Below are 45790 nucleotides of genomic sequence, written 5' to 3' on the forward strand. Positions count from 1 at the left end.
TACTCCGGTCGCTCGCCGCAATCTCGTTCCATACACCTTATTGTAAGTGCGGCACGTCGCCCCCATCCCCCAGCCACCCCGGTCTTGACTCTCCCCGGCGATTCCCGATAATCGGGAACCCGGCGCCGATTTGAGTCAGATTGCGGGCGCCAGGGGGAAAATCCCCTAAACAAATACGGCTAAAGCGAAGGATCGGAATCTCACTGAAACCCGCTTGGCGCCCCCTCAAACCACGCGGGTTTTTTTTCATTCCCGCTCAGCGCAACGACAACCTGCAGAATTAGGACTATCCACCCATGAGCGAATCCCGTCTTTTCACTTCGGAGTCGGTCTCCGAGGGCCACCCCGACAAGGTCGCCGACCAGATCTCCGACGCCATTCTCGACGCCCTGCTGACCGAAGACGCGCGCGCGCGCGTGGCCTGCGAAACGCTGGTCAAGACCGGCATGGTGATCGTCGCCGGCGAGATCACCACCTCCGCCTGGGTCGATATGGAGGAGATCATCCGCGGCACGGTGAAGAAGATCGGCTACAACAGCTCCGACATGGGCTTCGACTGGGAGTCCTGCGCGGTGCTCAACGCCATCGGCAAGCAGTCCGGTGACATCGCCATGGGCGTCGATGAGAGCGAGGATCACGAGCAGGGCGCCGGCGACCAGGGAATGATGTTCGGCTACGCCAGCAACGAGACCGACGTGCTGATGCCGGCACCGATCACCTACGCCCACCGTCTGGTGAAGCGCCAGGCCGAGGTGCGCAAGAACGGCGTGCTGCCGTGGCTGCGCCCGGATGCCAAGAGTCAGGTCACCTTCCACTACGAAGACGGCAAGCCGGTGGGTATCGATGCGGTGGTGCTCTCCACCCAGCATGCCCCCGAGATCGCCCAGAAGGACCTCGCCGAGGCGGTGATGGACGAGATCATCAAGCCGGTGCTGCCCGCCGAGTGGATCAGCGCGGAGACCAAGTTCTTCATCAACCCCACCGGCCGCTTCGTCATCGGCGGCCCGGTGGGCGACTGCGGCCTCACCGGGCGCAAGATCATCGTCGACACCTACGGCGGCATGGCCCGCCACGGCGGCGGCGCCTTCTCCGGCAAGGATCCGACCAAGGTGGACCGCTCCGCCGCCTACGCCTGCCGCTACATCGCCAAGAACATCGTCGCCGCGGGGTTGGCCGAGCGCTGCGAGATCCAGGTCTCCTACGCCATCGGCGTGGCCGAGCCCACCTCGGTGATGGTCGAGACCTTCGGCACCGGCAAGCTCGACGAAGCCGCCCTGACCCAGCTGGTGCGCGAGCACTTCGACCTGCGCCCGCGCGGCATCGTCACCATGCTCGACCTGCTCAAGCCGCGCTACGCCGACTCGGCCTCCTACGGCCACTTCGGCCGCGAGGAGGAGCACTTCACCTGGGAGCGCACCGACAAGGCCGACATCCTGCGCGATGCCGCGGGGGCCTGAATCTGACGTCCTGAAAATCAACGCGGAGAACGCAGAGACGCAAAGAACGCGGAGAAGAGGGATTCATTTCAATCTCTTCTTTGCGCTCTCTGCGTCTTTGCGTCCTCTGCGTTTTTCATCCCAACCCTCATCGAGGAGCGCTGCAACGGGTTTCCGCCAGGCTCGAAGAGGGTCCTTCTTTTTCCAACGGCGCTCATTCGACCAATAAGGAAGAACCGTCATGAACGCCGAGTTCACCGACTACAAAGTCGCCGACATCTCCCTGGCCGAGTGGGGCCGCAAAGAGATCGCCATTGCCGAGACCGAGATGCCGGGCCTGATGGCCCTGCGCGAGGAGTACGGCGCCAGCCAGCCGCTCAAGGGCGCCCGCATCATGGGCTCCCTGCACATGACCATCCAGACCGCGGTGCTGATCGAGACCCTGGTCGCCCTCGGTGCCGAGGTGCGCTGGGTGTCGTGCAACATCTTCTCCACCCAGGACCACGCCGCCGCCGCCATCGCCGCCAGCGGCGTGCCGGTCTACGCCTGGAAGGGCGAGACCATCGAGGAGTACTGGTGGTGCACCGAGCAGGCCTTCAAATGGCCTGGCGGTCAAACCGCCAACATGATCCTGGATGATGGCGGCGACGCCACCCTGCTGCTGCACAAGGGCGTCGAGTTCGAGAAGGCAGGCAGTGTCCCCGAGCCCAAGGAGGGCGACAACGAGGAGTACGTGGCGATCCTCGGCGTGCTCAAGCGCAACCTGGAGAGCAATCCCGGCATGTGGACGGAGATCGCCGGCAACGTCCGCGGCGTCACCGAGGAGACCACCACCGGCGTCCACCGCCTCTACCACATGGCCAAGGCCGGCGAGCTGCTGTTCCCCGCGATGAACGTCAACGACTCGGTCACCAAGTCCAAGTTCGACAACCTCTACGGCTGCCGCGAGTCGCTGCTCGACGGCATCAAGCGCGCCACCGACGTGATGGTCGCCGGCAAGATCGCCGTGGTGCTCGGCTACGGCGACGTCGGCAAGGGCTGCGCCCAGGCCTTCCGCGGCATGGGCGCGACCACCCTGGTCACCGAGATCGACCCGATCTGCGCCCTGCAGGCGGCGATGGAGGGCTACCGCGTGGTGACCATGGAGGAGGCGTGCGAGATCGGCGAGATCTTCGTCACCACCACCGGCAACGTCAACGTCATCGACCACGACCACATGGTGAAGATGAAGAACGAGGCGATCGTCTGCAACATCGGCCACTTCGACTCCGAGATCAACATCTCCTCCCTGCGCAAATACGAGTGGGAGAACATCAAGCCCCAGGTGGACCACGTGATCTTCCCCGACGGCAAGAAGATCACCATCCTCGCCGAGGGCCGACTGGTGAATCTGGGCTGCGCCACCGGCCACCCCAGCTTCGTGATGTCCGCCTCCTTCACCAACCAGGTGCTGGCGCAGATCGAGTTCTTCACCAAGGGCGAGGACTACGAGAACAAGGTCTACGTGTTGCCCAAGGTGCTCGACGAGAAGGTCGCCCGCCTCCACCTGAAGAAGATCGGCGCGCATCTCACCACCCTCACCCAGACCCAGGCCGACTACATCGACGTCCCCGTCGAGGGCCCCTACAAGCCCGACCACTACCGCTACTAATTCACTACGTAGCGCTCTGGAAGGGAACGCGGAGGACGCAGAGACGCAGAGAACGCAGAGAAGAAATCAGTTGATTGCCTGGAAGCCGAGGGGGGGCGACTCGCTCGCCCCCCCCCGAATTCCATTAATCAATTTTCTTCCTTTGCGTTCTCTGCGCCTCTGCGTTCTCTGCGTTTCATCTCCCACACCCAATCAGGGCTGAAAAGATGGAATCGCAACGTAGGCATCCCAAACAGTTCAGTATCGAGTTCTTCCCGCCGAAGGGCGAGGAGGGGCTGGCGCGGCTGCGCACCGCGCGCGAGGAGCTGGCCAAGCTCAGCCCCAAGTACGTCTCGGTCACCTTCGGTGCCGGCGGCTCCACCCAGGAGGGGACCCTGGAGACGGTGCGCGAGACCCTCGCCGCCGGCCTCGACACCGCCCCGCACCTCTCCTGCATCGGCGGCAGCCGCGAAAGCATCCGCGCCATCCTCGACCAATACGTCGATATGGGGGTGAAACGGATCGTCGCCCTGCGTGGCGACATGCCCTCGGGGATGCGCGAGGGGGGCGACTTTCTCTACGCCAACGAGCTGGTGGAATTCATTCGCGCGGAGACCGGCGACCACTTCCACATCGAGGTGGCCGCCTACCCGGAGTTCCACCCGCAGGCCGCGTCGGCGAGCGCCGATCTGGACAATTTCGCCCGCAAGGTGAAGGCCGGAGCAAACGCCGCGATCACCCAATATTTCTACAATCTCGACGCCTACCTGCGCTTCGTCGAGGAGTGTGAACGGCGCGGTGTCGAGATCCCGATCGTCCCGGGCATCATGCCGATCACCAACATCAAGCAGCTGGCCCGTTTCTCTGCCATGTGCGGTGCCGAGATCCCCCGCTGGCTGCGTCTGCGCCTGGAAGCCTACGGCGACGACCTGGAGTCGCTGCGCGCCTTCGGCCTGGAAGTGACTGTCGAGCTGTGTCGCCGACTGCTCGACGCAGGGGCCCCGGGCCTCCACTTCTACTCGATGAATCAGGCAGGGACCACCTCACGGATCTGGCGCGATCTCGATCTTTCCGCGGCTTAGTAATCGTCACGAATCCCAATAAGCATTTGTAAGAAATTCGCTCAACTTCCTGACCATACGCAAGGAAAAACCGGGTAAACAGCCCGTATTTTCACTGAGCACAGACGATAATTTCGTCATACTTTACACAAGCGACTACACTATCTACCCATTGAAACTGTGGCGGTCACATATTGACCACCCTTGCTGAAACAAAGAGCCTTGTCGCCACAGGGGGAATTGCAGGATATGAAAGAAAATACAACTGTCTTTGTAGTGGATGACGACGAGATCGTCTGCGAATCCCTCAAGTGGCTGATCAGCTCCATCGATATCCCGGTGGAGACCTACACCTCACCCACCGAGTTCCTCAGCACCTTCGACGGCAGCCGCTCGGGCTGCCTGGTGCTCGACGTGCGGATGCCGGAGATGAGCGGGCTGGAGCTGATGAAGAAGCTCAACGAGCGGGACGTTTACCTGCCGACGATCATGATGACCGCCCACGGCGACGTGCCGATGGCGGTGCGCGCGATGAAGAGCGGGGCGCTGGACTTCGTACAGAAGCCGTTCAACGAGCAGGAACTGCTGGAGAGCGTGCAGAAGGCGTTGTCGGTGGATGAGCGGACCCGCCGCGCCCGCACCCTCGCGGTGGACGTCAAGGAGCGGCTCAACACCCTCTCGCCGCGCGAACGCGAAGTGCTCGCCCTGGTGGTGGAGGGGATCTCCAACAAGGAGATCGCCAAGCGGCTCGACATCAGCTACCGCACCGTCGAGGTCCATCGCGCCAAGGTGATGGACAAGATGGGCGTCGACTCGCTGCCCGAGCTGGTGCGCTCGGTGATCGCCCTGGAGCAGCTGGAACTGGCCGCCGGCCTGCCCGCCGCCGCCGGCTGAATTCGGGAATCTTCACCACGAAGTCTTTGTATGCTCACTGGGCGGATGCCCCGCCACTCTCCCTCCCGAGAAATTACGCCCACCTTCGATTCGACGCTGTTATTTAACACGAAGAGCACGAAGGAAGAGGCACGAAGAACACGAAGAGAAGAAGAGGGCTCATAGGGAGCCCCGCGGGCGCCGTCCACGCATCCGAACGGAGGCAGTTTCGCTCGGCACGGCGCCCGCGGGGCGCCCTATAGCAAGAGCTTCGAGCCGGAACGAAACACATCCCCCTCTTTCACCCCACCCCTCGACAACGCCCAACGCCCACGTCTGCACCGCACAGCAAAGGAAACAGTTACTCACCCCCTTCGTGTCCTTCGTGCCTCTTCCTTCGTGCCCTTCGTGCCCTTCGTGTTAAATCAAACCCTTTCCCGAGGACAGCGATGCAACCGGGCAACCCCAACGCACTCGACAACCGAAGCCCAATCCCAATCTTCTCTTCGTGGCAAAAATCCACTTCACCCGAAATGGATACGGGCCTCCAGGTTGGCCGGGGAGTCGGCGTTCTTGATCGCCTCGTCCATGGTGATGCGCCCCGCCTTGTAGAGGTCGTAGAGGGCGGTGTCGAAGGTCTGCATGCCGCCGTCGCTCGACTCGGCCATCGCCTCCTTCACGTCATCCACCTTGCCCTCCATGATCAGGTCCGCGATGTGCGGGGTGTTGACCAGGATCTCGATCGCCGCGCAGCGCTTGCCCTCGACGGTGCGGATCAGCCGTTGGGAGATGATCGCCCGCATGTTCAGCGAGAGGTCCATGAAGAGCTGCTTGTGCAGATCGGCCGGGAACATGTTGATGATCCGGTCGAGCGCCTGGGAGGCGTTGTTGGCGTGCAGGGTGGAGATCGCCAAGTGGCCGGTACCGGAGAGCTCGATCGCCGCCTCCATGGTCTCCCGCTCGCGGATCTCGCCGATCAGGATCACGTCGGGGGCCTGGCGCAGAGAGCTTTTCAGGGCGGCGTGGTAGCTCTTCGAGTCAACGCCCACCTCGCGCTGATTGATCAGCGACTTCTGATGGGGATGGACGAACTCCACCGGGTCCTCGATGGTGAGGATGTGACCGGTGGAGTTCTTGTTGCGGTGGTCGAGCATGGCGGCCAGGGTGGTCGACTTGCCCGAGCCGGTACCGCCCACCATCAGGATGATGCCGCGCTTGTGCATGATCAGCTCGGGCAGGATCTCCGGCAGTTTGAGGTCCGCCGTGGTGGGGATGTCGTTCTTGATGTAGCGCAACACCATGCCGGCGGTGCCGCGCTGGTGAAAGGCGTTGACGCGAAACCGCCCCTTGCCGTGGGCGATGGCGAAGTCCACCTCCCACTCCTCCTCGAACTTGCGGATCTGCTCGTCGTTCATCACCGAGATCACCGCCGCCTTGGCGATGTCGGGGGTGAGCACGGTATTTCCCACCGACTTGATGATGCCGTCGATCTTGATCTTCACGTGGGCGCCGACCGTAAAAAACAGGTCGGAGGCGTCGTGTTTGATCATCATGTCGAGGTAAGGCTTTACGTCCATCGAGTCACTCCGCTGGAGTAGTGTTGAGTGCTTGGTGTTCGGTGTTTAGTGAAGAGGCGACGGCAGCATGATTGCACAGCGCGGACTCACTAAACACTAAGCACTCATCGTTAAACATTATTGATTTTTCGCGCCCCACCACACCCGACGCCGGCAGGGCCGTTCGCGCGAAAAATCAATCTTCGTCCTTGACGATCTCCAGCCCCTCCAGCTCGGACATGTGATCCTTGCCCTTCGCCTCGGAACCCTCCAGCTTGATCTTCAGGCGCAGCTCGTTCATCGAGTCGGCGTTGCGCATGGCGTCCTCGTAGGTGATCAGTCCCGCCTCGTAGAGGTCGAACAGCGCCATGTCGAAGGTCTGCATGCCCAGCTCGGCCGACTTCTGCATGATCCCCTTGATGCCGTGGACGTCGCCCTTGAAGATCAGGTCCTGGATCAGCGGCGAGTTGATCAGGATCTCGATGGCGGCGACCCGGCCGCCGCCCACCCTGGGCAGCAGTCGCTGGGAGACCACCGCTTGGAGGTTGAGCGAGAGGTCCATCAGCAGTTGCGCCCGGCGCTCCTCGGGAAAGAGGTTGATGATGCGATCGAGGGCTTGGTTGGCGCTGTTGGCGTGCAGGGTGGACAACGCCAGGTGGCCGGTCTCGGCAAAGTTGATGGCGTGCTCCATCGTCTCGCGCTGACGGATCTCGCCGATCAGGATCACATCGGGGGCCTGGCGCAGGGTGTTGATCAGGGCGTTGTCCCAGGAATCGGTGTCGACGCCCACCTCGCGCTGGGTGATCAGGCAGTTGACGTGGGGGTGGACGTACTCCACCGGGTCCTCGATGGTGATGATGTGGCCGTGGGTCTCCTTGTTGCGCACGCCGAGCATCGCCGCCAGGGTGGTCGATTTACCGGAACCGGTACCGCCGACCACCAGGACCAGGCCGCGCTTCTTCAGCACCAGCTCCTTCAACACCTTGGGCAGCCCCATCTTGTCGAAGTCGGGGATCTCGGTGGTGATGGTACGCAGCACCATGCCGGCGCTGGCGCGCTGGATGAAGGCGTTGACGCGGAAGCGGCCGATGCCCTTCGGGGCGATGGCGAAGTTGCACTCCTTGGTGGCGTCGAACTCCTTGATCTGCTTGTCGTTCATGATCGAGCGCACCAGCATGTTGGTCTGCTGACCGGAGAGCACCTGATCGTTGAGCGGGGTCATCTTGCCGTGGGCCTTCACGGCGGCGGGAAAGCCGGCAGTGATGAAGAGGTCCGAGGCCTCCTTGGTGAGCATCATGCGCAGGCAGTCGAGCATGAACTTGGTGGCTTGCGTGCGATCCACGGCTGGATCCTCCGGGGTTCTTGATGTTGGGGGTGCCGGTTTTTGGGGTGGTGGTTGCGATGGGCACCGAGCCATCCTGTGGGATCGGATCAGTGTTGAATGTTTAGTGTTGAGTGAATGAGGGCTTCGCCCGCCAGCTCTGAATTTTCGCGCGAAGCGCGCTCTTTCACTAAATACCAAGCACTGGACATTCAACACTGAGGGCGGCGCGCACCGTCGCCGGCTACATGAAGTTGTCCTTGTTCGCCGCCTTCAACGCCGCCGCCTCGCGCGACACCACCCCCTTGGCCACCAGCTCCTTGAGGTTCTGGTCGAGGGTCTGCATGCCGTACTGCTGGCCGGTCTGGATCGCCGAGTACATCTGGGCGATCTTGTTCTCGCGGATCAGGTTGCGGATCGCGGGGGTGCCGATCATGATCTCGTGGGCCGCCACCCGGCCACCGCCCTTCTTCTTCAGCAGGGTCTGCGAGATCACCGCGCGCAGCGACTCGGAAAGCATGGCGCGGACCATGTCCTTCTCGGCGGCGGGGAAGACGTCGACGATACGGTCGACGGTCTTCGCCGCCGAGGAGGTGTGCAGGGTGCCGAACACCAGGTGGCCGGTCTCCGCCGCGGAGAGCGCCAGACGAATGGTCTCCAGGTCACGCATCTCGCCCACCAGGATCACGTCGGGGTCCTCGCGCAGGGCCGAGCGCAGCGCCTCGTTGAAGCCGAGGGTGTCGCGATGCACCTCGCGCTGGTTGACCAGACACTTCTTCGACTCGTGGACGAATTCGATGGGGTCCTCGATGGTGAGGATGTGGCCGTACTCGGTGTTGTTCTTGTAGTCGACCATCGCCGCCAGGGTGGTCGACTTGCCGGAGCCGGTGGGGCCGGTCACCAGCACCACCCCGCGGGGGGTATCGGCGATGGTCTTGAAGCTGGCCGGGGCGTTGAGCTGTTCGAGCGAGAGGATCTTCGAGGGGATGGTACGAAACACCGCGCCGGCGCCGCGGTTGTGGTTGAAGGCGTTGACGCGGAAGCGCGCCAGGTCGGGCACCTCGAAGGAGAAGTCGGTCTCCAGGAACTCCTCGTAGTCCTTCTGCTGCTTGTCGTTCATGATGTCGTAGACCATGTCATGAACTTCGGTATGATCCATCGCCGGCAGGTTGACCCGGCGCACGTCGCCGTCGACGCGGATCATCGGCGGCAGCCCGGCGGAGAGGTGCAGGTCGGAGGCACCGTTCTTGACACTGAAGGCGAGCAGCTGCGCGATATCCATCTTGTTCCCCTGGGCAATTCTGATTATGTTGGCCGGGCCAATCGACCACGTAACTTATCGCCTATACCGATGACAGGCAAGACGCAGACCGAACCCAACGAAATCGCCGCCCACATCGCCGCCGTCGAGGCCCGGATCCGCGCCGCCGAGGCGCGTTTCGGACGCCCCGCCGGGAGCGTGAAGCTGCTGGCGGTGAGCAAGACCAAGCCGATCGAGGCGGTGGAGGCAGCCTACCGCGCAGGTTTGCGCGCCTTCGGCGAGAACTACCTGCAGGACGCCCTGGTCAAGATCGAGACATTGAAGACGCTGGAGGACCTGGAGTGGCACTTCATCGGCCCCCTTCAATCCAACAAGACCCGCCCGGTGGCCGAACACTTCCACTGGTTGCACACCGTCGACCGGCTTAAGATCGCCCAACGCCTCTCCGACCAGCGGCCGGCGGGAATGTCGCCGCTCAACCTCTGCCTCCAGGTCAACGTCAGCGCCGAAGCGAGCAAGTCCGGCTGCAGCCTGGAAGAGCTGCCCGCCCTGGCGGAAGCGGTGGCCGCACTACCCAACCTGCGGTTGCGCGGCCTGATGTGCATCCCTGCCCGCAGCACGGGACTCGAAGCGCAACGCGCGCCCTTCCGCGCCCTGTGCGAGGCGATGGAGCGACTCAATCACCGGGGGCTCTCCCTCGACACCCTCTCCATGGGGATGTCCGACGACCTGGAGGCGGCGATCGCCGAGGGCGCCACCCTGGTACGCGTCGGCACCGCGCTGTTCGGCGCGCGGGACTACGGGCTGAAGACATAACATCCAACGCAAAGGCCAAAGGTCGCGAAGAACGCAAAGATTTTTTGCCCTTTGCAACCTTTGCGTCTTCGCGCCCTTGCGTTGAAGACTCTTCCTACTCCCCGCCGGCACGAGCCAGCGTCCATACCTCGACCCTTTCCGCGCCCGCCCCTTTCAGCAGGCGGGCCAGCTCGGCGGCGGTGTGACCGGTGGTGAGGACGTCGTCGACCAGCGCCACGTGGGCGGCTGGCAGCGGACCGCGCAGGGCGAAGGCGCCGCGAACGTTGGCACGGCGCGCCTTGGCCGGGAGCTGGGACTGTACCGCGGTGTTGCGGATGCGCGCGCAGAGCGCGAAATCCACAGGGATCGCCAGCGCCTCGGCCAGCGGCCGGGCCAACTCCAGGGACTGGTTGAATCCCCGTCGGCGCAGACGGGCGGGGTGCAGCGGCACCGGCAGGATCAACTCCGGTCGCGCCGTCTCTCGGGCCACCGCCCCATCGATCAACAGGTGGGCGAGGAGCCGACCGTCGACGAGACCGCCGTTGAACTTGAAACGCTGGACCAGCCGATCGACCGGCGAGGCATAGCGCAACGGGGCGAAGGCACCGTCCCACGGCGGCGGTCGGCGCAGACAGGGGCCGCAGAGGCCGTCATTCTCTGGCGGCAGGGGCGCCGCACAGCGCGGGCAGGGATCGGCAGCTCTTCGAGGCAACCCTCGCAAAGCGGGGTGCCGGCTGCCGCCGCCACAGGCGCCCGGCAGAGCAGGCAGTGAACCCCGAGCAGGCGGTCGAGCCAAGCGCCGAAGGTCACATCACCGGCACCGGGGTCACCTCGGTCATCCCCATCGCCTCCTGGATCACCCGCAGGGCGGTCTTGGCGAAGTCCTCCACCGAACCGCACGCCTCGGCCAGGGGAAGCACCTGATCGACGCCCTCGGCGATGACCCGGAAGCGGGTATCGCCGCCGGCGGTGCGCTCGCAGGTGACGTAGACGTGGGGATCGCTCGCCCCCTCGGGGACCAGGGCGAGGATGTGCAGATAGGTGATCGGGTCGGGACTCTCCACCTCGCCCAGCACGACCACGCCGTAGGGGCCGAGCTCGTAGCGTTTGCGCGGAATCGCGGTGGTGATCTTCGGGCCTTGCATGGGAACGCTCCTGTGGGTCCGGAGTAATACTGAAAGTATGGGGGTGGGGCGTTCCCAATTAAATGGGTCGGAAATTCGCTGGTCGGGCGTAGGCTTTTTTCGATGGCTGCGGGATGAAATACTGATGGGATGGAGATTCCGGAGTATCAGGCGCTGACACCACTCGGTGGTCGCGAGGCGACCTTCCGCTTCCGTGGGCGGTGGCGCGGCGCGGAGGTCACCTGGGAGGCGACGGTGATTGCGCAGGCCGGGGAGGAGCCGCTCCGGCCCAATTTCATCGAGATCCCCGACGGCGAGTTCGATCCGTGGCCGATCCGCATCGGCCTCGACGTGGCGGCGGTCGACCACCCCACGGTGCTCAAGGCCATCATCATGGTGCGTAATTACAAGCGGTTGGCGGTGGGGCGCCATGAGTACGGGCCGTGAAAGTGCCATGCGGAAGCCGGTGCGCCTCCTCTCCTCGGCGCCCCCTCCCCAATACCAAGCTCCCCTGGTTACGACGCTCCGCGTCGTAACCGGCGGCGTTGGACGCTCTGCGTCGTGATTGGAGCAAGGCGGTCGGGGTAAGGGCCCGCGAAAGAATAACTTCCTGTTTTGGGACGCCGAGCCACTCCGCCCGGCGGCGTTGCGCAAAGGGTTGCATACAACGAGTATGCGCCCCTTTGCGCGCCTTGCCGGACGGGCGTCTCGACGTCCCAAAACAGGAAGTTATTCTTTCGCGGGCCCTAAGGGCGATGCCGACGCGGAGCGTCCAGACCCAACGCAGGTGCCAACGTGGAGGCCGGGTTACCACGCAGAGCGTGGTAACCAGAGGTGGCCCGATCAGGGTCCCACACACTTTTCACCAATACCCGAAAAAGGCTCCCTGCCGAGCGCCAGCGAGGCAGAGAGCCTTTTTCGGGCTAGGAGAAGAACTCATCGATCACCGATTCCACCTGCTGCTGGGCAAGGAAGTGCTGGCGCTCGTAGGCGAGCTCCTTGTTGGCGAAGGAGAGCTTCTCCAGCAGCCGCTGGATGATGAAGATGAGCACGCTCTGGGCCCCCAGCGGGTGCTCCTTGAGGAAGTGGAGGAACTCCTTGCGGCCGATCCTGAGCAGTACAGAATCGACCTCCGCGCCGACGTGGGCGGTGCGCCGCGCCTCCTCGAAGATCGAGGACTCACCAAAGACATCCTCCGGACCGATGTTGCCGAGATAGACCTCCTCCCCACCATTGCCGGGGTGGGGGTTGGCCTTGGTGATGCGCAGGTAACCGGAGGCGACGCAATAGAAACCGTCGGCCGGATCGCCCTCCACCACCACCCGCTCGCCAGCCTTGAACAGCTGCCTTTCGGCGATATAGGAGAGCGAGCGCAACGCCCGTTCGTCGAGGCGACGAAAGAACTCGATCCGCGACAGCAGATCGGCGATGTCGGCGAACTGCCGCTTGTGCTCCTCGTAGGCCTCCAGTGCCCCTTCCATGTCCGGGCGGGAGACCGTCCCCAACTCCACCAGCATGTCTCCCAGGGGTGGGCGTTCGCGGTCGATGTTCTCCAGCACGAAGACCGCCTGGTCGGCGGAGAGGTAGCCGTCGCGCACCGCCAGTTCCGGAAAACTCAGGTCGGTGGAGGCCTGGGCGGTGAGCAGCAGGAACACCTGCTTCATGTTGAGCAGCGAGAGACGCAGCGCCATCTTCTCGAAGGCGGGGGTCTGGCGGCGCTGCGCCTCCAGCGCCTCCAGCACCTGTTCTTCGGTGACCAGCCCACGGTTGACGAGGTACTCGCCGAAAAAGAGTTTTCTGGCCATCGCTACGCCCCTCGCGCCCCGGGGTGACGCGGGACGATCTGAATTATTGTCGCAAGACGCCGATCCGCGACCGCGCCTCCTCCGCCCGCCGGGAGTCGGGCTGCATTATTAAAATAGACGGCCGAAGTGACAAAGGCACTGGATCCTTACGGGTGCGTAGTGACCGGCGGGCTGGAAATCAGCCGAACAGACTCTCCACCCGCCCCCAGATGGAGCGGAACTTGTGGTTGGGGATCATGCCGACGATCTCCGAGGCGTCACGCCGCTCCGGCTTCATCAACGGCGCACCGTGCTTGCCGATGATCGAGTGGATCGACGGGGTGTTGGCGTCCACGCCGCGGCGGGTCACCACCCCCACCTCGCCACTCTTCAGCCGCAGCAGGGAACCGGGGGGGTAGATCCCCACCTCCTTGATCAGGATCGCCGCCAGCTCGCCGTCCACCTTGGAGCCGCGCTCCATGAAGATGCCGCGCAAGGTGTCCTTGGCGAGGATCGGGTCGCGGTAGGCGCGGGGGCGGATCATCGCGCTGTAGATGTCGGCGATGGCGAGGATCCGCGCCGGCTCCGGGATGCGCTCGTCGGCCAGGGCGGCCGGGTAGCCGGAACCGTCGTTGCGCTCGTGATGGTGAAGGACCGCGGCGAGCCACTCGCCGTTGCGGATGCCGTGGCGCCGCAGCATCTCCACCCCCCTCCCGGGGTGGGCCTTGACCTCCGTCCACTGGGCATCGCTGAGCGGCCCCTTCTGCCGCTCCAACTCCCCCTGCATGTGCTCCAGGCCGACGTCGTGGGTGATCGCTGCGGCGACGATCGGCAACCGCTCCACGGGACCGAAGCCCTTCTGGCGAGCGAGCATCTCGCTGATCACCGCGGCGTGCAGGGGGTGGGCGCAGCTGTAGTCGTCGGCGACGTCCAGGTGGAGCGCCGCCAGGGTACCGTCCGGGTGGGCCATGCAGGTGCGCTGGAGGTTCTGCGCCAGCTTCAGGATGCGCGCCTCCACCCCGCCACGGGGCTCGCCCGTGAGCTCCCGGCAGAGCCCCTTGAGGTTGCGCTTGTAGCTGCCGATCACCTCGAACAGCGAGGCGGGCCGCTCCTCGACCGGGTTCTTCGGACGCTCCTTGCCGCCCTGTTCGTCACGATAGAGGCCCAACTGGATCAACTTGGTGATCTGGGCCTGCGATTCGATGCGGTAGCCCTCGCGCAGCAGCAGCTCGCCGCCCTGGTTGTAGACCGACCAGGGCAGGACCTTGCCCACCTGCAGCTCGGAACGGCTCAGTTTCTTCATCATGACGATTGCTCCCTGGTTGCAACGACCCCGGCGGGGGCGTGAAAGGCATCACGGAAGGGGCGTCCCGCCCCGTCGGCACAGAGCCGGGTGGAGTCCACCGCGTACTCCCCGGGATCGAGCACCCGCTTCACCCCCAACGGCCGCCCCCCGTGATCGCGCCGCACCCGCAACAGATTGACGATCCGCTCCCGCTCGAAGCGCTCTCCCTTGCGGTTGATCACCAGCGACACCACCGGCCGGGTCGGCGCCCGCTGGTTGGCCGCCGTCACCACCCCGACCTCGCCGCTGGAGAGCTCCACCAGGCTCCCCACCGGGTAGATGCCGACGCACTGGATGAACTTGTCCACCAGCCGCCGATCGAAGTCCGCCTCCCGACCGGCATAGAGTTTCTGCAGCGCACGATGGGCGGAGATGGGGTTGTGGTAGACCCGCGGGCTGGTCACCGCGTCGTAGACGTCGACGATGGAGACCAGGCGGGGGAAAAGGCCGATCTGACGGCCGCTCAGGCCGTGGGGATAGCCGCTGCCGTCGTGACGTTCGTGATGGGCATGGGCCACCGCCCGCCCGCGCTCGCCCAACCCTTCGATGCCCTGGAGCATTTCGTAGCCGAGGCTCGGGTGGCGCTTCATCACCTCGAACTCCGCCTCGGTGAGGCGCCCCGGCTTGTTGAGGATCTCCAGGGGAATCTGGGTCTTGCCCACATCGTGGAGCAGCGCCCCCATGCCGAGTTCGGCGAGCTCCTCCTTGGAGAGGCCCAGATGGCGGCCGAAGACCAGGGAGAAGATGCAGACGTTGACCGAATGCTGGGAGGTGTAGCGATCGCGCTCCTTGATCCGGGTGAGGCAGACCAGCGCGTCGGGGTTGCGGATCACGCTGCCCACCAGGTTCCTCACCGTCGAACGGGCACGCTTGGAGTCGATGCTACGCCCCAGGCGGGCGTCCTCCAGCACCCGCTCGAGCACCGTCCCCGCCTCCTGGTGGAGCTTGCGGGCGGTCCCCAACTCCTCCTCCATGGAGACCGGCTCCAGCCTCTCCGCGCTGCGCGCCGGCGCGACGTCGCGGCGGCTGCGCGAGGGCGGTCGCGGATCGTTGGAACGGCGCCCGTCGGCAGCTTCACCAGATCCCCGCCGTGGGTCGATATAGACGTGGTCACACAATCCACGCAGCGACTCCAGCTCTCCCTCGGAACGGATCAGGAAGCTATGGGACCAGAACGGAGTCTGCAACCAGCTCCGGTCCAACCCGTCGACGAACATTCCGACCCGCAGGTCGCCTACTGCAATTCGCTGTTTCATCTGCATCATCCATTACGCCCCACGGGGCGCCTCGGGCCCGCCATGACGGCGGGGTCGGCCAGGAGCCGCCCATCACAGGTGGGAAAACCGTGGAAACCGATGTGGCGAGAGAGGTCGACGGGGAGGGGGGGACGAGAGAGCGCCGCCGGGGAAAAGCGGGCACGGCGGCGTGCCGCGAGCCACCGTCATCCGGGAAAAGATGGGGCGCCCCGCGACATGCACTCGGTCGTCACGACCCGCCCTCGACAGGAAAGGCGCGGATCGACGGACTCATGGCAACCGTCCGGTCGCGCCTTCCCACTGGCGGACCGGTCCGGAGAAGAGATCGAGGCGTCCTTGCCTCTCCACGGCGACGCATCGCCGGCCCGCACCCTTCGGCACGGGGTAGGTAGATATACCACACTTGAAATCGGTTAATAAACGCAATTTCTCCGCAAGCGGAAGAAAAGCCGACGAGCGGTCGACAGTCCTCCGCGGAGACGCCGGAGGAACTGAGGAATTTCCTCAGCCTCCAACTCCCCCCTTGCCTCAATCACCAATACTGTGCTTAAGTACAGTCTCGCCCCAAAAAAGCGCGCACCGATCCGACCACCGCGACCAAGAGAGGACCCCATGGCGGTTATCGTGGAGTACATCGTAGAGAGAGACGGAGTCCGCAAGATGACCTTTGTCAGCAAGAAAGAGGCGGACGCCTACGACCGGATGCTGGACATTGCCGACGCGCTCATCGACCTGCTGGGCGAAGGGGCGTTCGGCGTCGAGGAGGGGCCACTGGAGGAGATCGCCCTCCATCTGGCGAAAAACGCCGACCGCGCCGCGGCGATCCTGAAGGGCGCCAAGCCGAAACCCAAGGCGCAACCCGCGGCACAAGAGGAAGCCCCCTCCGAACAGGCCACCGAAGACCCCGAGGCCCCGGCCAAGGCGCCGCGAACCGGACGCCGGAAAGCGGCGTAACCTAAGGGCCCGCGAAAGAATAACTTCCTGTTTTGGGACGCCGATTCATCCCCTCCGGCGGCGTTGCGCAAAGGGTTGCCTACAGGGAAGTAGGTATGCGGCGCGAGCAGGACGCGGAAGCCGCGGCATACAACGAGTATGCGCCCCTTTGCGCGCCTTGCCGGAGGGGTGTCTCGACGCCCCAAAACAGGAAGTTATTCTTTCGCGGGCCCTAAGCCGCCCGCTCCCGCAGGATCTCCCAACCGATGCAGGCCAACCCGATGTGCCGAGGAATCGGCTTGTGGCCCATGTGGTAGTAGACGACGGTACGCCGGGTCAGTCCAAGGGCGTCCGCGGCACGGCTCAAAGAGAGCCCGTTGCGCTCCATCCACGCGTTGAACTCCACCACCGGAAACGCATCGCCCGTCTGCTCGCGGGCCACACGAACCAGTGTCTCTACCGGGATGACCTGATCGATATCGGGCCACTCGACGCCATGTCCCCACTCTTCGGGTACGGCGTGAGCAAACACCTCCGGTTCAACCAAACGCTCGAACCCCGGCAGAACGAACCAATCGGAAAGGTCAACACTCAACTCTTTACCATTGGAGAGCACAACCGCAATACGAGTGGGCGGGTGAACCGTGACATTTTCAACCGTGGTGACGGACATGATCATTTACCTGGATTGAGTCGCCGCCATTCCTGAATCAGGGAAGCGCAGTGGTCATTGGCCCAATTTCTGGCCTCCGCCAACAACTTGGCCGGAACCTTACCGACCAACACTTCACCATTTTCAATGGCGATGGATGCCCGGCCACTTGGCCAGAGCAAATGAAAGTGAGGAATACCATGCTCGTTCCCGAGCACCTGGATCTTCCAGTTCCGAGAACGATGCATGGTGGTCATAAGTATCAGCTTAGTGAATATTTTTCACCACAACAAGAGCCCGCGTCTAATACTCCCTTCACGAAAAAGCGGGCCACCGGCCCGCCTTTTCAATCCCCAAATTTCTGATTTTTTCGCCAGAAAAAATCAGACGTTGAAGCGGAAATGGATCACGTCCCCATCCTTCACCACATACTCCTTGCCCTCGGAGCGCAGCTTGCCCGCCTCCTTCGCCCCCTGCTCGCCCTTGTACTGGACGAAGTCGTCGTAGGCGACCACCTCGGCGCGGATGAAGCCGCGCTCGAAGTCGCTGTGGATCTTGCCCGCCGCCTGGGGCGCGGTGGCCCCCACCGGAATGGTCCAGGCACGCACCTCCTTGACTCCCGCGGTGAAGTAGGTTTGTAGCCCGAGCAGCCGGTAGCCGGCGTGGATCAGGCGGTCGAGGCCCGGCTCCTCCAGCCCCAGTTCCTGCAGGAACTCCGCCTTCTCCTCGTCATCCAGCTGGGCCAGCTCCTCCTCGATCTTGGCACACACCGGCACCACCTCGGAGCCCTCCCCGGCGGCCAGCTCGCGCACCGCATCCAGGTGGGGGTTGTCCTCGAAACCGTCCTCGGTGACATTGGCGATGTAGAGGGTCGGCTTAATGGTGAGGAGGAACAGGTCGCGGATCTCCGCCCGCTCCTCGTCGCTCATCTCCAGGGTACGGGCCAAGCGTCCCTCGTCGAGATGGGCCTTCAGCCGCTCCAGCAGCTCGACCCGCGCCTTGATCTTCTTGTCACCCGTCTTCGCCTGCTTCTGGGCGCGCAGCAGGGCCTTCTCCGCGCTCTCCATGTCGGCCAGGGCCAGCTCGGTGTTGATCACCTCGATGTCGCCCAGCGGGTCGATCTTGCCGGCGACGTGGACCACGTCGTCGTTCTCGAAGCAGCGCACCACCTGGACCACCGCATCGGTCTCGCGGATGTTGGCGAGGAACTTGTTGCCCAGCCCCTCCCCCTGGGAGGCCCCGGCCACCAGCCCGGCGATGTCGACGAACTCCATGGTGGTGGGCAGCACCCGCTGCGGCTGGACGATCTCCGCCAGCTTGTCCTGCCGTGGATCAGGGACCGGGACGATGCCGACGTTGGGATCGATGGTGCAGAAGGGGTAGTTCTCGGCCTGGATGCCGGCCTTGGTCAGGGCGTTGAAGAGGGTCGACTTGCCCACGTTGGGGAGGCCGACGATGCCGCATTTGAAGCCCATGGCGATTCCTTGACGAATGATTACGATGAACGTAAAGGGTTATAGGTGAAAGGAAAAAGGTTAAAGGTCAAAGGAAAGAAGGCCATGCCGGCCTCCGCCCGCAATCACTTCCCGACCAACATGGCCTCGACAAATTGCATGGCATCGAACGAAGGCCCTTTAACCTTTGACCTGTAGCCTTTTACCTTCGACCGTCAACGCGAGTGGAGGCGATTCATCGCCTTCTCCACGTCGCCCTCCAGCAGCTGAGGCAGCGCGTCGCACGCCTCGTCGATGGCGGCGAGGATGGCGTGACGATCGTCGCCCGAGGGCCGCCCCAGCACGTAGTCGTGAACCTGGTCGCGGTGTCCGGGGTGACCGATGCCGAGACGGATGCGCGGAAACACCTTGCCGAGACGGGCGATGGTATCGCGCAGGCCGTTGTGGCCACCGTGACCGCCGTCGCGCTTGAAGCGAACGGTGCCGGGAGGAAGATCCAGCTCGTCGTGGGCGACCAGGACCGATTCGGCGGGGAGCTTGTAGAAGTGGGCCACGGCGTGGATCGCCTGACCGCTGCGATTCATGAAGGTGCCGGGCTTGAGCAGCCGCACCTCGTGACCGGCGATCCGCACGCTGCACAGTTCGCCGTGAAACCGCGATTCCGCCTTGAGGTGGCCGCCATAGCGGCGAGCCAGTTCGTCCACCAGCCAGAAGCCGGCATTGTGGCGGGTCTCTTCGTAGGAACGGCCGGGGTTACCCAGGCCGACGATGAGCGAGATGGCACCCATGATCGATGCGAAACGGATAGTGAGGGAGGAGGGCGGGCTCCCCGGAAAAGGCGCCAACCGCCCCTTCCGGGAAGAGGGTCATCAACCCTCGGCGCCCTCCTCGCCCTCACCTTCGCCCTCGGCCGCGGCGCCACGACCCTTCTGGATCGAGACCACCGGCAGGTCGTGATCCTCGCCGTGGCTCAGCTCCACCAGCTCGACGCCCTCGGGCAGCTTGAGGTTGGAGAGGTGGATCGACTCACCGAGACCGAGGTCGGTCAGATCGACCTCGATGAACTCGGGCAGGTCCTTGGCCTGGCAGGCCACCTCCACCTCGACCAGATTGTGACGTACCTGGCCACCGCCCTGCTTGACGCCAACGGCGATCTCCTCGTTGGTGAAGTGCAGCGGCACGTGCATCTTGATGGTGTCGCCGTCGCCCACCCGCTGGAAGTCCATGTGCAGGATATCGATCTTGAAGGGGTGGCGCTGGACGTCGCGCAGCACCGCCTTCTCCGCCTTGCCGTCGACCACCACCTTGAGGATGTGGGAGTAGAAGGCCTCGTGGTCGAGGTGCTGGATCATCTCGTTCTGCAACACCGAGATGGGCCGCGGCTCACCACTGCCGCCGTAGATGATGGCGGGCACCTTGCCCTGACGACGCAGGCGGCGGCTCGCACCCTTCCCCATGTCGTTGCGGGACTCGGCATTCACGTCGAAGCTGATTGCCATGTTCAATTTCTCCAAGTAGTTCAAGATAAAAACGCCGCCCCCGCGACCAGGGGCGGCGTGGTTCCCGGCAGCCCCGCCTTGCGGGGATGCCGAAAATTGCGTGGCGATCAATCCATGTACATGGAGCTGACCGACTCTTCCTGGTTGATCCGGCGCATGGTCTCACCGAGCATTTCGGCGACGCTGGCGACGCGGATCTTCGGACAAGCGGCGGCGGCCGGCTGCAACGGGATGGTGTCGCTCACCACCAGCTCGTCGAGCTGGGAGTTCTCGATGTTGCTGATCGCCTTGCCCGAGAGCACCGGATGGGTACAGTAGGCCACCACCATCCGCGCCCCCCGTGCCTTCAGTGCATCCGCCGCGTGGCACAGGGTACCGGCGGTATCCACCAGATCGTCCACCAGCACGCAGGTGCGGTCCTCCACCTCGCCGATGATGTGCATCACCTCGGCGACGTTGGCCCGCGGCCGGCGCTTGTCGATGATCGCCAGATCGGCATCGTCGAGCCGCTTGGCGATGGCCCGGGCACGTACCACGCCGCCGACGTCGGGGGAGACCACCACCAGGTTGGGATAGGTCTGCCGCCAGATGTCGCCGAGCAGGATCGGCGAGGCGTAGACGTTGTCCACCGGCATGCTGAAAAACCCCTGGATCTGGTCCGCATGGAGATCCACGGTGAGCACCCGATTGACGCCGGAGACGGCGATCATGTCGGCCACCAGCCGCGCGGTGATCGGCACGCGGGCCGACCGGGGACGGCGATCCTGGCGGGCGTAGCCGTAGTAGGGGATCACCGTGGTGATGCGATAGGCGGAGGCGCGCCGCATGGCGTCGACCATCACCAGCAGCTCCATCAGATTATCGTTGGTCGGCGCGCAGGTGGGCTGGACGATGAAGACATCCTTGCCGCGCACGCTGTCGACGATCTCGACGAACACCTCGCCATCGCTGAAGCGTTCGATGTGGGCCTTGCCCAGGGGCATCCCCAGGTGGTTGGCGATTTTCTGCGCGAGCTCCGGATTGGCGGAGCCCGAAAAGATCATCATCCTGCCGTCGGACACGGTAGTACCCACCCTCGTCATGACCACCTTCTCTCTAGGCCGAAAAAACGGCCGCCCCTCCAAAGGGAGGGGCGGCGCGGAATTTGGCTGGGGTGCCAGGATTCGAACCTGGGAATGCTGATACCAAAAACCAGTGCCTTACCGCTTGGCGACACCCCAAAATCTGTGCAGATCGACGCTACCCCGTCATCCGGCGGTGCAACAGCGACTCATTCCTCCCCCGGGCGACGAAGCCGCGCCAGCGGGACGGCAACTCGGCCAGCGCCCCGCGGGCCGCCGCCTCGTCGGCCATGGCGACGAAGCAGCACGCCCCGGTACCGGTCAGCCGCGCCGCGCCGAAACGCCCCAACCAGCGGAGGAGTTCATCCACCGGCGGGTAGCGAAGGCGCACCAGCGGCTCGCAATCGTTGCGACCGGCTCCCGAAAGGAAGTCGGCTATTGTGATATGGGGCGAATTTCGTGTCAATTGCGGATCGCCGAACACCGCCCCGGTGGCGACCGTCACCTCCGGCATCGCCACCAGAAACCACGGCTCCGGCAGGGTCACCGGGGTTAGGCGCTCCCCCACCCCCTCCCCCCAGGCGGCCCGACCGCGGACGAACACCGGCACGTCGGCCCCCAGCGACAACCCCAGCCGGGCCAGCTCATCCTCCGTCCGGCCGAGTTCCCAGAGGTGGTTCAGGGCCACCAACACGGTGGCCGCGTCCGAACTGCCGCCCCCCAACCCGCCGCCCATGGGGAGGCGCTTCTCCACCCGGATGGTCACCCCGCGAGCCTCCCCGCACGCTTCCCGCAACCGATGGGCGGCACGCACCGTCAGATCCTCCTCCTCGGCCACCCCCGGCAGCGGCACGGCGAGACGTACCGCGCCGTCGTCGCGAGGGGTGAAACGGAGGGTGTCGCCGTAATCGAGGAACTGGAAGACGGTCTGCAACAGGTGGTAGCCGTCGTCGCGCCGGCCGACCACGTGGAGGAACAGGTTGAGCTTGGCCGGCGCCGGCCAATCGAGGTCGAAGGAGGGGCGGGTCATGGGGGATTCGGTGCAATCGGGTGGCATCAGGGGCACGATGATGAGCGCGGCTATTACGCAGGTCAAAGGCGAAAGGTTAAAGGGCCTTCGTTCGACTCCACCCGATCTTCGATGCCGCATTACCCGGAAAACAAGCTACATGGCGCCGATTCGGCACGGCCGCTCTTCCCTTTTACCTTTCGCCTTTGACCTGAATCCGGAGAACCCTACGCCCCGATCAACCCATCCCGAATCGGACCATGGCGGAAGCACTCAAGAGGCCGGCAACTGCCACCGGTCGATCACCAGCCGCACCTTGAGCCCCGCGCTCTCCATGAAGACCTTCTCCGGCAACGCCAGCCCATCCACCTCGCCCCAGCGGCGGAACTCGATCTTCCAGCCCTCCTGGTCGAGACGATCGGGGTGGCCGTCCTCGCCGTAATGGAGATCGCCCGCCGTCGCCGGGTCGGGCAGCCCGCGCACCCAGTAGCGCAGACCGGTAACCGGGATCCGCCAGCCGAGGTGGCGCTCCAGCAGGCTCTCCGGATCGGCGGCCATCACCGCCCCGCCGTCGTACTCCATCATCACCGAACCGGGCAGCCCGCGCAGCACGACGCCCCCCTGGCCGAGGGGTGCGGTCAGCTGGATCCGGTAGCGCTCCCCCTGATCCTTCCCCTGCTGCTCCCAGTGCAGCGAGGCGTGCCAGCTCTCCGCCTCCCGCAGCACCGCGACACGGCCGTCCACCACCCAGCGCTCGACCGCCTGGCGGGCCTGCTGGCGGGCCACGCGCTGCGCCCCGCCCTCCTCGCCCCCCCGCGGCGGCGGTGCGGCACAACCCGCCACCAGAAGCAGCGCCAGCAACGGAACGGCGGCGAGCCGCCTCACCGGATCAAACGCTCCATGGTCTCACGCAACACCGGGTGGTCGGGATCGGCCGCCTTCGCCTTCGCCTCCGCCCACACCGCCCGCGCCTCGTCGCGACGCCCCATGACCCACAGCACCTCCCCCAGATGGGCGGCGATCTCCGGGTCGTGCGCCTTGTCGAAGGCGCGCTGGAGGAAGCCGCGCGCCTCCTCCAGCCGACCGAGGCGGTAGCGCACCCAGCCGGCACTGTCGAGGACCGCCGGGTCGTCCGGATCCAGCTCCAGGGCGCGGTCGATCAGCTTCAGCGCCTCCGCATGGCGATCGGTGCGGTCGGCAAGGGTGTAGCCGAGGGCGTTGAGGGCCTGGGCATGATCGGGTTTGCGCTCGAGGATCGACCGCAGGTCGCGCTCCAGGACGTCGATCCGCCCCGCCTTCTCCGCGGCCAGCGCGCGGCTGTAGAGCAGGTCGTCGTCACCGGGGTGACGCGCCACCGCCTCGTCGTAGATGGCCAGCGCCGCCGGGTAGTCGCCCGCCTCGCGCAGCAACTCCCCTTCCAGCTGGTAGAGCTGGATCGACAGCTGGGGATTGGCGCCGCGCAACTGGGCGAGCTCCGCCCGCGCCTCGGCCATCCGGCCGAGCCCGGCCAGCAGATGGACCCGCCGCACCAGGGCACTGAGTCCGTACTCCCCCCCCTCCACCGCCCCGTAGTGGGTCACCGCCTCCTCCGGCCGCTCCTCGCGCTCGGCGATCACCCCGAGGTAGTAGTGGGCCTCGTCGAGGCGCTTGCCGAGGGCGATCAGCCGTTCCAGATAGCCGCGGGCCGGCTCCAGCCGCTCCTGGTCGAGCGCGAGCAGGGCAAGGGCGAAGAGCGCGTCGTCGTCCTTCGGCTCGATCCGCAGCGCCTCCTCGAACTGGGCGGCGGCCTCGTCGAGGTGGCGCAGCTGGACCAGCATCCGCGCATAGGCCATCCGCGTGAGATGGTCATCGGGCTGGTCTGCGATCGCCGCCCGCATATCGGCCAGCGCCGGCTCCGGACGCTCCAGGGCGATCAGGATGCGAGCCCGCAACAGACGGGCGTCGCGCCAGTCGCTGCGCAACCGCAGGGCGTTCTCCGCCTGCTCGAGGGCCGATTCGTATTGCCCCGCCTCCAACGCCATGCGGGCGTAGGCCAGGGCGACGTCGGGATCGTCGGGGTGGCGCCCGGCCAGCGCCCCGAAGACCGGCAACGCCTGCGCCCGGTCCTCCTCGCCGGCCAGGGCATGGAGCATCGCACGCAGCGCCTTCTCGCGATCCCCCACCAGCTCGATGTAGCGCTCGAAGGCGGCCACCGCCGCCTCCACCTCACCGCCGCGGGCCAGCAGCACGCCGAGGCTCTGGTGCGCCTCTGCGTCGTCCGGTGCCAGCGCCACCCAGCGGCGCACCGCCTTCAGCGCCGCCGCCGGATCGTGGGAGAAGAGCGCGATCCGCGCCGCCCGGCGAGCCACCCGGGGCGAATCGGAGATCTCGGCCGCCCGCAGATAGGCGGCGGTGGCCACCCCGAACTCGTGGCGCTGGCCGGCGATCTCGCCGAGCAACACCCCGTAGACCAGTTCCGGGGTCAATTCCGCCGCGGCGGGCGCCTCCCCCTCGGGGGCCGCCGATGCCGCGGGGGCGGCCGGCTCCGGCGCCGGGTTCTCGGCGGTGGACGACACCGGTGCGGTGGAGCAACCGGCCAGCAGGAGGGCGAAGAGCAGAGGGCTTGACTTCATGGCGATCCGGATCGGGAACTCTGTACGGTTGGGGGCGGGCACCCGTCAGCCGGGAGCCTGTCGGACAATGGGGAATCGAGCTGCGAAAACAGGGGCCGACATCCCGCTTTCGCGGCCGAATCGTCATAAATCCGACAGGCTCCCAAGGGAGCGAACGGAGGCGGTCGGTGCCGCCGCGCGACCACCCGGCGCGGCCGTGGCGATTGCGGGAAATTCTTACTATACCCCATTTTACCCACCCTCGCCGTGCCCCGACGGGTTGTATTCGCCGCCGTCATAAAGCAAAATTTTCCACCCATTATCAGACAGCTGCGTAGACCCATGCCCCTGCTCGCCGTCGGCATCAACCACAAGACCGCGCCGGTCAACGTGCGCGAACGGGTCGCCTTCTCCCCCGACCGGCTGCCCGACGCGCTGCGCCAGCTGGTGGCCCTACCGGCGATCGAGGAGGCGGCGATCCTCTCCACCTGCAACCGCACCGAGGTCTACTGCGAGGTCAGTGAGGAGGGCAAGGCGCAGGTCACCGAGTGGCTGCGCACCTACCACCAGTTGCCGCGCGAGGACTTCATCCCCTACCTCTACGTCCACCCCGACCGCGATGCGGTACGTCACATCCTGCGGGTCGCCTCCGGGCTCGACTCGCTGGTCCTCGGCGAGCCGCAGATCCTCGGCCAGATCAAGGACGCCTACCAGAAGGCGGGCTCCGCCGGCACCATGGGCGGGCTGCTCGGGCGGCTTTTCCAGCACACCTTCTCGGTGGCCAAGAAGGTGCGCACCGACACCGCCATCGGCGCCAGCGCGGTCTCCGTCGCCTTCGCCTCGGTGAGCCTGGCGCGCCAGATCTTCGGCGACCTCGCCAGCCAGAAGGCGCTGCTGGTGGGCGCCGGCGAGACCATCGAACTGGTCGCCCGCCACCTCTTCGAGAACGGTATCGGCAACATCATCATCGCCAACCGCACCGCCGAGCGGGCCCATACCCTGGCCCAGCAGTTCGACGGCTTCGCCATCGCCCTGCAGGAGATTCCCGCCCACCTGGCCGACGCCGACATCGTCATCTCCTCCACCGCAGCGCCCCTGCCGATCCTCGGCAAGGGGATGGTCGAGCGGGCGCTGCGCGAGCGCAAGCACCGGCCGATGTTCATGGTCGACATCGCGGTGCCACGCGACATCGAACCCGAAGTCGCCGAACTGGAGGACATCTACCTCTACACCGTCGACGACCTCCAGGAGGTGATCGACGAGGGGCGGCGCTCCCGCGAGGAGGCGGCCAAACAGGCCGAGGAGATCATCGACACCCAGGTGGAGCACTTCATGGAGTGGCTCACCTCACTGCAGTCGGTGGCCACCATCCGCGCCTTCCGCGACAACGCCGAGCGCACCGCCGAGGAGGTGCTGCACCAGGCGCGGCGCCAGCTGATGGCCGGCAAGGAACCCTTCGAAGTGCTTCAGTGGTACGCTCACACCCTCAACAACAAGCTGCTCCACGAGCCGACGGTGCGGCTGCGCCAGGCCGCCGTCGAGGGGCGCCAGGAGATCCTCGCCGCCGCCAGCGAGCTCTTCCAACTGGAAAACGGCTAAGGCCGTTTTCCAGTCATGTCGCTCCGCGAACGCTTGGCCGTGCCACCACCTTCCAGCGCTCCAACCGATGGAAATTCGGAACCGTCGTAGGATGGGCAAAGCGCAGCGTGCCCATCGGAACGGAGCTGCCATATTTCAAACTTCCTGCCTGCGTTTGACTGTTCCACCCACTCTTTGACGCCGTTCCGGCGGATGGTTCCGTAAGTTTATGAAAGCATCGATTCACGATCGTCTGGAGAGTCTCACCGAGCGCTTCGAGGAGGTGGGGGTGCTGCTCGGCGAGCCCGACGTCATTGCCAACCAGAACCGCTTCCGCGACCTCTCCAAGGAGTACGCCGAGCTCACCCCGATTGCGAAGGCGTTCAACGGCTACCGCGAGGCCGAGGTGGCGATCGGGGAGGCCGAGGAGATGCTCAAGGACCCGGAGATGAGGGAGCTGGCCGCCGAGGAGCTGGATGCGGCGAAAGAACGGGCAGAGGCGCTGGAGCGCGAACTCCAGGTACTGATGCTGCCCAAGGACCCCCACGACGACAGCAACCTGTTCCTCGAGATCCGCGCCGGCACCGGCGGCGACGAGGCGGCGCTCTTTTCCGGCGACCTGTTTCGCATGTACTCGCGCTACGCCGAGCGGATGCGCTGGCAGGTGGAGGTGATCAGCGAGAGCCCCGGCGAGCACGGCGGCTACAAGGAGATCATCGCCCGCCTGGTCGGCCAGGGGGCCTACTCCAAGCTGAAGTTCGAATCCGGCGCCCACCGCGTCCAGCGGGTCCCCGAGACCGAATCCCAGGGGCGCATCCACACCTCCGCCTGCACCGTCGCGGTGCTCCCCGAGGTGGAGTCGGTGGAGGCGATCGAGATCAATCCCGCCGATCTGCGGGTCGACACCTACCGCGCGAGCGGCGCCGGCGGCCAGCACGTCAACAAGACCGACTCGGCGATCCGCCTCACCCACCTGCCCAGCGGCATCGTCGTCGAGTGCCAGGAGGAGCGCTCCCAGCACAAGAACCGCGCCAAGGCGATGTCCCTGCTGCAGGCGCGGCTGCTCTCCGCCGAACAGGAGAAGCAGGCCACCGCCACCGCGCAGAACCGCAAGCTCCAGGTAGGCTCCGGCGACCGTTCCGAGCGCATCCGCACCTACAACTACCCGCAGGGCCGGGTCACCGACCACCGCATCAACCTCACCCTCTACAAGCTCGACGAGGTGCTCCAGGGCGGCCTCGACCAAGTGGTCGGCCCGCTGCTCCAGGAGCATCAGGCGGAGCTGCTGGCGGAATTGGGGGGCTGACGCTCCAGCTACGGAAGCGACGGAACATAGCGCGCCGCCACGGGGAGAGGAAAGGAGCGGCCACCCCGTGTACAGTCCGCACAAAAAAAGCCGACTCCCGCGTTGTACGAAAGTCGGCCAGCCGCCCGATCGAAACCCTCACTCCACGACGGTCAAATTGAGGGTCTCGCCGCTGAACACCACCTCCCTGGAACTCCGTACCTGATACCCCAGGGTGAAGCAGGCCCGGCCCGCATAGCCGATTCTCGTTCGCTGCAACACCGGCAGCTCCACCGCCTGCCGGGTAAGCGTCACCCCCTCCCGGACAAACGCCAGATCGGAGAGGTAGCCGGTCCACTCGACCATCGCCCGAAGCGCCATGCGATTGCGGGCCAAACCGTCATCGAAGCCGAGCGGGACATACCAGTCCCACGCATCGGTCGATTCGCCCTCCGGTATACGCACCACCATGTAGTACGCCCCCCGCCCCGACGCGCAGCTCTCCGCATAACTCTCCCCGGGGACCACGCGCTCTGCGCCGACCCAATAGGCGATCGCGAACAGATCCGCCACCTCACCGACGTCTGCCGCCCGCGGAGTAACCGAACCACTGAGCGTGATCTCCCCGCTGGCCCGCGGAATGCCGTCCTGAGCCAAGGCCCCCACGCCCTCCCCCAGCGCCACAGCCCCACGGAAAACCGGCTCCTCACCGCTGGAAGGGACCGAAGGCGAATCTCCGCTGGCCGGGTTCCAGGCCAGTCCACCGCTTCCCAGGGAGAGCAATCCGTCCGCCGGCGCCTCGCTCTCCGTCTCATCCGAAGCGGACACCACGATCGGTGAAAGAACCGCTTGATCACTCCCCCCTCGACCGTCGTCCACGGTCAGGGTCACGGAGTAGCTCCCCTGCGCATCGAAAACGAACTGCGCCTCCTCGCCCTCTGCCGTGGCGCCGTTGCTTGCGACCCAACGATAGGACAATGGGTCTCCATCTGGGTCGGACGAGCCAGATGCAGTTAGAGAAACAGTGAACGGCGCAACCCCCTCTACCGAGGACTCCACAAGAACCATTGCGGCCGGATCATGATTTTCCACGACATCGCTTTCCGCGCCCACATTTTCATTTTGACCCAACACATCATCTATCGCGGATGCCGATACAATGCGCGAAAAGACGAGCAACAAGAAGATCGCAAAAACAATCCCTCTCAATCTGTCATTCATCTCACCCCCCGCTCGACATGATACAAGACAAGACTTCAACCTAGGCACAAAATCCACCATGGCACCCTCACAGCCAATCACTGAGGCAGGAACGGAACACCAATCGACTGTCCCTGATTGTAGAAAAACACAATCCCAGGAGGAAACCCAGGACGCTCCGGAAGCAAGCCGTTATAAGACCAAAGCGCACTCACACTCCCCCAACCCGTAACAGACGCGCCAATCTGTTCATTTATATCAACACACTCCGCCCCCTTAGCTTCAACATCAACAGTTAAACTATGAGTTACAACCCTATCGTCAATATCCGAGTATTTCAAATACACAGAATACTGCCGTCCAAAATCCTCCGGATTACAAAAACACATTTCTGACTTAAAGCCATTACCGGTCTGAAAGTGCGGGATCACCCAATTGGTTTTCCAGGACGCACTGTCGGTCACAGCCGGAAGAGCAAACAGGGAGCTTCCAGCCAAGCCCAGCCCCATCACCGCAATACTTCCAGCAGCACTTGTTCGAACATCAATCCATCCACTATCAGCAACGGTCTGCGTCTCGCTTCCATCTGGAATGTATGTAATCTCCCCCCCAACACCCAACTCTCTTTCTGCATCATCCCCATCGTTCCTCCAGATAACCTGCCCATCTCCTCGATATATCTTCATGTCAAATGTTATGGACTGATCAGACACATTTCTTACCAAAAAACCACTCCTTACCTTTTCGTTATTTTTATAAAATGGAATTACAAATCTATACTCCCCGAATGCCTCAGTCCCATACACGAACATCACACACACAGCCAACATTTTAACTAACAACCTTACCATCTACCCGCTCTCCAAGTTGATATAAACAATTTATCGAACACAACCCCTCCACCCCATATATAGCGGACCGTTGACATACGCGCCCAACCACATCATCGAAGATCAATAAAACCCAACATTACTGCCTTGGCCACCAACTCCCCTCGACGACTAACGTTCATTTTTCTTTTTGCATTGAAAATATGTGTGTTTACGGTATCCAACGAAATGTGCAATCTGCGCGCGATATCCGAGGATGACGCGCCCCCCGCTATCAACCTCACGCATTCCGTCTCCCTCGCCGTCAATGAAGGCGACTCCCCGACTCCATCGGTCATACCGACCCTCTCCTCTCACTCAGCCAATTGGACACCCCAAGGCTATCGCCGGAACTCCCCATTCGACATCGCCAGAAATGGTGAAATTCCGACACCACCCCGCTCTTTCCGAGCCGCTCGGAACGAATTCTTCGTCCACGATGGACCCGTTGCCGTCGAGTATCGGAAATCCGCCAACGACCGGCACTGGTCGATAGGGACCATTGACATTCGAAATTCACAGAACCGAAGGGGACACCGCGCATAGATGCCCGAAAAGGTGCACCCCGAGACCACGGGAACGGCGACACCGTCGGAAGGAAGAGGATGAGAACGATTGGACGGGGCCGGAGCGGCTACGCGTCGGCCCGAATGAAGCAGGGGGATCGAGAAGAGCACCCGGCCGAAGATGACGGGTGTTGAGCGACGGTTACGGTAGCCAGGTCTGGTTTTCGAAAAGCCCCAGACGATGGGCCCTACATACCGCCTCGGAGAGGGTGGATGCGGAGAGTTTTTCCTTGCAACTCTTGAGCTGCTTCTTGACGGTTCCCGGAGAACTCCCGCGAATTGCCGCAACCTGTTTGGCGATCTTCCCTGCCGCCGTCCAGTAGAGGCAATCCCTCTCACTTGACGAGATCGACTTCAACACTTGCGCATTTTCGACCCGAACCAACGCTTCGCCGACCTCGGCGAGGCCCAGCGCGATCGAGCCGGCAGCCCGCGAGACGTGAGCCGAGCGGGAATAGGCCCGCCGCTTGTCGACGCCCATGGCCAAGGTGACGTCCCCGCCACAGGTGAGGCGGGCGATCAAGGTCACCCCGGCACGCACGCCGTGCGCATCGATGGTTTCATGAACCCTTCGATAGGACGCAGCCCCCCGGACTCGATCGAGGTAATCCCAACCGACCGGCTCCCGGGTCTCCAGGCATCGCCGGTAGACCAGATCATCCCGATAGAACGCCTCGGCGGCATAGCGCTCCATCAAGCGGCTCGGCCAATTCGCGTGCCCGACGAATCGCGGCGGGCTTCCCGGTTCGCTGAACCGCACCCCCACCCCGTAGAATTCGAAGCCCAGCGCATCACGGCACCGATCCACTACGGAATAGACTTCGTCGGCGTTTCCGGCCTCGCGCAATGCCGCGATCCACTCACGCTGCCTTTCGATCATCCGCATCTCGATTTCCCCATGACGGCCATGCCGCCCCGGAGGGACCCCTTCAAGCCCCCCGAGGCCGGGAACCGACGAACTCGACCAACGGCTCGGCAGGCCAATCCCATCACCCCCCTTCCGAATCCTCAGGGGTAGCCACGGTCGTCCAATCCACCGCCGGACCTCCCACCGTCGAATCGGCCTCACACCAACCCTGGGAAACGTTGGGGCAATCACCCGGCAACACGTTGTCCTGCGCCAACTCGAACGTGCCGGTCGCACCGTTGACGCTGTAGCTGTACTCCCCCGCGGGCAACCCGTAGACCGGCAGGGAGAGGGTGGTGGTAAAGGGAACGACCGCCATGGTGCAGGCCACGCTCGGGTCCGTCCTGGTGCCCTGATTGATCGCCACGCTGAAGTGGTTGCCGTCACGCCGCTGGCTGACTCGGCCTAGATAGTCGCAACCGCTGGGGAAGACCCCGGCCACCTGCAGCAGCACGTGGGCGGGAAAGGCGTCGGTCACCTGCGACGACAGCTGGGAGATCGGCGCCAGATGGACCCCCTCGCCAACTTCGTCATAGGAGAGGAGCTGCCACTCCGCCCCCGCCACATGACGAAAAACGACGTTCTGGTACCGCGCCACCTGCTGCTCCGTATCGACCGCCGCAATCGACAAGCGGTCCCCCTCAAGCACATCCTCAGCCGATACGGTGCGGGAGACCATCAACAGCACCACACCGAACAGACACCCGAGTAACGGCCCTCTCACGACTTCACCCTCCTCGACTCTCCAAGGCTCCACCCCAAAAACCCATTCGAGGTCATGCTCCCGAAAACGGACAGAAGACGAACCACGATCCGGCACGATTTCAAGGACACGGATTCCTTCCGCGTCCCGGCATGGAACCGCGCTCAAACGATCCGCCGGCTCGCAACGTCGTCGGGATAGCGGCGCTTCTCGATCCGATAGTAGGCCTCGAGCAGATCGGCTTCGAGCCCGATACTCTCGCGGATCTCGCCGACGGGCAGGTCCATGTACTGGCCGTAATCGATCTTCGACAGGGATTCACAGTCCGAGACGAAACCCAGCCGCACCGCATCGCGGAAGACGTGGATCTCCTCGTCGGAGAACTTGTAGGGGCCGGGGTAGAGATATTTCGCGGCCAGCGCGAACAGCTTCTCCTCGGTGGTCGTCACCCGGTTGGTGCTGCCCATGGTGAAGCCGATGACGAACGCCTCGTCCTTGGGCAGCATCCCGCGCCCCAGCAGCACATGGATGCAATCGTGGGTATCGAGATCGACCGCGCCGTTGAACAGATCGATCCCGGGAATATCGAACTTCGGATTCTCCACCAGTTGGATGATCAGCGGGATATCACCCTGCCCCGCCCTCAGGTGAGCCGAGCCGTCGAGGGCCTGGCGCAGGGTCTGCGAGCGCGCGCCGAGCGGCACGATCCAGTCACGCCAGCCGATCGTCTTCTCTTCCGTCGGATTCATATCGACTCCTTACCGTTCGACTCCTCGTCCGTCAGCGTCTGGAACGAACTGGGATGGGTGAGATTGAACGCCCGCGCATGCTGGAGGTATTCGGGGTTGAACCCCGCCTGGCGCACCTGGCGGATCAGTTCGCCGAACTCCGCCGAGTGCTTGACCGTGGTACTGGTCATGCGGCGCGGCAGGGCGTGGTCGGCGACGATCTTGGCGCCGCGACCGACGTCGGGACCGCTACCCCGGTCGTCGCGGTAATACTGGGAGAGCACCAACAGGCGGGTCCCCAGAAAGGCCGCCTCCTCCAGGTCGTGGGTGATGAAGAAGACGGTCATCCGCTGCTCCTCCCACAGCTCGATCAGGAAGAGTTGCAGGTCCTCGCGGGTATCCGGGTCGAGGGCGCCGAACGGCTCGTCCATCAGCAGCAGCTTCGGCTTCATGATCAGCGACTGGGCAATGGCGGCGCGCTGCTGCATGCCGCCGGAGAGTTCGTGCGGGTATTTGCGCGCGTGCTCCTCCAGGCGGACCCGCTTCAGGTAGCTCAGCGCCTCCTCCTCGATCGCCTTTCTGCTCATCCGCCCGGCATCGGCACGGCCGCCGAGGCGCAGCCCCAGGGTGACGTTGTCCAGCACGCTCAGATGGGGGAAGAGGGAGTAGCGCTGGTAGACGATCCCGCGCCGCGGGTCCGGCACGCCGACCGGCCTGCCCTCGAGCAGCACCCGCCCCTCGCTCTGCCGCTCCTCGCCGAGCAGGATGCGCAGCAGCGTCGACTTGCCGCAGCCGCTCGGGCCGACCAGGGTACACAGTTCCCCCTCGTCCACCGCCAGATCGATGTTGTCGAGCACCACCTTGTCGCCGTAGCGCTGGTAGACGTCCTCGATCAGCAGGTAGCTCTCCCCCCGGCTCATGACGCCGCCCCGCCGCGGTGCCAGGGGAAGAAGCGCCGCTCCGCTTGGCGCAGCAGCCAGTCGAAGGTGAAACCGAGGAAGGTGATCCACAGCACGTAGGGCAGGATCACATCCATCGCCAGGTAGCGGCGCACCAGGAAGATGCGGTAGCCGAGCCCCTCGTTGGCGGCGATCGCCTCGGCGGCGATGAGAAACAGCCAGGCGGCGCCCAGCGAGAGGCGCACCGCGGTGAGCAGGCGCGGCATCACCTGCGGCAGCACGATGCGGTAGGTGACCTCCAGCTGGGAGGCGCCGAGGGTCAGCGCCTTGGTGATCTGCTCCTTCGGGATGGCGCGCACCGCGAGGCGGATGTCGCGACTGATCAGCGGAAAGATACCGATGAAGATGAGCATGATCTTGGCCAGCTCGTCGATGCCGAAGCTGATGAAGAGAATCGGCAGAATGGCCAGCGGCGGGACCATCGAGAAGAAGGTGACGAAGGGGTTGAAGCCGCGATCCATGCCGGGGAAGACCCCCATGTTGAGGCCGAGCAGCAACCCCGCCAGCGCCGCCAGCGAGAGGCCGATCGACAGCCGCGTGAGGCTGGCGAGGGTGTCGCTGGCCATCAGGTATTTGCCGCTGCGCCGGTCCGGTTCGAAGGCCATGCGCTGCACCGCCTGGGCCATCTGGCCGATGCCGGGCAGCAGCTTGTCGCGGGGATTGTCCCGGTGGCGGATCTCCGAGGCGCCGAGGTAGACCCCCAACACGAGGACGAAGGGAAGCGCGGCGAGCAGCCACTTCAGCCAGCCCGCCGGGCGGGCGTGAATGCCGAACAGTCTGCCCATCAGTCGACGATCTCCAAGGGGAAATCGCCCATGGTCTCCTCGGCGTTCTCGATCTTGCGGATCTGATCCTCGGCCACCTTCGACAGCTTGTCCATTTCGAGGATGTTGGCCGCCATCTCCGGCAGCGCCTTCTGGCGATAGGCGCTGATATCCTCCACCGCCTGGGTGATGTCGGCGAAGGCCTGCTTCAGCACCTCCACCTTGATCTGCGAACTGGAGGCCTGTTTCTGGATCTGCGTGCCCTGGGTCTTGAGCCGCTCGGCGGTGGAGGCGATGAGGTTCTCGGTGGTGGTGTTGATCGCCTCCACCTTCTCCAACACGATCCGCTGGTTGGCCAGCGCCATGGCCAGCGTCGCCCCCACCTGCAGCGCGCTGACCGTGGTGTTCAGCGCGCGGTTGACGCCGCGGATCAGCTCCTTGTTGTTGCGCACGATCATCTCGGTGGTGAGATAGCCCTGCTGGTTGACCAGCAACTGCTGCTGCAGGTCCTGGGTACGCTGACGCAGCGGGAACAGCACCTCTTCGGCGATGAACCGGTGGCGCGGGTCGTCCTGCAGGATCTCGTTGTCGAGCCGCGCCTGGAGCTGGGCGTCGATCAACTGGGCCAACTGGACGGTGCGCTCCAACTTGTGGGTCAGCTGGCGCATCGCCTGCTGATCGGCGCTCAGGGTGATGTTGTCGCGCTTGAGCTGCTCGCGCCCCCCCTCCAGGGAGTTGATGATCGCATCGATGCTGGTGGAGGCGCTCTCGAAGCGGGAGAAGTAGCGCTTGACCGGGGTGCCCACGCCGGGGATGTAACCGAGCAGGCGGGTCGCCCAGCCCGCCTCCAGGTTGACCCGGGCCGGGTCGAGATCCTCCACCTGCATCTTCAGGTCGATCAGCGAGCGGGCCACCTCGCCCCCCTCGTCGCTGTCCTTCATCATCTTCGACAGCGGCTGCTTGAGCATCGCGCTACGCCGCGCCGCCTCCTTCTGCAGGTTCATGCCGAGGGTCTCCACCGCCGCCTTCGCCCGCTCCTGGCCGGCGCCGTCGTTGAGGTCGGTGGCGACGATCCGCGCCACCACGTCCTCCGCCTGGGCGGCGAGCTTGGCGTCGGCGATCTCCCCCGCGCCATGGGCGGCGAACGGATCGGCGAGGTCCAGTTCCGTCCGCAGCTTCTCCTTGTCCGCGAAAACCAGCTTGTTTTCCTGATCGCTCATGCTCTCTCCTCCGCGGCGCTGACGCGCAAACGCAAAAATGGTACCGCCCGACGAAACGCCGGCGCGACAGTCCGGCACCCCGGCCGTAGGTCGGCGCTACTGCGCCGACGCGAACGGAGGCACCGCCGTTTCAACTTTCCCGCTACACCTCCCGAACGTGATGTGCCGTTCGGGAAGATCATCTCGGCCACAGACCCGCTGCCCTCGTTCGTGTCGGCGCGGTAGCGCCGACCTACGCTCGCCGGGATCACGTCTTCACCTCGTAGTCTGCACTGCGCCGCGCCAGCTCCTCCAGCTCCAGCATCGCCTGTTCCATATCCATCGAGGCGCGACGATCACCCAGGTTGAGGGTGGCAATCGAGGCGGCCACCTCGTCCAGCTTGGTCATCGCGCTCTCATTCTGGGAGAGCAACGTGACGACCTGGGCGCGCTGCCGCTCGAGCAGCGCCCGGCGCCGGGAGAGCGCCTCCATCTCCTGCCGCTCGCTCTCGTCGATGCGACCGTCGGCGGCGAGCCGTTCCGCGCGCGCCTCGATGCGCGAGGCGTCGATCGCGTTCAGTCCGCGGCGGATGTTGGTGACGGTGTTGAGGTTGTCGAGCGCCCCCAGATAGAGCTGTTCGGCCATGCCCAGGTAGCGGCCGAAGGTCAGCTCGGCGGGATTGAGCTTGCGCCGCAGCAGCGCCTCGAAGGTCTCGTACTTGTGGGTCAGGCGCTGCAACTGATCGAGGCCGTCGCGCTCGCCCACCTCCTCCAGCTCCTCGCGCAGGGAGGCGAGCGACGCCTGCGCCCGGCTCGCCAGCAACGCATGCAGTTCGCGGATATGGCGGGCGGCGTGGTGATCGCGGCGTAGCGTGTTGTCGAGCAGCCAGGCGCCGATGCCGATGCCACCACCCACCAGCGCGGGCAGCAGCGAGGTGCCCAGCAGCAGCGCCGACAGCCCGCCGAGCAGCCCCAGGGCGAGGGGGTAGAGCACGTAGGGCTTCTGGGCAGTGGCGGTGGCGACGTGACGGCCGATGGCACGGCGGGAGAAGTCCGGTAAGGAGCGACGCTTCTCCGCCTTCTCCTCGTACGCCCCCACCATTACCGGCCTCCGCTCATCAGCGAGATCTCCACCCGCGGCAGGCGGTAGGAGTAGGCGCGGCTCGACTCTCCCGGCAGCTTCGGCAGCGGCTTCGACGAACCGTAGCCCAGCGCGCGCAGCCGGTCGGGATCGATGTGGTAGGTCGCCATCAGGTAGCCGGTGACCGCCTCCGCGCGGGCGAGGGAGAGCTTGAGGTTCTGCTGCGCATCGCCAGCCACGCCGGTGTGCCCCTCCACCAGGATGCGGAAGCTCGGGTAGCGGCGCAGCCGCTCGACGATGCGGTCGACGGTCCGCTTGCCCTCGAGATCGAGCAGGCCGGTGCCGCGGCGGAAGCTGATCGGCTCCACCTTCAGCGTGCCGACCCGGCGCATCCGCCCCCACGCCTCGTCGGAGAGCGGGGGAAAATCGCCGGTCAGCGAGTTCTCGCGGGTGACGGCGGTGCCGTTGGGGTAGGCCCGCTGATAGAGCTGCTCGATGAACTGCTTGCCGGTCAGGCGGTAGGGGTCGTCGCCCGGCACCGGCGAGCTGTCGAAATCGCCGTTGTCCACCAGCACCCGCGCCGCCGCCTGGATCGCCTCGATCAGGCCGTCGCTGCCGATCGCCTGCTGTTGTAGGACGTCGAACCAGAGGGAGCCGTTCTCCGCCAGGCCGGCCCACGCCACGCCCCCCAGCATGGGCAGGATCTGCGCCTCGTCGAGGTCGGTCTCCTCGCGGATGTCCCGGATCAGCGAGGCGCGGCTGGCGGTGTAGCCGTCGAGGGTCGCGTACCACGCGTCGAGCAGCGCGCCGACCGCATCGGGATCGCGGGAGACCTGACGGCGGCTGGCGATCAGGATGTCGACGATGAGCTTGTCGGTGTCCTCGGTGCCGACCAGCTTGACCATCCCGTCACCGGCCAACGCCCGGGAGACGTCGGGCTCCCACAACACGGCGGCGTCCACCTTGCCCGCCAACAGCTTCTTCAGCGCCGCGGAGGAGCCGTCGCTGGGGGATCGCCAAGCGTCATTCCCCTTGCCGTAGAGGCCGAGGTCGAAGTGGGCGTTGATCGCCTTCAGCAGGTGTTCGCTGGGCGAGGCCGGGGTGAAGGCGATCTTCACCCCCTCGCGCTTGGCCAGTGCGTTGAGATCGGCGACGCGCTCGCGCCGGGCGACGATCGCGTCCCCCCCCTTGGACTCGTCGATGACGGCGACGATCACCCCGGGATAGGCGCGCTTGCTGCCGTTCAACAGCCAGGAGTCCACCGTGGCGACGGCGAAGTCCAGCTCGCCCTCGGCCAGCTTGTCGAAACGCTCCGCGTAGTTCGCCGCGTCGTCGACGCACTGCAGGGTATAGCCATGGCTGCGCAGATTACGCCGCATCTCGGGCGAGCAGAGGGGGAAGTAGCCGATCCAGTTGTCGACGCCGATGCGCAACACGCCGCGGGTGGCAGAGGCGTCGGAGGTGGCGCGTTGCTGCGACTCGTTCCAGTAGGGCAGCAGCAGGCGCAGCCCGCCGATGACCACGCCGCCGACGATCAGCAGGCCGAGAAAGATCTTGAGGTGCTTGTTCACGCGCGTCCCGCCGTCACCCGGCGCATCCTTCAGAAACTGGAGACGGTGAAGGCCGGCGCCTCGGCCAGCACGTCCCGCAACCCCTGGCGCAGCCCGCGCACGTCGTCCGCCGCCTGATAGGCGAGGTAGCGGGGCTGATTGAGCACATGGTCCTTGCCGATGCAGAAGCCGATGGTGTGCACGTTGACCGGCGACTCGGTGAGCACCCGGGTGATCACCGCGTCGGGATACTCCCCCTTGGTGGCCGCGCCGTCGGTGATCACCACCAAGTGGTACTCGCCGTAACCGAGCTGCGCCACCGCCTGCCGGCGCAATGCCTCATAGCCGCGGGTGATGGCCGTCGCCAGCGGCGTCGCGCCGTCGGCCCGCATGCGCGAGGCGAGGCCGCGGATCTCCTCGGTGGTGTGTCGGCCGAGGGGCAGGCGCTCGGTGAAGCGCCCGCCGTCGAAGGACATCACGCCGAGGTTGGCCGCGGGCGGCAGCCCTACGGAGAAGGTGGCCAGCGCGTCGATGGCGGCGCTCAGCTTCGACGGGTAGCCGTCGGCGCACCGGTCCTCCTTCATGCTGCCGGAGTCGTCGAGGATGACGTAGTAGTTCTTCGCCAGTTGACCGCGCAGGTTCATCGCCGCGGCATCGCTCATGTTCGGCCAGTCGTCGCGCGCGCCGTTGCGCCCATAGGTCATCAACTCGGGGCGCAACAGCTGCGCGCCGTCCCGCGGCACCGGCGGGACGGTCGGCTGCCCGCCGTTTTGCTCACCGAGGAAGTGGAACAGGGCGGCCCCCAGCACCAGCACGACGAGGATCCAGTTTCCCTTCTTCTTTCCTGACATGGTATCGACCTGCTGCGGTTGTCGGATCAGTTGCCGGATCAGTGGTTCGGATCAGTGGTTCGGATCACAGGGGATTGAAGACCGAGGACTCCGCCTCGACCTGCAGGATGCGGAACTCGACGCGCATGTTGTCACGCCACTCCTGCTCGGTCTTCGGCGGGCACGGGTCCTCGCCGCAGAGGCCGTTCTTCGGCTTGGTGATGCCATGGCCGACCACCGCGAACTGGCTCGGGTCGAGGGTGAGGCCCTTCTGCGCGGCGTAGGCGGTGATGCTGTCGCGCACCGCCATCGCCCGCGAGAGGCTGAGATTCTTCGCCGCCTGCTTGATCCGGCCGAGCACCATGGAGGACTCGCCCGCCTTCTTCTTGCGCAGGTAGCCGAGGGGGTCGCTGTTGCCCTCCACGGTGATCAGCGCACCGCCGTAGGTGGAGGAGAACTGGATCACCTTGTCGAAGGCGCCGCGGTAGAGGTCGGCGGAGAAGGTGTTCTGGTTCGGCTCGAAATAGATCTCGAAGGAGAACAGCTCGCCCTCGTGCAGGCGGCCCTGCTGCTGCTTGCGGGCGATCACCGAGTTCACCTGCGCCGTGTCGAAACGCGGCGCCTCGCTCCGCCCGGCGAGCCGCAGCTGGCGCTTCAGGCGATCGTAGTCCCAACCGGCGGAGGTCAACGCGACCGGCCCACCGAGGAGGCCGAGGCCGAGGAAGCTCTGCTGGATCTCGCCGGTGATCTTCCCGAGCGAGCGGGGGAAATTGGGGTTGGCGAAGAAGTCCACGTTGCCCTGCCAGTCGACGAACTGGCAGTCGCCATACAGCCCCTCGGCGTCGGCGGTCGCCAACGGGCTGTCGAGGAGCAGCTCGGCGGCGGCGGTGAGGGTCTTCTTGCGGGTTTTGCCCTGACTGCCGGCCATGACCTGGCGCAGTTGCTCCGCCCCCTGCATCAACCCGCCGACGAAGGCCTCCACCCGGTCGCGGTGCTGGTTGAAGTAGTCGCTGCGCACCGCGTAGACGTCGGCGATCACCCGGTTGGCGGTACGCGTGGAGAGCAGGATGTGGGCGCCGCGCACCGAGCCCTCGGCCCCGGTGCCGACGGTGCCACCGGAGGTGAGCAGCAGGGCGTCCGGGGTGATCGCGAAGGCGGCGTCGACCTCGCCCGCCTGCATCGCCGCCATCGGCGTGTCGTCGGTGCCGGTGAGGTCGGGGTACCACTTCACCTCGACGTCCTTGAGGCTCAGCCCGGCGTCGGCGAGCAGGCGGCTCATGTAGTAGACATGGGGGCCGTGGGCCTGCAGGCCGATGCGCTTGCCCTTCAGGTCGGCCGCCTTGCGCACGTCGCCGCCCACTGCCAGCGCGTCGCCCCCCGCCGACCAGGTCAGCTGGTAGACGATCACCGGCTTGGTGCGCGGATCGGCCGCAAGCAGCTCGCTGGCCATGTTGATCATCCCCAGGGTGCCGCGCAAGTAGGGAGTCTCGCCGCGCAGATAGGCCGCCACCTGCTTCTTGAAGACATCCTCGCGGAACAGTTCGATATCGAGCCCGGCGTTGGCGAAGAGGCTCCCCTTGCGGGTCTTCGCCGCGTTGCCGTTGGCGAGGATGGTGGCGATGTCGCCCCCCCAGGTGATCATCGGCACCCTGACGGTGGCGCCGGGCCGGACCTCGCCGACCGGAGTACCGGCCAGCTCGCGCTTCATCGCCTCGAACCGCACCGTACCGGGCGCCGCTGCCAACGGCAGACTGACGACCAGCGTGAACAGCAGCGCCAGTAGCGTTCTTGTCTTCATTTCCATGGGAATCACGTCGTCGGTTGGTTGATGGCCACGATTCGTGGAGAATCCAGATCAAGGTTGTATCAGGTACCCTATGACCCGGTCCACCCCACCGGTCGCGGCGAACTCCGCGGTCGTCGGGTGGCGCGATATGGGGCACGCGCCCTCCGGGCATTGTAGAGAGACCGGTTATCCCATACAAATGACAAGGTTATGAGCGATCTACGAGACCTCGAATTGATGGTCGGCTCCGGCACCTCGCTGCTCTTCGTCGAGAGCGGCGATGAACGGGAGGTCGAAACCCTCTTCCGCCGCCTCGCCACCCGGCTCGGCCGACCGCTGCTGCGCTGGTCGGTGGCGAGCGGCCTGAAGGCGCTGAACGGCGAGCCGGCGAGCCGCCCCGGCGTGCGCGAACCGGCCAAGATCCTCGCCGAGATCCCCGGCCGCACCACCCCCACGCTGTGGCTGCTGATGGACTTCCACCACTGGCTCGACGACCCGCTGGTGCTGCGCCAGCTCAAGGAGATCGCCCTCGGCGACGGCGGCCAGACCCTGGTCCTGGTCAGCCACGCCATGGAGATCCCGGACGAGCTGCGCTCGCTGGCCGCCCGCTTCGAGCTGTCGCTGCCGGACCGCGGCAAGCTCGAAGCGCTGCTGCACGAGGAGAGCCTGGAGTGGGGGCGGAAGAACCGGCGCAGCATCCAGGCCCACCGCGAGATCGTCGACGCGCTGCTCGACAACCTCCTCGGCCTCACCACCGGTGACGCCCGCCAGCTGATCCGCAACGCCATCTACGACGACGGCATGCTCACCGAGGAGGACCTCGGCGAACTGGCCAAGACCAAGTACGGCCTGCTCGGCAGCGAAGGGGTGCTGTCGCTGGAGCTGGACACCGAAAAGTTCAACCAGGTCGCCGGCCTGCACCGGATGAAGCGCTGGCTGGAGCGCCGCCGCGAGGTGTTCCTCGCCGACCAGCCGCCGGCCGGCCTCGACCCGCCCAAGGGGCTGCTGCTGCTCGGCGTGCAGGGCGGCGGCAAGAGCCTCGCCGCCAAGTCGGTGGCCGGCAGCTGGGGCATCCCGCTGCTGCGCCTCGACTTCGGCACCCTCTACAACAAGTACTACGGCGAGACCGAGCGCAACCTGCGCGACTCGCTGAAGACCGCCGAGTCGATGGCGCCCTGCGTGCTGTGGATCGACGAGATCGAAAAGGGGCTCTCCGGCGGCGACGACGGCCCTGCGAAGCGCATCCTCGGCACGCTCCTCACCTGGATGGCCGAGCGCGGCTCGCGGGTCTTCCTGGTGGCCACCGCCAACGACATCGAGGTGCTGCCGCCGGAGCTGCTGCGCAAGGGGCGGTTCGACGAGATCTTCTTCGTCGACCTGCCCGACCCCGAGGTGCGCGCGGAGATCTTCCGCATCCACCTCGCCAGGCGGCAACAGGACCCCGCCACCTTCGACCTCGAACCGCTGGCGGCGGCCAGCGAGGGCTTCGCCGGCGCGGAGATCGAACAGGCGGTGGTCTCGGCGCTCTACGCCGCCCACGCCGCGAAGGAGCCGCTCAACACCGGCCACATCGTCGCCGAGATCGAGCAGACCAGCCCGCTCTCCGTGGTGATGGCCGAAAAGATCGCCTACCTGCGCAGCTGGGCGGCGAGCCGCACCGTACCCGCGTAGGTCGGCGATACTTCGCCGACGCAAACGGAAGCACCACAATCAAAGCCTCGCGACGCCCCCGACCTAACGGCGAGGCGCCTTCCTGAACGTCATTCGCGACCTCAACCCCGCGACCACAGCGCCAACGAGCCTGTCGTACGGCGTCAAAAACCCCGCAAAAAATACCCCTTCCCGCGCTCCGATTCTTCACCTTTCAAGTGACGTCCTACCACTATTCTGCATACCGCGACGTGAGATACTGTTCCCCAAATTCTCGAACGATCCACCCGCGGAAACGGCCCCCCCACCGATAGCCGACGCCGCTGGAGAACCCGCATGAGCAACACTTTCCACCTGATCCTGATCAAGCCGTCGCGCTACGACGACGACGGCTACGTCGTACAGTGGCGCCGTTCGATCCTCCCCTCCAACGCGCTGTCGGTGCTCAACGCCCTGGGCGAGGACTGCGCCGCGCGCCACGTCCTCGGCCCCGACGTCGAGATCACCCTCGAGGCCCACGACGACCACACCGGCCTGCCGCCGATGAAGAAGATGATCGGCCGCCTCAAGGCCGCCTCCGCCGGCGCCCTGGTGGGCATCGTCGGCGCCCACAGCGCCCAGTTCCCGCGCAGCGTCGACCTGGCGCGGCGCTTCCTCGCCGCCGGCATCCCGGTGGTGATCGGCGGCTTCCACGTCTCCGGCGCCTACTCGATGCTGCCGGAGATGCCGCCCGAGCTGCAGGCGGCGATCGACGACGGCATCTCGCTGTTCGTCGGCGAGGCGGAGGGGCGCCTGGAGACGGTGATCCGCGACGCCCAGCGCGGCGAGATGCAACCGATCTACGACTTCAGCGACGACCTCGTCGATCTCGCCACCGCGGTGACGCCGAAGAAGCTCCCCGCCGACGTCGAGCGCAAGATGCCGCTCTCGCTCAACCCGGTCGACCCGATCGAGGCGGGGCGCGGCTGCCCCTTCAAATGCACCTTCTGCACCGTGATCAACGTCCACGGCCGCAAGGCGCGCACCCGCGAACCGGAGGCCATCATCCGCCAGGTGCGCGAGGGCGTCGCCCGCGGTCGCGACAACTTCTTCTTCACCGACGACAACCTGGTGCGCAACAAGCGCTGGCGGGAGATCTTCGAGGGGCTGATCAAGCTACGCGAAGAGGAGGGGCTGAAGTTCCACATCATGTTCCAGGTGGACACCCAGTGCGACCGCGACCCCGACTTCATCCCGCTGGCGGTGCGCGCCGGCTGCCACCAGGTGTTCATCGGCATGGAGAGCATCAACAGCGAGGCGCTCGCCGCGGTGGGAAAGAAGCACAACGACGTGCGCCGCTACCAACGGCTGTTCCTCAACTGGAAGCGCCACGGCGTGGTGATCATGGTCGGCTACATCATCGGCTTCCCCGCCGACACCCCGGAGAGCATCCGCCGCGACATGGAGATCATCAAGCGGGAGCTGGCGGTGGACCTCGCCTACTTCTATGTGCTCACCCCGCTGCCCGGCTCCGAGGACCACGTCACCCTATGGAAGCAGGGGGTGGAGATGGACCCCGACCTCTCCCACTACACCTCCTACCGCTCCATCGCCCCCCACCCGACGATGAGCACCGAAGTCCTCGACGGCATGTACGACTGGGCCTGGCGCAACTTCTACGACGACGAACACTGCGAGCGCATCCTCACCCGCCACGCCGCCCTCGGCGGGGATGTCGACTACCTCTTCCCGTTCATGGTGGTAGGCCGCGGCGCCCACCCGATCGACGACGCCCACGCCTTCGAGTTCGGCATCATCCGCATGAAGGACCGCAACGAACGCCGCCCCGACCTGCCGCGCGAGCCGCTGCTGCCGTTCCTCGCGCGCCGCGCCCGGGAGGTGACGGTGGCCCAGGTGCGCTGGGTGCGGTTGTGGCGGCACATGGTGCCGCTCGCCGCGCGGGCCAAGCTGGCCTATGGACGCCCGCTGCCGGATGATCCGGCGGTGAACGCTACCGAAGATATTCCCGAAGAGGAGATGCCGGCAGAGAGCGCCGCATTCAAATGGGAGGAGGCCGCCGAGTCCGTCATCCCGCTCGAACAGCTCAAGGTCGGGGCAACGGCCACTCTTCGGCAGGCCCAGTGAAATGACTCGGCTGACCGAAAGTCAGCCAAGAGATCAGCGCGCGATGGATGAGGGTCAAGCGGTCGGTTGAATCGCCTTATTGGGCCAATCCTCATCGACCGTAAAGGCCTGGCCGACGGCGCGGAAATGCGCGAACTCCCGCTTCTGGAGCTTCGTGCGAATCTCCTCGAACGACTTCACGACCTCTTCGGCATAGAGCCGTTCCCCACAGTGCCGGCACACCTCCGCATCGACCTGCAACGAGACGATATTCCCCCCACCACGCAGAAGCTTTTCCACCTTCCGGCTGACGAGCTCCCCACCGCAAACGGGGCATTTTTCAAACGGGGTCATTGCTTTACCCTCGCTTTCCAATCCACCCACCGCGCCGGGTCCGCACAGGCGATAGCGCCTCATCCCGTGCCACCGCCATTACCATCACCTCATATAGGGCGGGCCGCGCCCGCCGCGGCGTCAAATCCTGCACCAACGTCATTACCTGCACCGAAGCACCTGCCACCACAACCGCCCGATATCGGCTCAGTAGTGGTACCGACAGGCAAGGACGTGGATCGCATCCTCGGTCACCCGATAGACCAGCCGATGCTCGCTATCGATACGGCGACTCCAACACCCCTGAAGATCGAAACGCAGCGGCTCCGGCTTGCCCATTCCACCGTACGGATCGCGCCCGATATCGCGAATCAAGGCATTGATCCGCCTGAGCAACTTCCGATTCTCCCGCTGCCAATAGCAGTAGTCCTCCCACCCCGGAGGGTGGAAGACCACCTTCAATCGTCCTCGGCGAGGGCGCGCTCCTCACCGCCTCCCCGACGGAAGCTATCCAGCCCCTCCCGCAGGCGGGCGGCCATGGCGGGGCTGCGCAACAGATAGGCGGTCTCCTCCATGGCGCTGTAGTCCTCATAGGAGATGAGCACCGCCTTGTCGCCGTTGCGCCGGGTGATGATCACCGGCTCGTGACGGTCGCACACCTCATCGAGCACCGATTTCAGGTTGCCGCGCAGATCGCTGTAGTTGATCGCGTCCATGGAATGGGCACCTCTCCAATTCGCTTGTACAAAATAACGTACAACGAAAGTCTAAAGCCTAGGTCGTGGCCACCGCAAGTTAAGCCCCCTAAACAACGACCGTGCCGAAGCCGGATCCACGACCGCAGCTGGCGCGAGCCGTCCAAATAAACAACTGGAATCGGTTAGCCCATATTTAACAGCTAAATTTTTATTAATCCGAAAATCAACAAGTTGCGATTTTTCTTCTCGGCGAGTGGCACTACAAACTCGCCATTCTTCGATAGGGTGGATTAAACCGTCATCTTCGTCACTCCACCCGGCTCCGAATCGATGCCGAGCGCTTGGTAGATGGTCCGTTGC

The 45790-nt window shown here is 65.1% G+C and carries 44 protein-coding genes, 1 tRNA gene and 1 riboswitch; of the genes, 11 read left to right on the top strand and 34 right to left on the bottom strand.

Annotated elements, in window-relative coordinates:
• Positions 1-296: 296 nt before the first annotated feature.
• From metK to ACYQ2W_RS11940, 4 genes are all read left to right on the top strand, one after another.
• A complete protein-coding gene (gene metK, locus ACYQ2W_RS11925) occupies positions 297-1457 on the top strand; it encodes a methionine adenosyltransferase (RefSeq protein ID WP_459866984.1) in 1161 nt (386 codons plus the stop codon).
• Between the two features lie 126 nt (positions 1458-1583).
• Positions 1584-1659, top strand: a riboswitch (S-adenosyl-L-homocysteine riboswitch).
• Between the two features lie 18 nt (positions 1660-1677).
• A complete protein-coding gene (ahcY, locus tag ACYQ2W_RS11930; RefSeq protein ID WP_459866987.1) occupies positions 1678-3087 on the top strand; it encodes an adenosylhomocysteinase in 1410 nt (469 codons plus the stop codon).
• A 206-nt stretch (positions 3088-3293) separates the two neighbouring features.
• Complete coding sequence (metF, locus tag ACYQ2W_RS11935) at positions 3294-4148, top strand: methylenetetrahydrofolate reductase [NAD(P)H] (RefSeq protein WP_459866990.1); 855 nt, start codon at positions 3294-3296, stop codon at positions 4146-4148.
• Positions 4149-4376: 228 nt separating this feature from the next.
• Complete coding sequence (locus tag ACYQ2W_RS11940) at positions 4377-5021, top strand: response regulator transcription factor (RefSeq protein ID WP_459866993.1); 645 nt, start codon at positions 4377-4379, stop codon at positions 5019-5021.
• A 503-nt stretch (positions 5022-5524) separates the two neighbouring features.
• On the opposite strand, the gene ACYQ2W_RS11945 is transcribed toward ACYQ2W_RS11940, so the two are convergent.
• The 3 genes from ACYQ2W_RS11945 to ACYQ2W_RS11955 form a co-directional block, all read right to left on the bottom strand.
• The gene (locus tag ACYQ2W_RS11945; protein WP_459866996.1) at positions 5525-6577 is read right to left on the bottom strand and encodes a PilT/PilU family type 4a pilus ATPase; all 1053 of its coding nucleotides are present in this window, start codon (positions 6575-6577) and stop codon (positions 5525-5527) included.
• Positions 6578-6752: 175 nt separating this feature from the next.
• Positions 6753-7898, bottom strand: a complete 1146-nt coding sequence (locus ACYQ2W_RS11950; protein ID WP_459866999.1) for a PilT/PilU family type 4a pilus ATPase — start codon at positions 7896-7898, stop codon at positions 6753-6755.
• 223 nt (positions 7899-8121) lie between these two features.
• Entirely contained in the window at positions 8122-9159 is a 1038-nt protein-coding gene (locus ACYQ2W_RS11955; RefSeq protein WP_459867002.1) for a type IV pilus twitching motility protein PilT, read from the bottom strand.
• A 69-nt stretch (positions 9160-9228) separates the two neighbouring features.
• Between ACYQ2W_RS11955 and ACYQ2W_RS11960 the strand changes: the two genes are divergently transcribed.
• Positions 9229-9954 (top strand): YggS family pyridoxal phosphate-dependent enzyme, encoded by a 726-nt coding sequence (locus ACYQ2W_RS11960; protein WP_459867005.1) that lies wholly within the window; start codon positions 9229-9231, stop codon positions 9952-9954.
• A gap of 94 nt (positions 9955-10048) precedes the next feature.
• Here the strand turns inward: ACYQ2W_RS11960 and ACYQ2W_RS11965 are convergent, their stop codons facing one another.
• Both ACYQ2W_RS11965 and ACYQ2W_RS11970 read right to left on the bottom strand, forming a co-directional pair.
• Positions 10049-10645, bottom strand: coding sequence for a ComF family protein (locus ACYQ2W_RS11965; RefSeq protein ID WP_459867008.1), 597 nt, complete (start codon positions 10643-10645; stop codon positions 10049-10051).
• Between the two features lie 94 nt (positions 10646-10739).
• On the bottom strand, positions 10740-11078 hold the full coding sequence (locus ACYQ2W_RS11970) for a hypothetical protein (protein ID WP_459867011.1): 339 nt from the start codon (positions 11076-11078) through the stop codon (positions 10740-10742).
• 129 nt (positions 11079-11207) lie between these two features.
• Here ACYQ2W_RS11970 and ACYQ2W_RS11975 point away from each other — a divergent pair, with 129 nt between their 5' ends.
• Positions 11208-11504, top strand: a complete 297-nt coding sequence (locus ACYQ2W_RS11975) for a hypothetical protein (protein ID WP_459867014.1) — start codon at positions 11208-11210, stop codon at positions 11502-11504.
• Between the two features lie 476 nt (positions 11505-11980).
• Here the strand turns inward: ACYQ2W_RS11975 and ACYQ2W_RS11980 are convergent, their stop codons facing one another.
• From ACYQ2W_RS11980 to ACYQ2W_RS11990, 3 genes are all read right to left on the bottom strand, one after another.
• Positions 11981-12862 carry a cyclic nucleotide-binding domain-containing protein gene (locus ACYQ2W_RS11980; RefSeq protein WP_459867017.1) on the bottom strand — a complete coding sequence of 294 codons (882 nt, stop codon included), beginning with the start codon at positions 12860-12862 and terminating at the stop codon, positions 11981-11983.
• A 178-nt stretch (positions 12863-13040) separates the two neighbouring features.
• Positions 13041-14147 carry an HD-GYP domain-containing protein gene (locus tag ACYQ2W_RS11985; protein WP_459867020.1) on the bottom strand — a complete coding sequence of 369 codons (1107 nt, stop codon included), beginning with the start codon at positions 14145-14147 and terminating at the stop codon, positions 13041-13043.
• A complete protein-coding gene (locus ACYQ2W_RS11990) occupies positions 14144-15442 on the bottom strand; it encodes an HD-GYP domain-containing protein (RefSeq protein WP_459867023.1) in 1299 nt (432 codons plus the stop codon). The genes ACYQ2W_RS11985 and ACYQ2W_RS11990 overlap by 4 nt, the downstream gene beginning before the upstream one ends.
• Before the next feature lie 612 nt (positions 15443-16054).
• On the opposite strand from ACYQ2W_RS11990, the gene ACYQ2W_RS11995 reads away from it, so the two are divergent.
• Positions 16055-16396, top strand: a complete 342-nt coding sequence (locus ACYQ2W_RS11995; RefSeq protein ID WP_459867026.1) for a YebG family protein — start codon at positions 16055-16057, stop codon at positions 16394-16396.
• Between the two features lie 211 nt (positions 16397-16607).
• Here the strand turns inward: ACYQ2W_RS11995 and ACYQ2W_RS12000 are convergent, their stop codons facing one another.
• The 10 genes from ACYQ2W_RS12000 to ACYQ2W_RS12045 all read right to left on the bottom strand — a co-directional run bounded on the left by ACYQ2W_RS12000 (position 16608) and on the right by ACYQ2W_RS12045 (position 24662).
• Entirely contained in the window at positions 16608-17048 is a 441-nt protein-coding gene (locus ACYQ2W_RS12000; protein ID WP_459867029.1) for a DUF2442 domain-containing protein, read from the bottom strand.
• 2 nt (positions 17049-17050) lie between these two features.
• Positions 17051-17284, bottom strand: a complete 234-nt coding sequence (locus ACYQ2W_RS12005) for a DUF4160 domain-containing protein (protein ID WP_459867032.1) — start codon at positions 17282-17284, stop codon at positions 17051-17053.
• A gap of 126 nt (positions 17285-17410) precedes the next feature.
• On the bottom strand, positions 17411-18502 hold the full coding sequence (gene ychF / locus ACYQ2W_RS12010; protein ID WP_459867035.1) for a redox-regulated ATPase YchF: 1092 nt from the start codon (positions 18500-18502) through the stop codon (positions 17411-17413).
• 194 nt (positions 18503-18696) lie between these two features.
• Positions 18697-19269 (bottom strand): aminoacyl-tRNA hydrolase, encoded by a 573-nt coding sequence (gene pth / locus ACYQ2W_RS12015; protein ID WP_459867038.1) that lies wholly within the window; start codon positions 19267-19269, stop codon positions 18697-18699.
• 81 nt (positions 19270-19350) lie between these two features.
• Positions 19351-19980: a 50S ribosomal protein L25/general stress protein Ctc gene (locus ACYQ2W_RS12020; protein ID WP_459867041.1), complete on the bottom strand. Its 630-nt coding sequence runs from the start codon at positions 19978-19980 to the stop codon at positions 19351-19353.
• A gap of 107 nt (positions 19981-20087) precedes the next feature.
• Positions 20088-21026 (bottom strand): ribose-phosphate diphosphokinase, encoded by a 939-nt coding sequence (locus ACYQ2W_RS12025; protein WP_459867044.1) that lies wholly within the window; start codon positions 21024-21026, stop codon positions 20088-20090.
• Between the two features lie 99 nt (positions 21027-21125).
• A tRNA-Gln gene (locus ACYQ2W_RS12030) sits at positions 21126-21200 on the bottom strand.
• 19 nt (positions 21201-21219) lie between these two features.
• Positions 21220-22071 (bottom strand): 4-(cytidine 5'-diphospho)-2-C-methyl-D-erythritol kinase, encoded by an 852-nt coding sequence (gene ispE / locus ACYQ2W_RS12035; RefSeq protein ID WP_459867047.1) that lies wholly within the window; start codon positions 22069-22071, stop codon positions 21220-21222.
• Positions 22072-22323: 252 nt separating this feature from the next.
• Complete coding sequence (gene lolB, locus ACYQ2W_RS12040) at positions 22324-22935, bottom strand: lipoprotein insertase outer membrane protein LolB (RefSeq protein ID WP_459867050.1); 612 nt, start codon at positions 22933-22935, stop codon at positions 22324-22326.
• Positions 22932-24662 carry a tetratricopeptide repeat protein gene (locus ACYQ2W_RS12045; protein ID WP_459867053.1) on the bottom strand — a complete coding sequence of 577 codons (1731 nt, stop codon included), beginning with the start codon at positions 24660-24662 and terminating at the stop codon, positions 22932-22934. The genes lolB and ACYQ2W_RS12045 overlap by 4 nt, the downstream gene beginning before the upstream one ends.
• Before the next feature lie 321 nt (positions 24663-24983).
• On the opposite strand from ACYQ2W_RS12045, the gene hemA reads away from it, so the two are divergent.
• Both hemA and prfA read left to right on the top strand, forming a co-directional pair.
• Positions 24984-26240 carry a glutamyl-tRNA reductase gene (hemA, locus tag ACYQ2W_RS12050; protein WP_459867056.1) on the top strand — a complete coding sequence of 419 codons (1257 nt, stop codon included), beginning with the start codon at positions 24984-24986 and terminating at the stop codon, positions 26238-26240.
• A gap of 208 nt (positions 26241-26448) precedes the next feature.
• Entirely contained in the window at positions 26449-27525 is a 1077-nt protein-coding gene (prfA, locus tag ACYQ2W_RS12055; protein WP_459867059.1) for a peptide chain release factor 1, read from the top strand.
• 138 nt (positions 27526-27663) lie between these two features.
• Here the strand turns inward: prfA and ACYQ2W_RS12060 are convergent, their stop codons facing one another.
• The 13 genes from ACYQ2W_RS12060 to ACYQ2W_RS12120 form a co-directional block, all read right to left on the bottom strand.
• The gene (locus ACYQ2W_RS12060; RefSeq protein WP_459867062.1) at positions 27664-28725 is read right to left on the bottom strand and encodes a PKD domain-containing protein; all 1062 of its coding nucleotides are present in this window, start codon (positions 28723-28725) and stop codon (positions 27664-27666) included.
• Positions 28726-28802: 77 nt separating this feature from the next.
• On the bottom strand, positions 28803-29555 hold the full coding sequence (locus ACYQ2W_RS12065; protein WP_459867065.1) for a hypothetical protein: 753 nt from the start codon (positions 29553-29555) through the stop codon (positions 28803-28805).
• Positions 29556-29647: 92 nt separating this feature from the next.
• A complete protein-coding gene (locus ACYQ2W_RS12070; RefSeq protein WP_459867068.1) occupies positions 29648-29872 on the bottom strand; it encodes a response regulator transcription factor in 225 nt (74 codons plus the stop codon).
• A 409-nt stretch (positions 29873-30281) separates the two neighbouring features.
• A complete protein-coding gene (locus ACYQ2W_RS12075; protein WP_459867071.1) occupies positions 30282-31025 on the bottom strand; it encodes a helix-turn-helix transcriptional regulator in 744 nt (247 codons plus the stop codon).
• 103 nt (positions 31026-31128) lie between these two features.
• On the bottom strand, positions 31129-31770 hold the full coding sequence (locus ACYQ2W_RS12080; protein ID WP_459867074.1) for a hypothetical protein: 642 nt from the start codon (positions 31768-31770) through the stop codon (positions 31129-31131).
• A 143-nt stretch (positions 31771-31913) separates the two neighbouring features.
• The gene (locus ACYQ2W_RS12085; RefSeq protein ID WP_459867077.1) at positions 31914-32498 is read right to left on the bottom strand and encodes a hypothetical protein; all 585 of its coding nucleotides are present in this window, start codon (positions 32496-32498) and stop codon (positions 31914-31916) included.
• Positions 32495-33397 (bottom strand): ABC transporter ATP-binding protein, encoded by a 903-nt coding sequence (locus ACYQ2W_RS12090; protein ID WP_459867080.1) that lies wholly within the window; start codon positions 33395-33397, stop codon positions 32495-32497. The genes ACYQ2W_RS12085 and ACYQ2W_RS12090 overlap by 4 nt, the downstream gene beginning before the upstream one ends.
• Positions 33394-34221 carry an ABC transporter permease gene (locus tag ACYQ2W_RS12095; RefSeq protein WP_459867083.1) on the bottom strand — a complete coding sequence of 276 codons (828 nt, stop codon included), beginning with the start codon at positions 34219-34221 and terminating at the stop codon, positions 33394-33396. The genes ACYQ2W_RS12090 and ACYQ2W_RS12095 overlap by 4 nt, the downstream gene beginning before the upstream one ends.
• Positions 34221-35420 (bottom strand): toxic anion resistance protein, encoded by a 1200-nt coding sequence (locus ACYQ2W_RS12100; RefSeq protein WP_459867086.1) that lies wholly within the window; start codon positions 35418-35420, stop codon positions 34221-34223. Before ACYQ2W_RS12100 ends, ACYQ2W_RS12095 begins: the two co-directional genes overlap by 1 nt.
• 247 nt (positions 35421-35667) lie before the next feature.
• Positions 35668-36501 (bottom strand): coiled-coil domain-containing protein, encoded by an 834-nt coding sequence (locus ACYQ2W_RS12105; protein WP_459867089.1) that lies wholly within the window; start codon positions 36499-36501, stop codon positions 35668-35670.
• Positions 36501-38051 (bottom strand): OmpA family protein, encoded by a 1551-nt coding sequence (locus ACYQ2W_RS12110; protein WP_459867091.1) that lies wholly within the window; start codon positions 38049-38051, stop codon positions 36501-36503. Before ACYQ2W_RS12110 ends, ACYQ2W_RS12105 begins: the two co-directional genes overlap by 1 nt.
• 29 nt (positions 38052-38080) lie before the next feature.
• Positions 38081-38881: a vWA domain-containing protein gene (locus ACYQ2W_RS12115; protein ID WP_459867094.1), complete on the bottom strand. Its 801-nt coding sequence runs from the start codon at positions 38879-38881 to the stop codon at positions 38081-38083.
• 64 nt (positions 38882-38945) lie between these two features.
• Positions 38946-40658, bottom strand: coding sequence for an ABC transporter substrate-binding protein (locus ACYQ2W_RS12120; protein ID WP_459867097.1), 1713 nt, complete (start codon positions 40656-40658; stop codon positions 38946-38948).
• 198 nt (positions 40659-40856) lie between these two features.
• Here ACYQ2W_RS12120 and ACYQ2W_RS12125 point away from each other — a divergent pair, with 198 nt between their 5' ends.
• Complete coding sequence (locus ACYQ2W_RS12125) at positions 40857-42317, top strand: AAA family ATPase (protein WP_459867100.1); 1461 nt, start codon at positions 40857-40859, stop codon at positions 42315-42317.
• 315 nt (positions 42318-42632) lie between these two features.
• Positions 42633-44420, top strand: coding sequence for a B12-binding domain-containing radical SAM protein (locus ACYQ2W_RS12130; protein WP_459867103.1), 1788 nt, complete (start codon positions 42633-42635; stop codon positions 44418-44420).
• Positions 44421-44474: 54 nt separating this feature from the next.
• Here the strand turns inward: ACYQ2W_RS12130 and ACYQ2W_RS12135 are convergent, their stop codons facing one another.
• The 3 genes from ACYQ2W_RS12135 to ACYQ2W_RS12145 all read right to left on the bottom strand — a co-directional run bounded on the left by ACYQ2W_RS12135 (position 44475) and on the right by ACYQ2W_RS12145 (position 45448).
• Entirely contained in the window at positions 44475-44816 is a 342-nt protein-coding gene (locus ACYQ2W_RS12135) for a YgiT-type zinc finger protein (protein WP_459867106.1), read from the bottom strand.
• 123 nt (positions 44817-44939) lie between these two features.
• The gene (locus ACYQ2W_RS12140; protein WP_459867109.1) at positions 44940-45194 is read right to left on the bottom strand and encodes a Txe/YoeB family addiction module toxin; all 255 of its coding nucleotides are present in this window, start codon (positions 45192-45194) and stop codon (positions 44940-44942) included.
• A complete protein-coding gene (locus tag ACYQ2W_RS12145) occupies positions 45191-45448 on the bottom strand; it encodes a type II toxin-antitoxin system Phd/YefM family antitoxin (protein WP_459867112.1) in 258 nt (85 codons plus the stop codon). The genes ACYQ2W_RS12140 and ACYQ2W_RS12145 overlap by 4 nt, the downstream gene beginning before the upstream one ends.
• Positions 45449-45790 lie beyond the last annotated feature (342 nt).

The sequence above is a fragment of the Endothiovibrio diazotrophicus genome, from assembly GCF_054657215.1.

What these genes read in the sequence shown, in the direction of transcription:
- ACYQ2W_RS12070 (WP_459867068.1), bottom strand. Translation starts at nt 29,872, where the DNA reads ATGACCGATGGAGTCGGGGAGTCGCCTTCATTGACGGCGAGGGAGACG.
- ACYQ2W_RS12005 (WP_459867032.1), bottom strand. Translation starts at nt 17,284, where the DNA reads ATGACCACCATGCATCGTTCTCGGAACTGGAAGATCCAGGTGCTCGGG.
- ACYQ2W_RS11980 (WP_459867017.1), bottom strand. Translation starts at nt 12,862, where the DNA reads ATGGCCAGAAAACTCTTTTTCGGCGAGTACCTCGTCAACCGTGGGCTG.
- ACYQ2W_RS12060 (WP_459867062.1), bottom strand. Translation starts at nt 28,725, where the DNA reads ATGAATGACAGATTGAGAGGGATTGTTTTTGCGATCTTCTTGTTGCTC.
- ahcY (WP_459866987.1), top strand. Translation starts at nt 1,678, where the DNA reads ATGAACGCCGAGTTCACCGACTACAAAGTCGCCGACATCTCCCTGGCC.
- ACYQ2W_RS11955 (WP_459867002.1), bottom strand. Translation starts at nt 9,159, where the DNA reads ATGGATATCGCGCAGCTGCTCGCCTTCAGTGTCAAGAACGGTGCCTCC.
- ACYQ2W_RS12075 (WP_459867071.1), bottom strand. Translation starts at nt 31,025, where the DNA reads ATGCGGATGATCGAAAGGCAGCGTGAGTGGATCGCGGCATTGCGCGAG.
- ACYQ2W_RS12020 (WP_459867041.1), bottom strand. Translation starts at nt 19,980, where the DNA reads ATGGCAATCAGCTTCGACGTGAATGCCGAGTCCCGCAACGACATGGGG.
- ACYQ2W_RS11940 (WP_459866993.1), top strand. Translation starts at nt 4,377, where the DNA reads ATGAAAGAAAATACAACTGTCTTTGTAGTGGATGACGACGAGATCGTC.
- metF (WP_459866990.1), top strand. Translation starts at nt 3,294, where the DNA reads ATGGAATCGCAACGTAGGCATCCCAAACAGTTCAGTATCGAGTTCTTC.
- ispE (WP_459867047.1), bottom strand. Translation starts at nt 22,071, where the DNA reads ATGACCCGCCCCTCCTTCGACCTCGATTGGCCGGCGCCGGCCAAGCTC.
- ACYQ2W_RS12065 (WP_459867065.1), bottom strand. Translation starts at nt 29,555, where the DNA reads ATGGTAAGGTTGTTAGTTAAAATGTTGGCTGTGTGTGTGATGTTCGTG.
- ACYQ2W_RS12085 (WP_459867077.1), bottom strand. Translation starts at nt 32,498, where the DNA reads ATGAATCCGACGGAAGAGAAGACGATCGGCTGGCGTGACTGGATCGTG.
- prfA (WP_459867059.1), top strand. Translation starts at nt 26,449, where the DNA reads ATGAAAGCATCGATTCACGATCGTCTGGAGAGTCTCACCGAGCGCTTC.
- ACYQ2W_RS12105 (WP_459867089.1), bottom strand. Translation starts at nt 36,501, where the DNA reads ATGGTGGGGGCGTACGAGGAGAAGGCGGAGAAGCGTCGCTCCTTACCG.
- ACYQ2W_RS12100 (WP_459867086.1), bottom strand. Translation starts at nt 35,420, where the DNA reads ATGAGCGATCAGGAAAACAAGCTGGTTTTCGCGGACAAGGAGAAGCTG.
- ACYQ2W_RS12120 (WP_459867097.1), bottom strand. Translation starts at nt 40,658, where the DNA reads ATGAAGACAAGAACGCTACTGGCGCTGCTGTTCACGCTGGTCGTCAGT.
- ACYQ2W_RS11990 (WP_459867023.1), bottom strand. Translation starts at nt 15,442, where the DNA reads ATGAAACAGCGAATTGCAGTAGGCGACCTGCGGGTCGGAATGTTCGTC.
- metK (WP_459866984.1), top strand. Translation starts at nt 297, where the DNA reads ATGAGCGAATCCCGTCTTTTCACTTCGGAGTCGGTCTCCGAGGGCCAC.
- ychF (WP_459867035.1), bottom strand. Translation starts at nt 18,502, where the DNA reads ATGGGCTTCAAATGCGGCATCGTCGGCCTCCCCAACGTGGGCAAGTCG.
- ACYQ2W_RS12115 (WP_459867094.1), bottom strand. Translation starts at nt 38,881, where the DNA reads ATGTCAGGAAAGAAGAAGGGAAACTGGATCCTCGTCGTGCTGGTGCTG.
- ACYQ2W_RS11975 (WP_459867014.1), top strand. Translation starts at nt 11,208, where the DNA reads ATGGAGATTCCGGAGTATCAGGCGCTGACACCACTCGGTGGTCGCGAG.
- pth (WP_459867038.1), bottom strand. Translation starts at nt 19,269, where the DNA reads ATGGGTGCCATCTCGCTCATCGTCGGCCTGGGTAACCCCGGCCGTTCC.
- ACYQ2W_RS12125 (WP_459867100.1), top strand. Translation starts at nt 40,857, where the DNA reads ATGAGCGATCTACGAGACCTCGAATTGATGGTCGGCTCCGGCACCTCG.
- ACYQ2W_RS12000 (WP_459867029.1), bottom strand. Translation starts at nt 17,048, where the DNA reads ATGTCCGTCACCACGGTTGAAAATGTCACGGTTCACCCGCCCACTCGT.
- ACYQ2W_RS12145 (WP_459867112.1), bottom strand. Translation starts at nt 45,448, where the DNA reads ATGGACGCGATCAACTACAGCGATCTGCGCGGCAACCTGAAATCGGTG.
- ACYQ2W_RS12130 (WP_459867103.1), top strand. Translation starts at nt 42,633, where the DNA reads ATGAGCAACACTTTCCACCTGATCCTGATCAAGCCGTCGCGCTACGAC.
- ACYQ2W_RS11970 (WP_459867011.1), bottom strand. Translation starts at nt 11,078, where the DNA reads ATGCAAGGCCCGAAGATCACCACCGCGATTCCGCGCAAACGCTACGAG.
- hemA (WP_459867056.1), top strand. Translation starts at nt 24,984, where the DNA reads ATGCCCCTGCTCGCCGTCGGCATCAACCACAAGACCGCGCCGGTCAAC.
- ACYQ2W_RS12045 (WP_459867053.1), bottom strand. Translation starts at nt 24,662, where the DNA reads ATGAAGTCAAGCCCTCTGCTCTTCGCCCTCCTGCTGGCCGGTTGCTCC.
- ACYQ2W_RS11945 (WP_459866996.1), bottom strand. Translation starts at nt 6,577, where the DNA reads ATGGACGTAAAGCCTTACCTCGACATGATGATCAAACACGACGCCTCC.
- ACYQ2W_RS12095 (WP_459867083.1), bottom strand. Translation starts at nt 34,221, where the DNA reads ATGGGCAGACTGTTCGGCATTCACGCCCGCCCGGCGGGCTGGCTGAAG.
- ACYQ2W_RS11960 (WP_459867005.1), top strand. Translation starts at nt 9,229, where the DNA reads ATGACAGGCAAGACGCAGACCGAACCCAACGAAATCGCCGCCCACATC.
- ACYQ2W_RS12090 (WP_459867080.1), bottom strand. Translation starts at nt 33,397, where the DNA reads ATGAGCCGGGGGGAGAGCTACCTGCTGATCGAGGACGTCTACCAGCGC.
- ACYQ2W_RS11995 (WP_459867026.1), top strand. Translation starts at nt 16,055, where the DNA reads ATGGCGGTTATCGTGGAGTACATCGTAGAGAGAGACGGAGTCCGCAAG.
- ACYQ2W_RS12025 (WP_459867044.1), bottom strand. Translation starts at nt 21,026, where the DNA reads ATGATGATCTTTTCGGGCTCCGCCAATCCGGAGCTCGCGCAGAAAATC.
- ACYQ2W_RS12135 (WP_459867106.1), bottom strand. Translation starts at nt 44,816, where the DNA reads ATGAGGCGCTATCGCCTGTGCGGACCCGGCGCGGTGGGTGGATTGGAA.
- ACYQ2W_RS11985 (WP_459867020.1), bottom strand. Translation starts at nt 14,147, where the DNA reads ATGATGAAGAAACTGAGCCGTTCCGAGCTGCAGGTGGGCAAGGTCCTG.